We start from the raw sequence: 57,671 nt of genomic DNA, 5'->3' as shown, positions 1-57,671 counted from the left end.
CCGCAGGACGCCGAGCCACGAGGGCCGGTAGACGGACTCGCCCGCGCGCCGCAGGTAGGCCGCCGCGGCCGGCTGCCGGTTGGCGTGAACCGGCAGGACGCGCCAGTCGCCCCAGGACTCGGGACCGACCATGGCCGGGCGCCACGCCTCGACGATCGCCTTCCCGCCCAGGATCCACATGGGCTGGGGCGGCATCGACTGCCACGCGTCGTCGCGCAGGATCCCGGCCAGGACGGCGGGATCGGCCTGTTCGACGGCGTCGATGTAGCGCTGGAGCACCGCGCGCTCCTCCCGGGTCGGGTCCGATGACGGCGCCCACTCCGACCGCCGCTCGGGCAGGTGCTCGCGCAGCGCCGGCCGGGCCCGCTGCAGCGCGCTCTTGATCGCGGGCACGCTCATCTCCAGCAGCGCGGCGGTCTCCTGCGCCGGCAGGCCGACCACGTCCCGCAGGATCAGCACCGCCCGCTGCCGGGGCGGCAGGTGCTGGATGGCGGCCAGGAAGGCCAGCTCGATCGTCTCCTTGGCGACCACCGCCGCGTCCGGCTCGGCCTCGCTCGGCGCGGCCGGCTCCAGCAGCCGGTCGGGATAGGGCTGCAGCCAGGAGATGTGCCCCGACGGCGGCGCGGGCGGCGGCGGTACGGCGCCGCCCTCCACGACGGGCGCCTGCCGGGGGAGCGGCCGGCGCGGGTGGCGGTCGAGGAAGTCCAGGCAGGCGTTCGTCGCGATGCGGTACAGCCAGGCCCGGAAGGTCGAGCGGCCCTCGAAGCCCGCACGCCCCCGCCACGCGCGCAGGAACGTCTCCTGCACCATGTCCTCGGCCTCCTCGAAGGAACCGAGCATCCGGTAGCAGTGCACCCGCAGCTCCCGCCGGTGGCGCTCGACCAGCGTGCCGAACGCCGACTCGTCCCCCGCGCGGGCGGCGTCCACCAGTGTGCTGTCCTCCGCCTGGATCTCGTTCATGGGGTCCAGTCAACCAACCGCCGGGCGTTCCGCGCGACGAAGCGGGAGGAAGGCCCCGGAAGGTGTCACGTGCCCCCGTGATAAGAGTGGGGAGAAGCACAATCACGGGAGCCGGATGTCCGGAATCAGTCGTCGTCGGCGCCTGCTCGTCCTGGCGATCTGCTGCATGAGCCTGCTGATCGTCGCGGTCGACAACACGATCGTGAACGTCGCCCTGCCGGCGATCGGGCGCGACCTGGACGCCCCGCTGTCGGGCCTGCAGTGGACGGTCGACTCCTACACGCTCGTGCTGGCCAGCCTGCTGCTGCTGTCCGGGTCGACCGGCGACCGGATCGGCCGTCGCCGTACCTTCCAGATCGGCCTGGTGATCTTCTCGGCCGGGTCGCTGCTGTGCAGCGTCGCGCCCAGCCTCGAATGGCTGGTGATCTTCCGGATGGTCCAGGCGGTCGGGGGGTCGATGCTCAACCCCGTGGCGATGTCCATCATCACCAACACCTTCACCGAGCCCGCGGAGCGCGCCCGGGCCATCGGCGTGTGGGCGGGGGTCGCCGGGCTGAGCATGGCCCTGGGCCCCCTCGTCGGAGGGCTGCTGGTGGAGCCGGTGGGCTGGCGGGCGATCTTCTGGATCAACGTCCCCATCGGCGTGGCGGCGATCCTGCTGACCGCGCGCTTCGTGCCCGAGTCCAGGGCCGCGCGTCCCCGGCGCATCGATCCGGTCGGGCAGCTTCTCGTCGCCGTGCTGCTGGCGACACTGACCTACGGGATCATCGAGGGGCCCGTCGCGGGCTGGGGGGCGGCGTCCACGCTGATCTGTTTCGCCGTCGCGGCCGTCGCGCTCGCCGGCCTGCTGATCTACGAACCGCGCCGGCGGGAGCCCCTGATCGACCTGAGGTTCTTCCGCAGCCTGCCCTTCTCGGGCGCCGCGGTGATCGCGCTGAGCGCCTTCGCCGGGCTGGGCGGGTTCCTGTTCCTCAACACCCTCTACCTGCAGAACGTACGGGGCCTGAGCGCCCTGCAGGCGGGCCTGTGCACGCTGCCGATGGCGCTGACCGCGCTGGTGGCCGCCCCCCTGTCCGGGCGGCTCGTCGCGCGGCGCGGGCCCCGCCCGTCCCTGGTGGTCGCCGGCGCCGGGCTGGCGGCCTCCGGCGTGCTGCTCACCTTCGTGACGTCCACCACGCCGCTCCCGGCGCTCCTGGCGGTCTACGCCGTCTTCGGGCTCGGGTTCGGCATGGTGAACGCGCCCGTCACGAACACGGCGGTCTCCGGCATGCCCCTGGCCCAGGCGGGAGTCGCCGCGGCGGTCGCCTCCACCAGCCGCCAGGTCGGGCAGGCGCTGGGCGTGGCGATCTCCGGCTCGGTGGTCGCCTCCGCGCTGGGCGGCGTGCTGGGCGCGGGGTTCGTCCGGGCCGGCCAGGCCGCGTGGTGGATCCTGGCCGGGTACGGCGCGCTGGTGCTCGTCTTCGCGATCGTCTCCACCGGTGCCCGGGCCCGCAGGAGCGCCGAGCGGGTCGCGGAGCAGTTCGACCGGGAGGAACGGCAGGAGGAGAAGGCCCGCGTCGGGTGACCCCGCCGTCCCGGCCGGGGCGTCCGCGGGCCTTCATCGCGAGCGTGTCCCGGCCGGGTGCCGTCAGACCTCCGCTCCGCCCTGGTCCATCAGCGGCCGTACCTCGATGCCGGTGTAACGGGCGTCCGGGATCCGCGCGGCCAGCTCCACCGCGCGCTCCCCGCTCTCGCAGTCGACCAGGTAGTAACCGCAGAAGAACTCCCCGGCCTCGATGTACGGCCCGTCCGTGGCGGCCGGCACCCCGCCGCGGACCCGGACGACGGCGGCGTTCGCCGGGTCGGCCAGGGCCTCGGTGCCGACCATCTCCCCGGACTCGGTGATCTCCTTGATGAACGCGTCGTGCCCCTGGAAGACCTCGTTGCGCTCATTCTCGGACAGAGTCTCCCAGATCGAGGTGTTCATGTAGATCATCAGCATGTACTTCACCGTGTCGCTCCTCGCGGTCCCGACGCCTCCCGCGGGCGCCTTGCGCACAGAGGTCGGAGCGGACGGCGGTCTCTCGACACCCGGTCGGAAAAAATCTCAGCGGGGGTTCCGCGCGAGAGGAAACCCCGGACGGCCGTCCCGGACCTAGCATCACGGGTGAACCTTCTCCCCGAGGTGATGCCATGCCCGCAGAGCTGTGTCTCCAGGCCCACGACTTCCAGGGACCGCACCGGTGGCGCTGGACGCTCCACGAGGCGCGGGGGAGGTTCCTGGCCGACCACGAGGTACGGCTCGACACCGGCGACTGGCGGTTCACGGCCTTCTCCGACCTGCACCGGTACCTGCGCTGGAACGCGGCTCCGGACCGGCGGATCGAGGCCGAGGCCGAGCTCCTGGCCCAGGTCGGCGACTGGATCGGCGCCGAGGTCCTGGGCGCGGTCGGCCCGGCGCTCGTCGGGGCCCGCCCGTCGGCGGTCCGGGTGGTCCTGCCGCCCGAGGCCGGGGTGCTCGCCTTCCGCCCGCTGGAGCTGGCGAGGGTGGACGGCGTGCCGCTGGCGCTGCACAACGTCCCGCTGGTGATGTGCGGAAACGGCGGCGGGCCCGCGGCCAAGGAGCCGGTCGGCGAGAGGCTGCGCGTGCTCGGCCTGTTCAGCCTGCCGGTGGGCGCGGGCGTGCTCAACCTGCGGCGCGAGCGGCACGCGCTGGCCACGATGTTCTCCGAGATCGGCGCGGTGCGCGGCCGGGCGGTCGAGCTGCGGGTGCTGCAGTACGGCGTGACCCGCGAGCGGCTGATCGGCATCCTGGAGGACGGCGAGGGCTGGGACGTCGTCCACGTCTGCGGCCACGGCACCCCGGGAGAGCTCCTGCTGGAGCACCCGGACGGCTCGCCGGACCCGGTCCCGGCCGCCGACTTCGTCGAGTTGCTGGACCTGACCGCCGACCGGCTCAAGCTCGTCACCGTCTCCGCCTGCTGGTCGGCCGCGCTGAAGGCCGCCGACCAGCTGCGCGCCCTGGGCGTCACCCCGCCGCCCGGATGGTCCGCGCCCACGGGCCCCGTGTCCCCGGGCCGCGAGTCCGCGACGGACACCCTCGCCACCGATCTCGCCGGCCGGCTCGGCTGCGCGGTGCTGGCCATGCGCTATCCGGTCGTCGACTCCTTCGCCATCGACCTCAGCACCGGGCTGTACGACCTGCTCGTCGACAAGGGCCGTCCGCTGCCCCGCGCGCTGGGCATGGCCCTGCGCACGGCGGTCACCGACCCGCCGACCCCGGACTGCCCGGCCCTGTCGGTGGCCACCCCCGCGCTGTTCGGCGCCCGCGCGGTGGACCTGTCGTTGATCGCTCCGGAGGGTGAGCCGGTGACGTTCAGGCCGGAGTCGCTGAAGCTGGCCGGACTGCCGGCGCAGCCGCCGCGCTTCGTCGGCCGGACCAAGGTGATGACGGAGGCGAGCGCGGCCCTGGCGCCCAGGAGCGGGCGCTCGGGCGTGCTGCTGTACGGCATGCCGGGTGCGGGCAAGACCGCGTGCGCGCTGGAGCTGGCCCACACCCACGCCGAGTCGTTCCGGATCGTGGCCTGGCACAAGGCACCCGACGAGGGCACGGACATCGCCGACGCGCTGAACGCCTTCGCGCTGGACCTGGAGCGGAAGGTCCCCGGACTGCGGCTGACGGGCGCGGTCGAGGACGCCGACCGGCTGCGGGCGACGGTGCCGCTGCTGACCGAGTTCGCGAGGACGCAGCGGGCGCTGGTCCTGCTGGACAACGCCGAGTCCCTGCTGACCCCGGGCGGCGAGTGGCGGGATGAGAGGTGGGGGCTGCTGGTCGGCGCCCTGACCGGGCACTCCGGTTACTCACGTCTGATCATGACGAGCCGGATCCGGCCCGCCTCGCTGGACGCCCGGGTGCGGCAGACCGCGGTCGACACCCTCCCGGCGGCCGAGGCGCTGCTGCTGGCCCGGGAACTGCCGGGGTTGCGGGCGCTGATGGATGGCCGGGTCCGTGGGCTGGAAGCCTCGGACGCCCGCGAGCTGGCCGTGCGGGCGGTGAGACTGGCCCAGGGGCATCCGAAGCTGCTGGAGCTGGCCGACGGCCAGGCGGCGGATGCGAGACGGTTGCGCGGGCTGCTGGAGGCGGGCCGTACGGCCTGGCGGGAGAGCGAGGGCGGGCTGCCGGAGGACTTCTTCGCGGTCGAGGAGCCGCCGGAGGTGCGCGGAGAGGACTATCTGCGGGTCCTGAAGCGGTGGACGCAGGTCGTGGCCGAGGGGCTGTCGGAGGCGGAGCGGGATCTGTTCGCCCTCCTGTGCTGTCTGGAAGAGGACGATCGGCTCGGCTTCGTGCTGAAGGCGGTCCGGCCCGTGCTGTGGGAGCGGCTGGGGCGCACAGGGGAGACGCCGGGCCTGGAGGCCGCGCTGGGGGCGCTGACGGCGCGCGGGCTGGTGGCGGCGCCGGACGCGGACGGGCCGATGGGGGTGCACCCGGGGGTGGCCGAGGCGGGCAGGGAGGCGGCCGGAGAGACGTTCAGGACGGCGGTGGACACGACGCTGGCCGTGTTCTGGGATGCGGTGTTCGCCTACGCGGTGAAGGGGGAGGACGGGCAGGAACGCGGGGAACTGGTGGTGCGGGCGGGGCTGGCGGCGGTGCCGTACCTGCTGCGGCTGGAGGAGTGGATCCGGGCGTGCGGGCTGCTGGAGCAGGTGCTGTACCGGGACGGTTCGCGCAGGGTGGCGGGGATGATCGTGCCGCCGTTGCGGCGGATCGCCGAGGCGGTGCGCGGCGGGGAGGACGAGCCGGCGGCGGTGTTCGTCCTGGCGAGGGCGCTGGCGGTGGTGGACGCGGGGGCGGCGGAAGGACTGCTGCGGGGGCTGGCCGCGCGGGCGGAGGCCGGCGTGGACTACAGGGTCATGTCGGTGGCGACGAGCGAGCTGGTGCGGCTGTGCCAGGAGTCGGGGCGGTTGGAGGAGGCGCTGGCGCTGGCCGGGCGGCGGGTCGAGCTGTCGCGGCGGGCGGGGATGGGGCCGTGGACCCTGCTGTCGGATGAGGTGGCGCGATTGCAGGTGCTGGTGTTCATGGGGCGGGCCGAGCAGGTCCTGGCGGAGATCGGGGGACTGCGGGAGCGGATGGCGGCACTGCCGCCGCGCGCCGGTGAGGACGAGGTGGTGGCGGTGTGGAACGTGCGGGAGGTGCTGCTGAACGTCGGCGGGCTGGCGGCGGCGCAGCTGGGGGCGTGGGAGCGGCTTCTGGAGTTCAACGCCGAGGTCCTCGCCTCGATGCGGGCGCGCGGAGCGGCCGAGACGGCGATGGCGCGGGCGTGGTTCAACGATTCCGCCGCGTTGCTGCGGCTGGGCCGCGTCGAGGAGGCGTGGCGGGTGCTGGCGGGCTGCCGGGAGGTGTTCGAGCGCCATCACAACACCGAGATGCTGGGCAAGGCGCTGTCGTCACTGGCCGACCTGGAACACCAGCGGGGGCACGGACAGCGGGCGCTGGCCCTGGAGAGCGACGCGCTGCGCTACAGGTACGCCGCACGGGACGTGGCCGGGACGGCGGTGAGCCACCACAACCTGGGCAACTGCCTGGCCGAGAGTGCCGGCCGGCCGGAGGCGGCACTGGCGCACCACCTGGCCGCGGCGCTGGTGCGTGCGGTGACCGGCGGCGAAGGGCTGGCGGGTTCGATGGCGGCGGCCGCGGACGATCTCCGCCGGTCGGCCGATCCCGCCCGGGTGCCCGCCGATGCGGCGGCCCTGTGCCGGATCGTCGAGGAGGTCCCCGGCGTCCGCCTGGCCGGACTGCTCTCCGCCCTCACCGGCCCCGGCACCCTCCGGCGGACCTACGACCACCTCCTCCAAGAGGTCACGGCCATCGCCCGGTCCCCGGGCTGACCCGGCGTTCCGCCGTCTTCTGTCTCTCCGGCGCCGGGGCGTCCGCGGTCTTACGGGCCTCCGGGGAAACGCCCGGTGGGTTCGGGTCGTTCTTTCAGTAGCACTCCAATTCGCGGGAGGGACGCATGGTCGGGAACCGGGTCATGGCGCTGTCGGACGGGGAGGCGGTCGCGGCTCTCTGGCTGGTGCTGGAGCGGCAGGGGGCGCCGCTGGACGCGGCGCGGCTTCGGGCGGACGAGGTGCGGGTCGCGGAGGCGGCGGGCAAGGGCGACATCCGGGCGGAGGCCGGGGCCGATGAGAAGGCCACGCCGGGGGACGCGGCCAGGGCCGCTCTGCTGTATCTGGCCGAGAGCGATCCGGACACGGTCTCCCGGGCCGCGGAGATCGCCGCGGCCGACAGGGGCGAGCGGTTCGATCCCGCGCTGATCGGGGTCGGGGCGCTGGTGGTGATCGCGATCAGGACCGAGTTCAAGCTGGAGCACGACCCCGAGAAGGGGTGGAGCTTCAAGCTCCATCACAAACCGATGCGCGACTCCACGCTCGGCAGGCTCATCAGCAAGCTGATCGGGCTCTATCCGCCGCCCTGAGGCGGGCCGGGATCGGGGGTGGCCGCCCTTCCTGGGGCGGTTGCGCGCTGAGATCGACTTCACTCCCGGATCGGCCGTCCGTGGCTTGGGTATGGGGACTGTGTCTGGCACGCTGTACGGCTCGCGGGAATAAAACCGGACCGGAGGGAATGAGATGCGGTCAGACTTCGTTAGCAAAGGTAATGACTTACGCTAATGAACGCCCCAACCAGGAAGGACCCCGTCGCGAATCTGCGCAGCGACGCCGGTCTGGCATCGGCGCTGCGCGTGTCCCTGGCACGCCTGAACAGGCGGCTGCGCAGGCAGGGCACGGGCCACTCGCTGACCCCCACCCAGGTCGCGACGCTCGTCGCCGTGGAACGGCATTCCGGGATAACCCCCGGCGAATTGGCCGAGCACGAGAAGGTGCAGCCGCCCTCGATGACGCGCGTGATCGCCGCGCTGGAAGAGCGGGGGCTGGTGTCGCGTACGCCGCACCCGACCGACCGCCGGCAGGTGACCGTGAGCGTGACCGCCGAGGGCTCGGCGCTGCTGAAGGAGGAACGCCGCCTCAAGGAGGCGTGGCTGACGCAGCGGTTGAAGGAGCTGTCCCCGGAGGAGAGGGCGGTGCTCCGGCAGGCGGCTCCCATTCTGGAGAAGCTCAGCCGGATCTAGCCGAGCCCGAGGAACGCGGCGCCTCGGCCACCCCCGCAGAGGCCGAGGCGCGGTTCTCCGGCTCGCCCGCCGTACCCGGGAACGCCGCACCCGGGAACGCCGCACCCGGGAACGCGGTCCTCGCCAGCACGCGGACGCCCGCCGTACCCGGCAGGAAGCTGGGGATGCGGGCGCGGTTGCGGCGCAGGAGGGTCGCCCGGGAGGCGGCCGCGCGTGAGATGCAGGCCGCGGAGACGGGTACGGCCCAGGCCGTGCCGGAGGCGCGGGGCAGCATGTTCCGCTCGTTGGGCAACCGCAACTACCGGCTCTTCGCCATCGGCGGCGTCGTCTCCAACGTCGGCGGATGGATGCAGCGCACCGCCCAGGACCTGCTGGTCCTCAACCTGACCGCGAGCGCCGCGGGCGGCGGCCTGACGGGCGGCAGCGCCACCGCGCTGGGCGTGACCACCGCGCTGCAGTTCCTGCCCATGGTGCTGTTCGGGCTCTGGGGCGGCATGCTCGCCGACCGCTATCCCAAGCGGAAGCTGCTCTTCGTCGCCCAGTCGCTCCTGGGTCTGCTCGCGCTGACCATGGGCGTGCTCACCGTCACCGGGGTCGTGCAGGTCTGGCACGTATGGGTGATGGCCTTCGCCCTCGGCCTCATCGCCTGTGTCGAGGTGCCGACCCGGCAGTCGTTCGTGGTGGAGATGGTCGGCCGCAGGGACCTGCCCAACGCCATCGCGCTGAACGCCTCCAGCTTCAACCTGGCCCGCGTGGTCGGCCCCGCCGTCGCGGGTGTGCTGATCGCCCTGCTGGGCGGGACCGGGCCGATCTTCCTGATCAACGCGGTCTCGTTCCTGGCCGTGCTCGGCGGCCTGGTGATGATGCGGGCCTCGGAGCTGACCACCCCCGCGCCGGTGCCCAGGGAGAAGGGCCAGCTGCGCGAGGGTCTGCGTTACGTGCTGGCGCGGCAGGAACTGCTCATGCCGATCCTGCTGGTCGCCTTCGTCTCGCTGTGCACGCAGTCGTTCTCGATGTCGATCGCGCTGATGTCCAGCGAGGTCTTCGGCTCGGGTGCGGCCTCCTTCGGCCTGGCCTCCAGCATGTTCGCGGTGGGCGCGCTGGGCGGCGCGCTGATGGCGGCCCGGCGGACCAAGCCCAGCCGGCGGCTGCTGATCGGCGGCTCGGTCTCGTTCGGCCTGTTCCAGATCGCCACCGGCCTGGCGCCGTGGTACCCGGTCTATCTGCTCCTGCTCATCCCCACCGGCGTCGCGCTGATCTCCGTCAACACCTCCGCCAACTCCAGTGTCCAGCTCGCCACCTCGCCGGAGATGCGCGGCCGGGTGATGGGCATCTACGTGCTGGTGTTCACCGGCGGCGCCCCGATCGGCGCGCCGCTGCTCGGCTGGATCGCCGACCTCGGCGGCCCGCGCGCGGGCGTGATGGTCGGCGGGGCGCTCACCCTGCTCGGCGTCGGCGCGGCGATAATGCTGACGAAGGTGATCGGCAGGAGGTCGCATGCGGCTGTTCGTGGGGTTGCTGCCGCCGCAGCCGGCGTGCGATGAGCTCGCCGGCGCGCTCGGCCCGCACCGTGCCGCCTGGCCCCGGCTCCGCTGGATCGACCGGGCGAACTGGCATCTGACCCTGGCGTTCCTGGGCGAGGTGCCGGAGAAGGTCCTGCCGGAGCTGCACGAGCGCCTCGCCCGCGCCGTGTCGCGCCACGCTCCGATGACGCTGGCGTTCACCGGCGCGGGCGCGTTCCCCTCGGCCCGCAGGGCGCGCGTGTTCTGGGCCGGCCTGCGCGAGGACGCGGGCCCGCACGATGTCGGGAGTCCGCACGATGTCGGGAGTCCGCGCGAGGACGGGGGCCCGCGTGAGGGCGGCCGGTCCCCGCTCGTCCGCCTGGCCGGCTCGCTGGCCGCCGGGGCGCGGCGGGCGGGAGCCGTACAGGTGGACGAGAGCCGCAGATACCGGCCGCACCTGACCCTGGCCAGATCGCGCGAGGACGCCGACGTGCGTTCCCTGGTCGAGGACTTCGAGTCGTTCGCCGGGGCCCCGTGGGAGGCCGGGACCGTGCACCTGGTGAGGAGCCACCTGGGGGCCGCGGTCCGCTACGAGACCGTCGCGCGATGGCCCCTGACGGCGCGGGCACCCGGTGGGCGGGGCTAGGCTCCAGAACGTGGATCGTCCCCGTCGCTGGCTGCTGCCCACGGTGCTCGCGCTGCTCGTGCTCCTCGTGGTGATCGGCGCTTTCGTGTCCTGAGGTGTCCTGAACGCCTCTACCAGGCGTACTCCTCGGGGGCCGTCCTGAACCCGGGGAAGATCTCGTCGAGACGGGCCAGCGCCTTGTCGTCGAGCTCGATCTCCAGAGCCCTGACGGTGCCGTCGAACTGCTCGAGCGTACGCGGGCCGATGATCGGCGCGGTGACGGCCCGCTGGTGCAGCAGCCAGGACAGGCCGACGTTGGCAGGGTCCTCGCCGAGCTCGTCGCAGAACGCCTCGTACTGCTCGATCTTGCTCCGGTGCTTCTCCAGCTCCTTGACCATGTTCTCCGAGGCCGAGCGACCCTTGTCGATCTTCCGGAGGATGCCGCCGAGCAGGCCGCCCGCCAGCGGGCTCCACGGGATCAGGCCGAGCCCGTAGTCCTCACATGCCGGGATGACCTCCAGCTCGGGGGCCCGGACGATCAGGTTGTAGTGGGACTGCTCGGAGACCAGGCCGACGGTGCTCCGGCGGCGGGCCTCCTCCTGGGCCTTGGCGATGTGCCAGCCCGCGAAGTTGGACGACCCGACGTACAGGATCTTGCCCTGCTGCTTCAGGATGTCCATGGCCTCCCAGAACTCCTCGAACGGGGTGTTCCGGTCGACGTGGTGAGCCTGGTAGAGGTCGATGTAGTCGGTCTGCATGCGCTTGAGCGAGGCGTCGCAGGCCCGGCGGATGTTCAGCGCGGAAAGACGGTCCTCGTTGGGCCAGTCGCCCATCCCGCCGTAGAGCTTCGTGGCGATGACCGTCTTCTCGCGACGGCCGCCGCCCTGGGCGAACCAGCGTCCGATGATGTTCTCGGTGATGCCCTCGCCCTTCTTCCAGCCGTAGACGTTGGCCGTGTCGAAGAAGTTGATCCCCAGCTCGTGGGCCCGGTCCATGATCGCGAAGGAGTCTTCCTCCGTGGTCGCGGGGCCGAAGTTCATGGTGCCCAGGCAGAGGCGGCTGACCTTCAGGCCGGTACGGCCAAGCTGCGTGTATTCCATGTGATCCAGCCTAGGGACCTGGAGCGCACTCCAGGCGAGCCCCGCCCGGGGAGTGTCCGGGAGTCCCGGCGCTCGTCGCGGGCACAGGTCGTCATCGCAGGCACAGGTCGTCGCGCTGCGCCGTACAGCCCTCGGGGAGGACGGGGACCTCGTCGGTCCAGCCGATCCGCCGCACCAGCCGGGAGGAGTACGCGCTCCCGGCGGGCGGGTCCTGCGGTCCGGCGGCGGTGTCCACCAGCTCGGAGGCGAGCGGATCGCCCGTGTCGCGGTCGATCAGGATTCTCGTCTCCAGCCCCGGCGCCATGGAGGCGCGCGTGATGGCCAGGCCGGCCCGCCCGGCGGCGTCCCGGAGGCCGTCGGCGAGCCGCGCGCCCGGCGTCGCGGCCAGCATGCGCAGGACGGCCGCCCGGGTTTCGGGGGTGGCCGGGACCTCGGCGAGCAGTTCCCATCCCACCTGCCACACCACGTCGTCCTGCGAGAAGGTGGGCACCGGGGCGGGGGCCTCCCCGCCGCGCCCGCCGGCGGACTCCAGCACCGGCGCCCAGCGCGAGACGATCTCCGTCCTCAGCCCCTTCGGGTCCCGCGGCAGCCCGCGCAGCTCCCGCATGCCCAGCCGCAGGCCGAACACGTCGTAGTCGGCCGGCGGACCGGGGGTGTAGCGGGTGCGGCCGTAGGGGATCCGGTCGTACTGGTCGTTCCCGCACTCGCTGTCCGTCCCGCAGATCCGGGGCGACCCCATCTTCCGCCACTTCGCCCTGTCCGCCGCGGTGAAGGGCCCGGCCCCGATCGGGGTCGCCTGGGTGACGGTCGCCCCGTACGGCCCCGCCCACCTGACCTCAATGCTCCGGTTCTCGACCGTGAACGCGTCCCCCGCGAGCACGTCCCCCGTGAACGGCGACCGGTCGACCAGCTCCGTCTCCACCCGCCAGCTCACCCGCTCGGGCTCCTCCCGCCGGGCCAGCCGGTCCGCCACCTCGCCGAGCACCTCCCCGGGGCTCGGCACGGCCGCCGTGACCGCCGTGCCGTCCCCCGGCCGGGGGACGGCGACGGCCGTGCCGATCACCGCGACCGTGGCCGCCGCCGCGACCGCGATCCCGGTCCGGAGGGGAAACCGGCGGCGGGCGCGGAGCATGCCGGCCCTCGCCGCGGCGACCGTCTCCTGGGCCGGGGCCGGGACGTCGGGCATCACATCGCCGATGATCCTGAAGGTGTCCATCAGACCTCCACTCCCAGCCAGTCGCGCAGCTTGGTCCTGGCCCGGCTGAGCCGGGAGGCCACGGTGCCGCAGGCCACCCCGAGGGCCTCGGCGATCTCGTCGTAGGTGAGTTCCCCGTAGGCGGCGAGCAGGACCGCGTCACGTTCCCCGCGCGACAGCCGCGCCAGCGCCTCCGAGAGCCGGCCGACCGTCACCCCCGCCGCGACGCGGTCCACCACCCGCTGGTCGTGGCCGTCGTCGTCCGCAGGCGGCCCGGTCCTGGCCAGGACCCGATAGCGGCGCAGCTCCGCCCGGCGGTGCCGGTTGACCAGGTTGGTGGCGATGCCGTACAGCCAGGGCCGTACCGCACCCCGCCCGGGGTCGAACCGGCCGCGCCGGCGGAAGGCGATCAGGAAGGTCTCGGCGGCGAGGTCCTCGGCGGTGGCGATGTCGAGCCGGCGCCCGATGTAGCGGCGGATCTCCCCGTAGTGAGCGTCGAAGACGGCGCCGAACCGGTCGGGGTCGACGATCGACGTCTCGTCGGGCACTGCGCTCATGCGAGGGTCTCCCTTGCCGGAAGAACGAGATATCCCTTCTTCGCCGCAGCCCGGCGCCCCTTCCCGGTTTTTCCGATCCGCCCCGACCCGGTCCTCCCCGATCCGCCCGGCCTCAGCCGAGGCGCCAGGCCAGCATCCCGTCGGGCGCGTCGGCCTGCTGGACGAAGCCCGCGCCGGTCAGCTCCGCCTCGATCGTCTCCCACGGGGGACGGTAGGCGTGGCCGACGATCTCCTCTTCGGCGATGATCGTGTCGCCCTCGGCGATCTGGTACAGATAGCGGGCCTTGCTCGCCTCCTGGCCCGACTCGGTGATCTCCACCAGGACCCTGTAGGTGTGCCGGCCCACCTGGCGCGACTCCACTTCCTGCAGCGGGCGCGGCTCCGGGGCGCCTCCGGCGCGCCAGGTGAACACCAGCAGACCGCCGGGCTCCAGCTGCCCGGCCAGCACCGGCCACATCCGCTTGCGGTAGTCCGGCTCCAGCGCGTACATCACGTTGATCATCACCATGGCCTCGACCGGCTCGGCCAGGTCCACGCTCAGGGCGTCACAGGGCAGCACGGTGACGCGCTTGAGCAGCTCGGGGCGCCCGGCCAGCCGGGACAGCAGCACCGCGCGCATGCCCTCCGAGGGCTCCAGCGCGAAGATCTCGGCCGGAGTCCACTCGGCGAGCGACGTGGTGATCATCCCGGTGCCCGCGCCGATCTCCAGGATGCTCCGCGTCACACCGGTCAGCAGGGCGGGCAGCTTCTCACGGATCTTCGGTACGTGCCCGTTCTCATGAAACAGGTCATAGAAGGGGACGGCGATGAAGTCGGTCACGGCGGGCCACGCTATCCCAGGCCCCGCTCCCCGGAGGGAGGAATCGGGCATGTCGCATACCGGATGACGGGTTCTCCCGGGGGCCGCGCTTCAGGCCGCCCGGCCGTACAGCCGGGGGAGGTCGACGAGGACGATCCGGGTGTCGTCCGCCGCGGCGGCGCGGAGATCGTCGTCGAAACCGGCGCCGCCGTAGCAGATCAGCCGGGTGCCCTCCGTGTCGTGCTTCCTGACCGCCAGCAGGTCTCTGGCCGTGCGGAGCCGTTCGAGGTGCCGCAACCCCATGACCTTGCCCCACTTCGCCTCGCCCAGCGCGAGCAGGCGGGAGGGCCTGCCCGGCTCACCCGGGGCCAGCACCGCGACGTCGACCTGGATCTGCTTTCTCGTCGCGGGATTCGGCGCGACTCCGGAGGCGACCCGCTCCGGCAGCTCACCGAAGAGTTCGAGGCTGTTGCGGATGGTGAACTCCCGGCACAGCTCCTCGAAGTGCGGACCGACCACCTGGGATCGGAATCCGCTGCCGGACACGGCCCATGCCTGCTCGGCGAGTCCGCGTTCGAGGAAGCTCCACGTGCGGCGCATGACACTCTCGTAGAAGGTGATGAGCGGTTCCGCGATCCGGTAGACGGACTTGCCGGAGGCGAACGCGTCCTGCTCGCGGGTGATCAGACGGCTGTCCTCCAGGACCGTCAGGGGATGGCCGATGTGGGTCGAAGGGCGCCCGAGATAGCTCGCGACGCCGCCGCGCGTATTGTGCCCGGAGGCGATGGCGCCCAGAACGGCGTGATAGAGCGCGGGGTCACGGATTTCGGCCTCTTCGGCGAGGAGGTACCGGGCCTCGCGGAAGATCGGGACCATCGGGTTGAGTACGGTCCTGACCACCCAGTCGTCGAACTCCTCGCACGCGCCGGGGACGTCGGAGTAGACGAACTCGTGCCGGTAGGCCGGGGTGCCCCCGACGACGGAGTGCAGGAGGACCGCCAGTTCGTGGTCGCGGTCGCACCCCCAGAACCGGGCCGCGGCGAGATAGTCCAGGGGGCTCACCATGAGTTCCAGGCTCGCGCGCCCGCGAAGCGGGGCGTTACCCGCGAGGAGGCCGCCCATGACCGACATCGCGGAGCCGCAGAGCAGCAGCTTCGCCTCCGACCGCCGGGCCGTGCCTCCGGGATCCAAGGCCCGCTGGAGCAGGGAGGGGAGGACCGGACTGGCCTTGGCCAGATAGGGGAACTCGTCGATGACGATGATCCCTTCGGGGATCGTGGCGTAGAGCCTCTCGACGGCCTGGTCCCAGTTGTCGAAGTGATACTGGCCCCCGCCGCCGGTGTGCAGGGCGAGGGCCTCGCCGAATCTCCGCAGACCTTCGGTCTCGGTGTCGTCGGTGGCCACGAAGTAGAAGCCGCCGACCTGTTCGGCGAGGGCGTTGAGGAGGAAAGTCTTGCCCTGCCTGCGCCGGCCGCTGACGACGCCCAGCCGGGTGCTCGGCGCCCGGCTTTCCGCGAACCTGCTCAGCGCGGTCCATTCCGCGTCCCGCGCGAAGACGTGATCGGGTTTGCGAATCACCGAGTGCTCCTTAGAGGTATACCCCTTAGAACTATAACTCTTAGAGTTATACACCTAAAGGGGGAAGCGCTGGTTGGTGCCGCTACCTTGTCCGGCGACGGCGCGGAGGTCCTGGGCACCGGCGAGCGCCTGTTGCGGCGCCTGTGCTCGCTGCTGTCAGGGCATGATGGCTGAATGCGGAGCAGAGCGGGGGATGTCCTGATTCGTGGGTTCGTCGCGGCCGGAGTGGTCGCGGTGAGCCTCCTGCCGGGAGCCGGGAGCGGTGCCCAAGCCCACGCCGGGGCCGGGGCGCGGGCGGAGGCCGGGTCGGCGGCACCGGTGAGCGTGGGGTCCCGGAACCCGGTGGGCGGTGAGTCCGACCGGGGGGACGGCGGGTCCGGGAACCCGGTGGGCGGTGAGTCCGGGAATCCGGTGGACGGCGAGTCCGGTGAGGGCGAGCGCGTTCTCTTCCGGTTCACGGACGAGCGGATCACCGAGTCGAGCGGGCTGGCGCTCTCCCCCTCGCACGAGGACGTCTACTACACCCACAACGACAGCTCCGCGGGACCGGTCTTCTTCGCCGTCGGAGGCGACGGGCGGACCCGGGCGACGTTCACCCTGCGGGGCGCCGACGCCCGCGACTGGGAGGCGATGGCCGCGTCCAGGGACCCGCAGACGGGGCGGGGGGTGCTCTGGTTCGCCGACATCGGCGACAACTTCGAGGGGGCCTGGCCCGACATCTCGGTCTACAAGGTGCAGGAGCCGGCCTCGCTGCGGGATGCGACCCTGCCCGCCGTACGCTATCGATTCCGCTACGAGGACGGCGGGCACAACGCGGAGGGTCTGATGGTCCACCCGCGCACCGGGCGGCTCCAGATCGTGAGCAAGGAGTTCTCCGGCTCGATCTACCAGGCGCCGAAGCGGCTGCGCACCGACAAGGTCAACATCCTGCGCAGGATCGGCCCGGCGCCGATCATGGCGACCGACGCCGCCTACGCCCCCGACGGGTCGAGCTTCGTGATCAGGACCTACTTCTCCGCCACGGTCTACAGCGCGCCCGGCGAGCAGCTCGCCCGGGTGGAGATGCCCCAGCTGGAACAGGCCGAGTCGATCGCGTACACGGCCGACGGCACGGCGCTGCTGACCGGCACCGAGGGCTCCCGCAGCCCGGTCTACCGGGTGCCGCTCCCCGAGGAGGTGCTGCGGGCGGCGGCCCCGGAGCCCACCCCCGTCCCCTCCGGCACGGCCTCCGGGGCGCCGGGCGGCGGAGCGGAGGCCGCCGGGGACCGGACGGAGGCCGAGCCGGCGCAGGACGACGCGGGCGTGCCCTTCTCGGCCGTGGCCCTGTGGCTGGCCGTGGCGGCCGGAGCGACCGGCGTCATCGTCTTCATCGCCCGCCGGGCCCGCTAGGACGGCCGCCGGAGCCGCTTCCAGCACCTGCCGAGAGCCGTTTCCCACGCCCTCCGGAAGCCGTCTTCAGCACCTGCCGGGCTCGCCGGGACGGCCGTCGGACAACCGCGGCGACCCGAGACCGACGCCGTGCTCCAGCAGGTCGAAGGCGAGCTCGACGTCCCCCTCCAGGTGGTCGTAGGCCGCCTCCGGCGCGGACCCGGCCACCAGGCGCTGGAAGAACGACTCCTGGACGGTGTGCAGGCAGGCGGTGATCTGGGCCGCCATCAGAGCCGCGGCCGTCTCCTCGTGCTCCTCGGCCAGCGCCTTCGCCAGCGCGCGGCGCTGCCGGTAGAGGAGAGCGCCGGCGCCGGCTCTCAGCGCCGGGCTGCCGAGGATCACATGGACCCGGGTGACCAGCTCGTCCGTGTCCTGCGTCGCCACGGAGGAGGCGAGGAAGGCCATGCAGTGCGCCCGCAACGCCTCCAGAGGCGGCTGCCCGGGCGGGCGTCCGGCGACGATGCCGGCCAGATCGTCCTCGCCCACCCCGTGCAGGACGAGCGACTCCTTGGTAGGGAAGTATTTGAACAAGGTCACCTTCGCGACCTCGGCGGCCTCGGCGATCTCGTTGACCGTCACCGCCTCGAAGCCGCGTCCGGCGAACATCCGCAGGGCTGTCTCGGCGATCCGTCGCCGGGTCTGTTCCTTCTTCCGTTCCCGTAAGCCCGTCACCTTCCCACAATAAAAACGAACTCGGTTCAAAATCAAACCCGGTTTATTTTTCTGTCCGGAAGTGGGGGTTCCACGGAGCCGTTTACCCGCCCCGGGGGCCGCTCTCCCGCATCTCTTCTCCTGCGGCCGGGTTGCCGCTAGCTTTCGGGAATGCGCGTCGCGGGCTCTTGAGGAGGTCCTGTCATGAACATCGGGGTCGTGGGCGCGGGCATCGTCGGGCTGGCGATGGCCCGCGAGCTCATGCTGACCCGCGGCGCCCGGGTGACGGTCCTCGACAAGGAGGACCGCGTCGGGGCCCACCAGACCGGGCACAACAGCGGAGTCGTGCACGCGGGCCTGTACTACCGGCCGGGCTCGCTCAAGGCGAAGCTCTGCCGGGACGGCGTCGCGCTCCTGCGTGAGTACTGCGCCGAGCACGCCATCCCGTACGACGAGGTCGGCAAGCTCGTCATCGCCTCCACCGCCGCCGAGCGGTCCGGCCTGCGGGCCATCGCCGACCGCGCCCGGGAGAACGGCGTCCCCGGCCTCGCCGAACTGGACGCGCTGGCCCTGCGGGAGATCGAGCCGCACGCCGTCGGGGTGGCCGCCCTGCACTCCCCGCACACCGCGATCGTCGACTTCCCCGAGGTCGCCCGCTGCCTGGCCCGGGACGTGGAGAAGGCGGGAGGGTCGGTACGGCTCTCGCACGAGGTCCGCGCGCTGCGGGAGACCGCGAGCGGGGTGGAGGTGCTGGTCGACGGCCCGCAGGGGCGGCGCAGGCTGAGCTTCGACGGGCTGGTCGTCTGCGCCGGGCTCGGCACCGACGCCGTCGCCCGGATGGCCGGGATCGTGGGAGAGGTACGGATCGTCCCCTTCCGCGGGGAGTACTACGCGCTGACCGAGGAGGCCGGGCACCTGGTCCGCGGCCTGATCTACCCGGTGCCCGACCCCCGCTACCCGTTCCTGGGGGTGCACCTGACCCGCCGGATCGACGGCGAGGTGCTGGTCGGCCCCAACGCGGTGATGGCGCTGGCCCTGGAGGGCTACTCCTGGCGTGACGTCGACCTCGCTGACCTGCGCCGGATCGCGGCCTGGGAGGGCACCCGGAGGATGGCCGCCCGGCACTGGCGGACCGGGATCAGGGAGGTGGCCGGCTCCCTGGCCAAGGGCGCCTTCCTGAAGGCCGCGCGCCGCTATGTGCCCGCCCTGACCGGGGCCGACCTCGTCAGGACCGCCGGAGGCGTCCGGGCGCAGGCCGTGGCCCGCGACGGGAGCCTGTCCGATGATTTCGTGATAGACGCGTACGGCCGGATCGCTCTGCTTAGAAATGCCCCCTCACCTGCGGCGACGTCCAGTCTGGCGATAGCCAGGCACCTGGTGGGGATAACCTCTGTTCTGTCCTCTTAACGGCTTTCTCATGTGGGCGGGTGAAGATAATTCCCGTGAGCGAATCCCCCGAAGCCCGCCTGCTGATCGTCGAGGACGAGCCCAACATCCTCGAACTCCTCGCCGCGAGCCTGCGGTTCGCCGGATTCGGGGTGAACACCGCAGGCAACGGCACCGACGCCGTCGCGGCCGTACAGCGCCACCGCCCGGACCTCATCGTGCTCGACGTGATGCTCCCGGACATGAACGGCTTCGACGTCGTACGGCGGCTGCGCGGCGGCGGCACCGACACGCCCGTGCTGTTCCTCACCGCCCGCGACGCCGTCGAGGACAAGATCCGCGGCCTGACCGTCGGCGGGGACGACTACGTCACCAAGCCGTTCAGCCTGGAGGAGGTCGTGGCCCGCATCCGGGCCGTGCTGCGCCGTACCGGCGGGGGAGACCCCTTCGCCCGGCCGCCCCGGCTCACCTTCGCCGACATCGAGCTCGACGAGGAGAGCCACGAGGTGTGGCGCAAGGGCAAGGCGGTGGCGCTGTCGCCGACGGAGTTCAAGCTGCTGCGCTATTTCATGGCGAACGCCGGGCGCGTGCTGTCCAAGGCGCAGATCCTCGACCACGTCTGGGACTACGACTTCCGCGGTGACGTGGGGATCGTGGAATCCTACGTCTCCGTGCTCCGCAGGAAGATAGACAACACCGACCCCCGCATGATCCACACGTTGCGCGGGGTCGGTTACGTGCTCCGCCTCCCACCGAGCCCGTGATGCTCACCCGGACCCCCCTCCGCGTCAAGCTCATCGCCGTCATCCTCGTACTGCTGGCCATCGCGCTGCTCCTGATCGGCGTGGGCAGCGTCTCGATCATGCGCGGCTACCTGATCGACCGGGTGGACAGCCAGATCGACATCACCACCGGCAACCTGCTGCGCCGCCTGAACCGCCCGGCCCCGTTCGACCTGGCGAACAAGATCATGCCGCCCGACATGAAGGCGGAGCTCCGCGGCCCCGACGGACGGGTGATCGTCCCGCTCAGCGGGGCGGACGTGGAGGGCAAGGCGATCCCGCCGGTGCGCGCCGACGCGGCGGCGGGGCTGTACAGCATCGGGGAGTGGCGGGTCCGCGTGGTCCGGCTGGACACCGGAGGGAGCATGGTCGTGGCCGTCGACATGGCGGAGGTCCGGCAGATCGTCGGCCAGCTCGCCCTGATCGAGCTCCTCGGCGGCGGCGGCCTGATGCTGGCGCTGGCCGGGGCGGGTGTGGCGGTCATCCGGCGCAGCCTGCGCCCGCTGGAGGAGATCGAGCGCACCGCCGAGGCGATCGCCGCCGGAGACCTGAGCCGCCGCGTTCCCGCCGTGGACCCGAACACCGAGGTCGGCCGCCTGGGCCGGTCGCTGAACGGCATGCTCGCCCAGATCGAGACGGCGTTCCGGGCCCGGTCGGAGTCGGAGGCGGCGGCCCGCAGGTCCGAGGAGCGGATGCGCAGGTTCGTCGCCGACGCCTCCCACGAGCTCCGTACGCCGCTGACGTCGATCCGCGGCTTCGCCGAGTTCTACCGCCAGGCGCCCGACATCGACGCCACGCCGCTGATGGCCCGGATGGAGTCGGAGGCGGTCAGGATGGGCCTGCTCGTGGACGACATGCTGATGCTGGCCCGGCTGGACCAGCAGCGGCCGATGTCCATGCGCCCGGTGGACCTGCTGGCCATCGCCGCCGACGCCGTCCACGACGCCCGGATCCTGGCCCCGGAGCGGGAGATCACACTCTCGGTCGACGGGGCCGCGCTGATCGTCATGGGCGACGAGGTACGGCTGCGCCAGGTCGTGGGCAACCTGATGACCAACGCGCTCACCCACACCCCGGAGGGCACCCCCGTCCGGATCATGCTCCACGCGCGGGACGGCATGGCCGTCATCGAGGTGGCAGACGAGGGCCCGGGCCTCACCGCCGAGCAGCGCGAGCGCGTCTTCGAACGCTTCTACCGCGCCGACTCCGCCCGCGGCCGCCGCGACCCCGCCGCCGGAGGCAGCGGCCTGGGCCTGTCCATCGTCGCCGCCATGGTCGAGGCCCACGGCGGCACGGTGGGCGTGGAGTCCACCCCCGGCAAGGGCGCGACCTTCCGCGTCGTCCTCCCCCTCGCCCCCGAGGCCGACTGAGCCTGCCGGGGGGAGGCGGGGACCGACCGGGCCTCCCGGGGAGAGAGCGGGATCGACCGGGCCTCCCGGGGGGAAGCCGGGATCGGCCGGGCTCACGGGGCCGCCGGGCCGCCGGGCCAGCCGCCGTCGGGGAACTCCCCGCCTGCGGCACCCGGCAGGACCACCCGGTCGCTGTCGGAGAGCCCTTCGGTGATCTCCACGTACCGGTCGCCCCGGACGCCCGTCGCCACGACGCGCTGCCTGCCGTCCTGGAGGGTGACCACCGCGGACCCGTCCGCCCCCGTCCGTACGGCCTGCGCCGGGACGTAGAGCGCCTGCTCCGACTCCTCGACCGTCACCGTGACCGTGGCGGTCCGCCCGACCAGGAGGTCCTGCGGCGGGTCGTCGAAGGCGACGGTGACCGCGTACCGCACGAGGCGGTCGGTGACGGTCGCGGCCGGGTCGATGCGGGTGACCGTACCGGTGTGCCCGGTCCCCTCCCCGGTGGCCAGGGTGATCGCCGCCCGCTGCCCCAGCTCCAGCTTCCCGATGTCCGACTCGGTGAACAGCGCCGAGACCTGGAGCTCGTCGAGGTCGCCCAGGGTGAGGAACGCCCCGGTGCCCGCGGTGTCGCCGACGGCTCCGGCCACGGACAGGACCGTCCCGTCCTTCGGGGCGACGATCCGCACGCCCGCCAGCTCCTCCTCGGCGTCGGTCACCTCGGCCTGTGCCCGCTTCACCTCGGCCTCGGCCTGCTCAAGGCTGAGGCCGCGCTGGGCGTTCCCGGTGTCCGGGGTTCCCGTCCCGGTGGGACCGGTCCCTGTGGAGTCCGTACCGGTGGCGCCCGGTCCCGCGCAGGCGGTGGTGGCGCCCGGGGCGGGGGTCCTGCCGGCGGTGGGTCGCGAGGTGGCCGTGGCCCGCGGTGTGGCGGTGACCGTCACCGTGGCGGTGACGGTGGCCGTCACGGTCACGGTCGGGGTCGCCGTGACCGTGACGGTCGGCGCGGGCCGGGGCGTGGAGGGCGAGGACGAGGCGGTGGCGGACGGGGAGGAGACCTGGCGCCGGGCGGAGGCCGCGGTGGAGGACGCGGTGGAGGACGCGGTGGAGGACGACGAGGGGGACACCGTGGGGGACATCGAGGAGGACGCTGCAGGGGAGGCCGGAGGAGACGCCGAAGACGTCGAGGGGGCCGCGGCGGACTCCGCGGTGAGGGCTGTGCCGGATGTGTACCCGGCGGGCACCACCCGGCCGGCGGGTGCGGCGTCGGCCGTACCGCGGACGGGGGCCGTGTCACCGGGGGCGACGTCACCGATGCGGGCGGCGTCGGCGGGTGCGATCTCCTGGGGCGCCTGAGGGGTGACCGGCGCGGACGATCCGCTCGGGAGGGAAGTGGGAGTGGGGACCGGCGTGGTGGCGGGGCGGCCGGACGCGGCCGGGGAGGCCGTGGGCAGGCAGTCCGCCTGCCGGGACGAGCCGGACCCGGTCTGCGGCCGGGCGGTCGCCGTCCGGCCGGAGCCCGTGCCCTGGGAGGAGCCGGAGGCGCCGGTGGTCCCGGAGCCGGTGCCCTGGGAGGCGTCAGGGCTCCCGGAATCCTTGCCCTGGGAGGTGCCGGTGGTTCCGGAGCCGGCGCCCTGGGAAACGCCGGAGGTCCCGGAACCACCGGGGAGGGTGCCTCCGGAGCCGCCGGAGGTGCCGTTCTCCGCCGCTTCGAGGGACTCCTGGGCGGCGGCGAGCCTGGCGCGGGCGGCGGTGAGGCGCTCGCGGGCGGCGGTGGAGTCGATCCTGGCGAGCACGTCGCCCGCGCCGACCTTCTGCCCGGCCTTCACATAGACCCGGGTGACCTTTCCCGAGCCGCTGAAGGCCAGCTCGCGGGTGTCGGCGTCGACGGTGTTGCCCGCCGCGGACACCGCGGCCGTCACCGTCCCCCGCCGGGCCGCGGCCAGCTCGGCCCGAGGCGTGCCGGACGGGTCGTCGCCGAGGGCGTGGATCGCGCCCGCGCCCGCCAGGACGAGGGCGGCCAGCGCCAGCCCTCCCGCCCGTACGCTCTTCGGGAGATTGGTCGGTCTCATGGCGGACCATCCTGGCCCGCGTGATTCACTTCTCCCTCAGCGGCACCTGAAGGTTGGCTGTGGGCCGCGCCTCCCCTCCGGGGCCTGCAGTGAACCTTCAGCTTCAACCGGGTCAGGCTCAAGATTCCTGCGCAAGGGTCTGACGCTGTGAAGCTGTCGACCAAGCGCAGAGCGCTGATCGTGAACGGGACCCTGGGGGTCCTGTTGCTGGGCGGCGCGGGGATCGCCTACTCCTCCCTCGGCGCCGCCGCCTCTCCGGCCGGTGCCGAGACCGCGGTGCGGACCGTGACGGTCAGCCGGGGCACGGTGGTCGCCTCGGTGTCGGCGTCCGGGACCGTGGAGAGCAGCCGGGCGCGGGCGCTGGGCTTCGGGTCGGGCGGCACGGTGGAGAAGATCTACGTCGAGCCGGGGGAGAAGGTCGCCGAGGGCCAGGTCCTCGCCCGCCTGGACGACACCGCCGCGCGCGAGAGCCTGGACGCGGCCGCCGCCGCCCTCGACTCCGCCGACGACGACACCTCCACCGCCGCCGGGTACGCCCAGTACATCGAGGCGCGCAACACCTACCGGGAGGCGCGGCGCGCGGTGGACGGGACGGTGATCAAAGCCCCGTTCGCCGGCACGGTCGTCACCGTCAACGGCACGGTCGGCGGCTCCTCCGGCAGCTCGGGCCCGTCGGGGACGTCCGGCGGCACCGGGAACTCCGGCGGCTCCGGCGGCGCTGAGAGTTCCGGCGGTTCCGGCGGTTCCGGCGGTTCCGGCGGTACGGCGGGCGGATTCATCGAGCTCGCCGACACGGGCAAGCTGAAGATCGTCGGCACCTTCACCGAGTCGGACGTGACCAGGCTGAAGGTCGGCCAGACGGCCTCGATCACGTTCGACGCGCTGACCGGCGTCACCGCCACGGGGAAGGTCACCCAGATCCAGCCGACCGCGGCCACCAGCGGCAACGTGGTCCAGTATCCGGTGACGATCTCCTTCACCGAGGTCCCCGAGGAGATCAGGCTCGGCCAGACGGCCACCGTGAAGGTCGTCGTCGAGCGGGCCGAGGACGTCCTGGCGGTCGCCTCCACCGTGATCTCCACCGCGGGCGGGCAGAGCACCGTGACCGTCCTGCGGGACGGCCGGCAGGCCGCCGTCCCGGTCGAGCTCGGGGTGAAGGGCGACGAGCTCACCGAGGTCACCTCGGGCCTCGGCGAAGGCGAGCAGGTCGTGCGCCCGGCCGTCACCACCGGCACCACCCAGCAGGGCGGCGGTTTCCCCGGTCTCGGCGGCGGGGGCGGCCGCGGCGGCCTGGTCGGTCCCGGCACGGGCGGAGGCGGGCGATGAGCGTCCCGGTCCTGGAGGTACGGGACCTGGTCAAGGTGCACGGCGAGGGGGACGCGCGGGTGCGCGCCCTGCGCGGGGTCTGCCTGACGGTCGAGCGGGGCGACTACGTGGCGGTCATGGGCGCCTCCGGATCCGGCAAGTCCACGCTCATGAACATCCTGGGCTGCCTGGACGTGCCCTCCTCGGGCTCCTACCTCATCGACGGCACCGACGTCGGCGCCCTCGGCGAGCGGCAGCTGGCGATCCTGCGGAACAGGAAGATCGGGTTCGTGTTCCAGTCGTTCAACCTCATCCCGAGGATGAGCGCGCTGGCCAACGTGGAGCTGCCCATGGCCTACGGCGGGGTCCCCGCGGCCGAGCGCCGGTCGCGGGCGCTGGCCGCGCTGGAGCGGGTGGGCCTGTCCGAGCGCGTGCACCACGAGCCGAACGAGCTGTCCGGCGGGCAGCAGCAGCGGGTGGCCGTGGCCAGGGCGCTGGTCACCGCGCCGGCGCTCCTGCTGGCCGACGAGCCGACCGGCAACCTCGACACCCGCTCGACCGAGGACGTGCTGCGGATCCTCGACGGGCTGAGCGCCTCCGGCCGGACCATCGTGGTCATCACGCACGAGGACGACGTGGCCGCGCACGCCAAGCGGGTCATCCGCCTGGTGGACGGGCAGATCGTCGAGGACCGCAGGCAGGCGCCGGTGGACGGCCTCCCGCCGCGCATGACCACGGAGGCCGCCGGATGAGCCGGATGGAGATCCTGCGCTTCGCCCTGCGCGGGCTGGCGGCCAACAAGCTGCGCAGTTTCCTGACCACGCTCGGCATCCTCATCGGGGTGGCGGCGGTGATCATGCTGGTCGCCTTCGGCGAGGGGGCCTCCCAGGGCATCCAGCAGAGCATCCAGCGGCTCGGCGCCAACACCCTGACCGTCTCGGCGTCCTTCGGCGGCGGTGGCGGCGGCTTCGGCGCGGGCGGGGGAGCGGGCGGCCGGCAGGAGGGGCCGCGTACCCAGGCCAGGCAGCTCACGCTGGAGGACGCCAGGGCGCTGGCCGACCCCGGCCAGGCCCCGTCGGTCAAGAGCGTGTCCCCGGTGGTGACCGCCAATTCCGCCACCGCGGTGTACGAGGGCGCCGACCACACGATCTCCCAGCTCGTCGGCACCTACCCCAGCTACTTCGAGGCCACGAACAAGCCCGTCGAGACCGGTTCCTACTTCGTCAACGACGACGTGCTCGCGGCCAGGAAGGTCATGGTGATCGGGCGGACCGTGGCCGAGGAGCTGTTCGGCGCCGCGAGCCCGGTCGGCAGGCAGGTCAGCGTCTCGGGGGTCCCGTTCACCGTGGTCGGCGTGCTCAAGGAGGCCGGCTCCTCAGGGACGCAGGACGCCGACGACGTCGCGATCGTGCCGCTGCCGGCCGTACAGCAGAGCCTGACCGGGTTCGGCCCGCTCGGCTCGATCATCGTGCAGGCCACCGGCGCCGGCACCACGGAGTCGGCGCAGGCCGAGGTGACGGCCATCCTCAACCAGCGGCACGGCGTCACCCCCGCGGGCACGGCCGACTACCGCATCCTCAACCAGGCCACCCTGCAGGAGACCGTCAGCTCGACGATCGGCACCTTCACGGCGCTGCTCGGCGCGGTCGCGGCGATCTCGCTGCTGGTCGGCGGCATCGGGATCACCAACATCATGCTGGTCACCGTGACCGAGCGGACCCGGGAGATCGGCATCAGGAAGGCGATCGGCGCCCCCCGGAGCGCGATCCTCGGCCAGTTCCTGGTGGAGGCGACGGTGCTGAGCCTGGTGGGCGGGCTGTCGGGCGTGCTGGTCGCCTTCGCCGGCACCAGGTTCACCGTCGCGGGGATCGAGCCCGTGCTGGTGCCCTCGTCGATCGCGCTGGCGCTGGGCGTCTCGGTGGGCATCGGCCTTTTCTTCGGGAGCTATCCGGCCAACCGCGCGGCCAGGCTCCGCCCCATCCAAGCGCTGCGTCACGAATAGCCGCGCGCAGGCACGAGTAGGAGAGAGATGGCTGACAAGAACGCCGGGGAGCCGCTGGAGACCTCCCCGTTCCGGGGGGACCTGGAGGGCGAGCCGGTCGTACGGCCCCGCCGGAGCTTCTCGGCGCTCACGCTGGCGCTCTCCGCCGGGGTGATGCTGGTGGCGGGCGTGATCGTGGGCATCCAGGCGCAGAAGGCCGTGGGCGGCGGGTCGGGGGCGGCGGCCGACCAGCGCGCCGCGATGCGGCAGGGCGCGGGCCCCGGGGGCTACGGCGGGTTCGGCGGCCAGGGCGGCCAGGGCGGTCCCGGCGGTTACGGCGGGTTCGGCGGCCAGAACGGCCAGAACGGCCAGAACGGCCGGCCGGGTGGACAGGGCGGGCAGGGCAATACCGGCAATACCGGCGGCACCGGTCCGGGCGCGATGACCGTCGGCACCGTGCAGAAGGTCGAGGGCGGGAAGGTCTACGTCCGGACCGTGAACGGCTCCGTCGTCACCGTGACCACCACCGGCGAGACCGCCGTGCGGATCAGCCGGGAGGGCGAGGTCTCCGACCTCGAGGCCGGCAAGACGGTCGTCGTCCAGGGCGCCAGGGGCGAGGACGGGTCGGTGACCGCCACCTCGATCAGCGAGGGAGCCGCGCGTGGACGCTGAGGCTCTTCTCAGGAAACGTTCAGCCAGGGCTGAGCCGTCCTCCAGAGAGGTGGGAGAGCCTCATGGATGTGCTGGACAGAGTTGAGGCCCGCCTGTTGGTGGTGGACGACGAACCGAACATCCGGGAACTGCTCTCCGCCAGCCTGCGCCTGTCCGGTTTCGAGGTCATGACCGCGGTGGACGGCAGGGAGGCGGTGCAGTTCGCCGAGCGGATCCGCCCCGATCTCGTCGTGCTCGACGTGATGCTGCCGGACATGGACGGATTCGCGGTGGCGGGGCGGCTGCGCGAGCTGGGCGGGCAGATGCCCGTGCTCTTCCTGACGGCCAGGGACGCCACCGACGACAAGGTGACCGGCCTGAAGGTGGCCGACGACTACGTGACCAAGCCCTTCAGCCTGGAGGAGGTGCTGGCCAGGATCCGGGCCGTGCTCCGCCGTACCCGGGGGGACCTGGACCTGCCGGTCCGCCTGCGGGTCGGGGACCTGGAGCTGGACGAGGAGGCCCACCAGGTCTGGAAGGCCGGTGAGGTGGTACGGCTGTCGCCGACGGAGTTCAAGCTCCTGCACTACCTCATGGTCAACACCGGCCGGGTGCTGTCCAAGGCGCAGATCCTCGACCACGTGTGGAACTACGACTTCGGCGGCGACGCCGGGGTCGTGGAGTCCTACGTCTCCTATCTGCGGCGGAAGATCGACACGGTCGAGCCCCGGTTGATCCACACTCTGCGCGGGGTGGGATACGTTCTCAGGCCTCCACAAGGTGATTGAACGTTCAGCTAATTTTCAGGTAGGACGGACCTGACGCTGAGGTTGATGCGTTCCAATAGATATAGATGACCCCAGATCACCCCGGAGTACGCGGAAGGTCCGGGATTCGCCTCCAGCTGCGGGGGAGACGAATCCGCTGCCGGCCCTTCCGGCGGATGCCGGGGCCGGCCCCACCGCTTTACCGGGTTCGCCCCCGTGACCCGGTCGAGTGGTGGGGCACAATCATGTCTAGGGCCTTCTCCGCCGGGAATGACCGGTCCTGTGGAGGCGAACGACGACAGGCTCGCGGCGCTGCGGGAGTTGCGGCGTCACCTCGGCCGTGACCTGTTCCCCCTCGCGGCCGGAGACGTCGAGGCCGATCGCAGGGCGCTGCGGGAGCTGACCGGCCAGCTCGACGACTATCTCATCCCCCGCCTGAGCGCGATCGACGCCCCGCTCCTGGCCGTCGTCGGCGGCTCCACCGGGGCGGGCAAGTCCACGCTGGTGAACTCCCTGGTCGAGGCCGACGTCACCGAGCCCGGCGTGCTGCGCCCCACCACTCTGGCGCCCACGCTGGTGACCAGCCCCGCCGACCTCGACTGGTTCACCTCCCAGAACGTCCTGCCCGGCCTCGCCCGCGTCACCGGGAGCGGCCGGGGGGAACCGGGCACGCTGCGGGTGGTCGTCGCCGAGGCGCTCAGGCCCGGTCTGGCCCTGCTCGACGCCCCGGACATCGACTCGGTCGTCGCGGCCAACCGGGAGCTGGCCGCCCAGCTGCTCGCCGCCGCGGACCTGTGGCTGTTCACCACCACCGCCGCCCGCTACGCCGACGAGGTGCCCTGGAGCTTCCTGCGCGCGGCGCGGGAGCGCAGCACGGCGCTGGCGGTGATCCTGTCCCGGGTCCCGCCGGAGGCCCGGGGCGTGGTCGCCGCCGACCTGGCCCGGCTGCTGGAGGCCAACGGGCTGGGCGGGACGCGCCTGTTCGAGGTGCCGGAGCTGACGCTGCCGGAGGAGAACGCCCGGCTGCCGCGCCCGGCGGTGGGGCCGGTCGCCGACTGGCTGGCCGGCATCGCGGCCGACGCCCAGGCGCGGGCCGACGTGGTGCGCCAGACCCTGTCGGGCGCGCTGGAGAGCCTGGCCGTACGGGTCCCCGCGCTCGCCGACGCCGTGGACCGCCAGCGCGCCGCGGCCGGGGAGCTGCGCGAGGCGATCGCCGCCGCCTACGCCGCCGGGCTGGCCTCCTTCGACGAGGGCATGCTGGACGGCTCGCTGCTGCGCGGCGAGGTTCTGGCCCGCTGGCAGGACTTCATCGGCACCGGCGATCTGATGCGCTCCCTGGAGAGCCGGGTGGGCCGGGTGCGCGACCGCCTGGTCGCCCTGTTCACCGGGCGGCCCGCGCCGGAGAGCGAGCTGCGGGTGGCGCTGGAGACCGGCGTGGAGGCGCTGATCAGGGCGGCGGCCGACGGCGCCGCCGAGCGCGCGCTGGAGTCGTGGTCGTCCCTGCCCGCCGGGCGGACGCTGCTGGAGGGAGCGGGGGCGGTGGAGGCCGGCCGGCTCGGCCGGGCCTCGGCGGGACTGCGCCAGGCCGCGGAGACGGCGGTCAGGGACTGGCAGGCGTACGTGCTGGACCTGGTCCGCGAGGAGGGGACGGAGCGGCGCACCACCGCCAGGATCGCCTCGTTCGGCGTCAACGGGGCGGGTCTGCTGCTGATGATCGCGGTGTTCGCCTCCACCGGCGGGCTGACCGGACTGGAGGTCGGCATCGCCGGAGGGACCAGTGTGCTCAGCCAGAAGCTCCTGGAGGCCGTCTTCGGCGACCAGGCCGTGCGCACCCTGACCACCAAGGCCCGCGACGACCTGCGCACCCGCGTGGAGGACATCCTGCACGCGGAGGCCGCCCGCTTCACCGCCCTGCTGGACGCCGTCGAGCCTCCGGAGACGGCCGCTCCGGCCCTGCGCGCCGCGGCGCGGGCGGTGGAGGGCCGGGGGGACGGGCGCCCGGCGCGGACCGGCGGCACGGCCGTACCGGTGGAGCGGGAGGCGGGCGGGTCCGCGGCCCGGGAAGAGATAGGCCCCGCGCAGCGGGAGGCGGCCGTACCCGTGGAGGAGGAGGCGGCCGTATCGGCCGAGCGGAGGGCGGCCGAGCGGAGGGCGGCCGGCCGGGAGGTGGGCGAGCGGTGAAGTTGCTGCGGCGCGAGAGCGCGATCTCCCTGGACGACCGGCTGGCGGCCCTGGCGGAGGCCGCCGAGGCGGCCGGGGGACGGCTGGACGACGAGGCGGTGGCGCAGGCCCGCGCCGTGATCTCCCGGGCCGGGGTACGGCGGAGCATGTCGGTGGACCACACCGTGGCGGCGCTGGCCGGGGCCACCGGGAGCGGCAAGTCGTCGCTGTTCAACCTGCTGTCCGGCACCTCCCTCGCCACGGTCGGCGTGACCCGGCCGACCACCTCCACCGCGCAGGCCGCCCTGTGGCGGGGAGCCGGATCGGGGCCGCTGCTCGACTGGCTGGAGATCCCCCGCAGGCACGAGGTGGGCGGCGCCGGGGACGGTACGGCCGACGGCGCGGTGCCCTGGGACGGGGCCGCGCACGCCGGAGGCGACGGGGAGGAGGAGCTGGCCGGGCTGGTCCTGCTCGACCTGCCCGACCACGACTCGATCGAGCTGGCGCACCGGCTGGAGGTGGACCGGCTCGCCCAGCTCGTCGACCTGCTGGTGTGGGTCCTCGATCCGCAGAAGTACGCCGACGCGGCCGTGCACGACCGCTATCTCAGACCCCTGGTCCGGCACCGGGACGTCATGGTGGTCGTCCTGAACCAGATCGACCGGCTCACCCCGGCCGCCGCGGAGCGGTGCCTGGCGGACCTGCGGCGGCTGCTCGCCGAGGACGGCCTGGGCGGGGTGCCGGTGATCGGCGTCTCGGCCCGCACCGGCGCGGGCGTCGCCGACCTGCGCTCCCTGCTCGCCTCCCGGGTCGCCGACCGGCGCTCCTGGGCCGCCCGCCTGTCGGCCGACGTGGGCGCCGCCGCCGACGTCCTGGCCGGCGCGTCGCACGGGCCCGGCGGGGACGGCGCCGGCCGCCGGTCGCCGGACGGCCGGGCGATCATCGGCGGGCCAGTGAGCGGTGGAGCGCCGGCCCGGCGGCCGGAGCCGGCCGATGCCGTGCCCGTCCGGGAGGTGCCCGTGGGCTCCCTGGCGGGCCCGCTGACCTCCGCGCTGTCGCAGGCCGCAGGGGTCCCGCTCGTCGTGGGCGCGGTGGCCAAGGCGCACCGGCACCGCTCGGTCGCCGCCACCGGCTGGCCGGTCACCCGGTGGATCCGCCGCCTGCGGCCGGATCCGCTCCGCAGGCTCCGCCTCGGCACGCCCACGGGCGCGGGCCGGTCCGAGCCGGCCTCGGGCGCGGGAGTGCCGGAGACCGCCGGGGACGCGGTCGGGCGGACCTCGCTCCCGGCGGCCACCACCGTGCAGCGTTCCCAGATGGACACGGCGATCCGCGACGCGGCGGCCGCCGCCTCGGCGGGACTGCCCGAAGCGTGGGCGGTCGCCGTACGGCACGCGGCCCGGTCGCGGGTCAACGAGCTGGAGGACCGGCTCGACCGGGCCGTGGCCACCACCTCGCTCGGGGCGTCCCGGCGGCCCGTCTGGTGGCGGGTGGCGGGGGCGGCCCAGTGGCTGGTGCTCGCGACGGCGGTGGCGGGCGCCCTGTGGCTGCTCGGCCTGTTCGTCGTGGACTATCTCCGCCTGCCCGAGCTGCCCGTGCCGACCGCGGGCGAACTGCCCTGGCCCACCGCGCTGCTGCTGGGCGGCATCCTGCTCGGCCTCGTGCTGGCCCTGCTGTCCCGGATCGTCGCCTGGATCGGCGCCCGCCGCCGGGCGCGCAAGGCGGACAGGGCGTTGCGCGCGAGTGTGGGGGAGGTGGCCCGCGCGCTCGTGCTGGAGCCGGTGGAGCAGGAGCTGGCCCGCCACCGCCGTTTCACCGAGGCGATAACGGTGGCCCGGGACGGCAGGCCCGCTCCGAGGCGATAGCGCGCCGGATCAGAGCCGGAAGCGGACCGGCATGTGCTTGATGCCGTTGATGAAGTCGGAGCGCATGCGCCGGGGCGGGGCGGTGAGCTCGGCGGCGGGGAAGCGCCGCAGCAGCTCGCGGACCATCGCCGTGATCTGGGTGCGGGCCAGGCCCGCGCCCAGGCAGAAGTGGGGGCCGCCGCCGCCGAAGGTCAGGTGCTCGTTGGGGGTGCGGCGGATGTCGAGGGTGTGAGGATCGGTGAAGACCGCCTCGTCGTAGTTGGCGGAGGCGTAGTAGGTGACGATCTTCTCGCCCTCGGCGATCTCCTGGCCGTGCAGCTCGGTGTCCCGCAGCGCCGTACGGCGGAAGTTGTGGATGGAGGAGCCCCAGCGCAGGAACTCCTCGGTGGCCGAGCGCCACAGGTCGTCGTCGCCGAGGTTCCCGGCCAGCTCGCGGTAGACCTCCGGGCGCTCGATCAGGGCCAGTACGGCGTGCGAGATCAGGTTGCGGGTCGTCTCGTTGCCGGCCACGGTGAGCAGGACGAAGAAGGCGTCGATCTCGTCGGGGGTGAGCCGGTCCCCGTCGATCTCCGCCTGGACCAGCACGGTCAGGATGTCGTCGCGGGGGTCGGCGCGCCGCTCGGCGACCAGCCCGTCGCAGTAGGCGAACATCTCCGCCCCGGCGTCGTTGCTGTCGTCGGAGTCGGTCTGGAAGTCGGGGTCCTGGAAACCGATCATCCGGTTGGACCAGTCGAAGATCATCTTTTGGTCGGCCTCGGGCACGCCGACCATCGCGCAGATCGTCTGGAGGGGGAGGTGCTGGGCCACGTCGGAGACGAACTCGACCTCGCCCCCCTTCTCGGCCACCGTGTCGGCGATCCGCGCGGCGCGCTCCCGGATCGTCTCCGCCAGCCTCCCGATCATGCGGGGGGTGAAGCCCGCGCTGACCAGCTTGCGGTAGCGGGTCTGCTTGGGCGGGTCCATGGTGAGCAGCATCATCCGCGTGATCTCCAGCTCCTGCGGGGACGGCGTGCGGATGAAGGTGCTGCCGGCCTCGGTGGACCAGGTCTGGTGGTCGCGGCTGATCGCCCTGATGTCGTGATAGCGGGTGACGGCCCAGAAGCCGGCGTCGTCCGGAACGTCGTGCCAGAAGACCGGTGCCTCCCTGCGCAGGTAGGCGAACTGGTCGTGCGGGACCTCCCGCTCCCAGGTGTCCTCAAGCAGGTCGATCCGCATGCGGACGGCTCCCTCCCGGCACCGCGGTCCGGTGCGCTCCGGTGTCCTCGCGCCCGGCGTGCCCCGGCGCTCCCCGGGGCGCCCACGCCGAGCCCTCATCTTCCGATATTTCATGACACGCCGTATCAATCAAGGGACCGGCGGCCCGCGGCGCCTCCGGACTCCCGCGAGGTTCCCGAAGGTCACGAGGGCCCGGGAGGGCTGTCCGCGGCGATCCTCGCGAGGTCGATGATCACGTACTCGTCCCCGAGCGGATAGCTCACCAGGCGGCCGTCGCCCAGGCCGGGCTGCACGGAGATCGACTCGCCCTTGGCGTCGGGCCGGATCCCCAGGTCGCCGGACTTGTCGGTGACGAGGTCGTGCAGGTACTCGCCACCCGGCGGCATGGGCAGGTTGACGGTCTCGAAACGGTCCGCGGCCAGCCCCGTGAACGCGACGCCGCCGGGCAGGTCGCGCTCCCGCGAGCCGTCACGCATCCGGTGGAAGGCCGTGCCGTCGGGCCTGCTGCCGGCGCACGTCGTCACGCCGCAGCGCACGAACCGCTCGCCCGGGCGGACCACCGCCGTGTTCCTCTCGCCGGTCTCGGCGTTGAGGAGCTCCTCGAAACTCGTCTCCGTGTCCGGCGTGTACTCGCCCGGCGTGCCCACCCAGGGCCAGCGCAGGATGTGGTGCCGCTCGGCCCCCGGCACCGGCTCCACGGTCCCGCCCCCGAGGGGAACCGTGAAGACGCCGCCTTCGTGGAGGGAGAAGGCCAGCCTGCCGCCGGTCACGGCGAGCTCGTCGCCGCGCCCCCTGACCGGGCGGTCCGTGCCGATCTCGCGGGGCGTGCCGCCGCCGAGCGGGACCGACCAGAACCTCGTGACCCTGGTGCCCTTGGTCTCGTCGCCGTCACCCTCGTCGATCGTCTGCCAGACGACCAGCCCGTCGCCCACCGTGTGCCCCGAGGCGAAGACCCCCTTCGGCGTCCGGATGTCGGTGATCTTCCGGGTCCGGCCGCCGTCCAGCTCGTAGGCGTAGATCGCGTCGGCCTTCTCGAAGCTCTCCCACGTCTCCAGCAGCAGGGTCCGGTCGTCGATGAACGACAGCGGATGGAACTTCCGCCCGCCGGGCAGCTCGGCCGGGATCTTCCAGACGGCGTCCGGCCAGACCTTCTCCACGGGTTCGGGCAGCTCGGCCGCCTCCTGCGAGGGGGAGGGCGCGCTCTGGGTGACCTCGGCGCTCGCGGTGCGGGCCGGGTCCACGGCGGGGCTCGCGGGATCGTCCCCGGCGCCCCGCACCGCCACCCCGATCCCGCCGGCCACCAGCACGGCGGCCGCGGCGGCGACCAGCGCCCGACCGCGCGTCCTGCGCCGGGAGCGGGCCACGACGTGGGCGGACAGGGCACCCGGTGCCCGCGGCGCGCGCTCGGCGGCGTGGCCGAGGGCCGCGCGGAGGTCGGCTTCCAGGTCGTTGCTCACGGCGCGCTCCTGTCGGCGGCTGTCGGGTGCGGTACGGCGGAGCGGAGCTTGCCCAGCCCGAGGGAGGCGTGACTGCGGACGGTCCCCCGGGAGACGCCGAGGACCCCGGCGATCTCCTCGTCGCTCAGCTGCTCGTAGTAACGCAGGACGAGTACGGCCCGCTGCTTGCGCGGCAGGGTCGCGAGCGCCCGCCAGAGCCCCTGCTCGACGTCGGAGGGCGGCACGTCGGTGTGCGGATCCTCCGGCAGGTCCCAGACGAGCCGCTCGCGGCGGCGCAGCCGCCAGACGCCGATGTGCAGCCGCGCCATGGTCATCCGCACGTAGCTCTCCGGATCCTGCTTGCGGCGCACCCGCGGCCAGGCGCGGTGCAGCCGGATCAGCGCCTCCTGCGTGAGGTCCGCCGCGTCGTGGGGGTTGCCGCTGAGCACGTAGCCGTACCGCAGCAGCGCGTCGGCCCGCTCGGCGACGAAGTCCGCGAAGCGGGAGTCGTCATCCAATGCTCCGCCTTCCCGAGTCCGTCACACCTCAGACGGAGATCGGGGCGGAAGTGTTGAATCCCGCGCGACATCCGGTGTGCCCGCCCGGACCGTCCCAGGGGCCGGGGATCTCGCGCTCTCCGCCGGGAGACGCCCGGCTCCCCGGCGGGCCGCGGTCAGGCCGGTCGGGCCGCGGTCAGGCCGGTGGGGTCCTCATCAGGCCGGTGGGGTGCGGCGCAGGGTCGCCGCGGTGTGGTGGAGGGCGTCGAGCAGGGGGACGAGCAGGGGGTGGCGTTCGGCGCCGCGCCGTACCGCGGCGAAGACCCGCCGCTGCGGGCCCGGGGCCGGGCGGATCACCACACCGGACAGGTCCGCCCCGCGCAGCGCCAGGCGCGGCACCATCGCCACGCCCGCCCCCGCCGCGGCCAGCGCGACCACCGCGCTGAAGTCGTCGGAGGAGTGCGCGAAGTCCGGGGTGAACCCCGCGTGCTCGCAGGCCAGGGCGATCACGTCGTGGCAGGGGTTGCCCGGGTAGGGCCCGATCCAGACCTCACCGGCCAGGTCCGCCACGGTGATCGACCCTGCGGAGAAGGAGGCGTCAGCCGGGTCCGGGACGGGGCGGGCGTCCCCTTGATCCCGCGCGATCAGGGCGTCCTCCCGGCCCTTCGCGTCTGCGGTGTCCTGCCCGTTCTGTGCGGTCCCGGCGGCCTTCCCGGCCCGTACGGTGCCCGCACCCGCCCACGGGGCGTCCTCGGCCAGGCGGTGACCGCGGGGGAGGACGACGTCGAACGGCTCGGCGTACAGGGGGATGCGCGACAGGCGCCGGTCGTCCTCGGCGGGGGCGCCGCGGTACTCGACGGCGACGGCGAGGTCCACCTCGCCGTCCAGGACCATGGTGAGGCTCTGGTCGCCCTCGGCGTCCAGGACCCGGACCTGGATGCCCGGCTCCTTCTCCCGGAGCCGGCCCATCGCCGGGGCCACCACCAGGCCGATGGCGGTGGCGAAGGAGGCGACCTTCACCTCGCCCGCCGTACCGGCCGTGTAGGCGGCGATGTCGGCCCCGGCCCGCTCCAGCTGGGCCAGGACCTCGTTGGCGTGCCCGAGCAGGATGCGGCCCACGGCGGTGAGCCGCACGCCGCGGCCGTCGCGGTCGAGCAGCCGGTGGCCGACCTCGTGCTCCAGGGCGACGAGCTGCTGGGAGACGGCGGAGGGCGTCAGGTGCAGGGCCGCGGCCGCGGCGGTGACCGTCCGGTGGTCGGCCACCGCGCGCAGGGTCCGCAGCCGACGCGTGTCAATCACCCTCCCATTGTCGGGGAGGGCGGCCGGTGCTCTCTCGCGATTCACCGGCCGGAGCCGGACGTCGTTCCCGGACGTCGTTCCCGGACGTCGTTCCCGGGCGCCGTTCCCGGGCGCCGTTCACGGACGGCTGCCCCCGGGCTCCGAAGCGCCGTTCCCCGGCGGCTATCCCCGGGCGGTGACGAACGCCTCCACGGCCCGGTCGACGTCCTCGGCGGAGTGGGCCGCCGAGAGCTGGACCCGGATGCGGGCCTGGCCGTGCGGGACCACCGGGTGGGAGAAGCCGATCACGTAGATGCCCTGTTCGAGCAGGCGATCGGCCATCGCTCCGGCCTGGGCCGCGTCGCCGATCATCACCGGGACGATGGGGTGGTGGCCGGGCAGGAGGTCGAAGCCCGCCTCGGTCATCTTCGTGCGGAAGCGCTCGGTGTTGGCGCGCAGCCGCTCGCGGGCCTCGCTGGAGCCGCTGATCATGTCCAGGACGCGCAGCGAGGTGGCGGCGATCACCGGGGCGAGGGAGTTGGAGAACAGGTAGGGGCGCGAGCGCTGGCGCAGCAGCTCGCAGATCTCCTTGCGGGCCGCCGTGTAGCCGCCGCTCGCCCCGCCGAGCGCCTTGCCGAGCGTGCCGGTGATGATGTCGACCCGGTCGCGCACGCCGTACAGCTCGGGGGTGCCCGCGCCGCCCTCGCCGATGAAGCCGACCGCGTGCGAGTCGTCGACCATGACCATGGCGCCGTGGCGCTCGGCCAGGTCGCAGATCTCGTCCAGCGGGGCGAAGTAGCCGTCCATGGAGAACACGCCGTCGGTGACGATCAGCTTGCGCCGGGCGTCGGCGGCCTCCTTGAGCCGGGCCTCCAGTTCGGCCATGTCGCGGTTGGCGTAGCGCAGGCGGCGGGCCTTGCACAGCCGGATGCCGTCGATGATGCTCGCGTGGTTGAGCGCGTCGGAGATCACCGCGTCGCGGTCGTCGAGCAGGGTCTCGAACACCCCGCCGTTGGCGTCGAAGCACGAGCTGTACAGGACGGTGTCCTCCTGGCCGAGGAACTGCGCCAGCCGCGTCTCCAGCTCCTTGTGCACCTCCTGGGTGCCGCAGATGAAGCGCACCGAGGCCATGCCGAAGCCCCAGCGGTCCAGCGCCTCCTTGGCGGCGGTCACCAGCTCGGGGTGGTCGGCCAGGCCCAGGTAGTTGTTGGCGCAGAAGTTCAGCACCTCAAGGGGCCCGCCCGCGGCGGTGACGGCGATGCCGGCCCGCTGCGGGGTGGTGATGACCCGCTCCGGCTTGAGCAGGCCCGCGGAGGCGATCTCGTCGAGGGTGGCGCGCAGGTCGTCGCGGATGTCGTCGAACATCAGGCCGTCCAATCCATGATGATCTTGCCGGTCGTGCCGCTCGCGGCGGTGTCGAAGGCCGCCTCGAAGTCGCGGTGGGAGAAGCGGTCGGTGATGACGGGGGACAGGTCGAGGCCCTTCTCCAGGAGCACCGACATGGCGTACCACGTCTCGAACATCTCCCGCCCGTAGACGCCCTTGATGGTGATCATCGAGGTCACGACCGTGGCGAAGTCGACGGCGAACTCCTCGGCGGGCAGCCCCAGCATGGCGATCTTCCCGCCGTGGGTCATGTTCGCGATCATGTCGCGGAGGGCCTGCGGGTTGCCGGACATCTCCAGCCCCACGTCGAAGCCCTCGCGCATGCCGAGCCGCTCCATGCCCTCGGCGATGGAGGTCTCGGCCACGTTCAGCGCCAGGCTGACCCCGAGCTTGTCGGCGATGGCCAGGCGCTCGGGGCTGACGTCGGTGATGACCACGTTGCGCGCGCCGGTGTGCGTGGCCACCGCCGCGGCCATCAGCCCGATCGGCCCGGCGCCGGCGATCAGCACGTCCTCGCCGACCGTGGGGAACGACAGGGCGGTGTGCACGGCGTTGCCGAACGGGTCGAAGATCGCGGCGATGTCGGGGTCGACCGGCACCCTGTGCACCCACACGTTGGAGGCCGGGAGCGTCAGGTACTCGGCGAAGGCGCCGTCGCGGTTCACCCCGAGACCGACGGTGTTGCGGCACAGGTGGCGCCGGCCCGCCATGCAGTTGCGGCACTTGCCGCACACCAGGTGCCCCTCGCCGCTGACCAGGTCGCCGACGGCGATGTCCTCCACCCCCGGCGCCACCTCGACGACCTGGCCGCTGAACTCGTGCCCCACGATCAGCGGGAGCTTCAGGGTGTGGCGCGCCCAGGCGTCGAAGTTGCGGATGTGCAGGTCGGTGCCGCAGATCCCGGTGCGCAGCACCTTGATCAGCACCTCGCCGGGCCCGACCTCGGGCTCGGGTACCTCCAGCAGCTGCAGACCCGGCCGGGCTTCGGCCTTGACCAGCGCTTTCATCTCGGATTCCCCCTCAGTGCGACCCTACGCACTGTGCCCGGTCGATCCGGGATGAGTCCATCGCGGTTTTCTTAATCCCGCCCACAGCTCGGCTTCACGGTCGGCGCGGGCGGGATCGGGAGAGTGCGGGAGCGCGGTCAGGGCTGGGCGGTGTCGTGCCGGTTGTCGTGCCGGCGCTCCAGGTCGGCGAGGGCGTCGGGGGTGGCGGGGCCGGGGCCGAGCTGGCGGGGGCCGGTGTCGGTCTCGGCCGCCTCGGCGACCGCCTCGGCGGCGGCCCGTTCGGCCTGGGCGGCCTCCTTGGCGGCGGTGGACCGGTCCTCCCCGGACGGCTCGCGGGTGGCGGAGGAGCGGGGGAGGGACTCGGTGAAGGCCTTGGAGACGCCCTGCAGGGCGGAGGTGACCTCGCTGGGGATGACCCAGAAGGTGTTGCCCTGGCCCTTGGCCAGTTCGGGGAGCACCTGGAGGTACTGGTAGGCCAGCAGTTTGGGGTCGGGGTCGTTGCGGTGCACGGACTGGAAGACCTCGTCGATGGCCTGCGCCTGGCCCTGCGCCTTGAGGATGGCCGCGCTGCGCTCGCCCTCGGCGCGCAGGATGGCGCTCTGCTTGTCGCCCTCGGCGGTGAGGATCTGCGACTGGCGCTGGCCCTCGGCGTTGAGGATGGCGGCGCGCTTGTCCCGCTCGGCGCGCATCTGCTTCTCCATCGCGTCCTTGATGGTCTTCGGCGGGTCGATGGCCTTGATCTCGACCCGGTTGACCCGGATGCCCCACTTGCCGGTCGCCTCGTCGAGCACGCCCCGCAGCTGGCTGTTGATCGTGTCACGCGAGGTGAGCGTCATCTCCAGATCCATCGAGCCGATGACGTTGCGCAGGGTGGTGACCGTCAGCTGCTCGATCGCCTGGATGTAGTTGGCGATCTCGTAGGCCGCCGCGCGCGGGTCGGTGACCTGGAAGTAGAGCACGGTGTCGATCTCGACGACGAGGTTGTCCTCGGTGATCACCGGCTGCGGGCGGAAGGAGACGACCTGCTCGCGTAGATCGATCATCGGGTAGACCCGGTCGATGTAGGGGATGACGAAGCTCAGTCCGGGCTGGAGCGTCCGGTGGTAGCGGCCGAGCCGCTCGACGTTCCTGGCACGGGCCTGGGGAACGATCCGCACCGATCTCATGACCGTGAAGAAGGCGAACAGGACGATGAGGATGCCGACGACCAGCAACGGGTCCATGGGTCACTCCCTGGGATATACGAGGGCGGTCGCGCCCTCGATCTCTATGACGTCGACGGTCGCCCCCTCCGGGATCACCAGGGTCTCGTCGTAGGCCCTGGCCGACCACTCCTCGCCGGCGAGTCTGATGCGGCCGTCGCGGCCGGTGACCTCGCTGGTCACGTAGGCCGTCTTGCCCACCAGCGCCTGCACGCCGAACCGCTGGGCCGGCGGGGGCCGCAGCATGTGCCGTTTGGCGATGGGGCGGACCACGGCGACCCCGGCGACGAGGGACCCGGAGAAGACGAGCAGCTGGAGGGGGACGGGAAGTCCGATCACGGCGGAGAGGGCGGCGAACAGGGAGGCGCCCGCGAGCAGGCCGAGGGCGGTGGTGAGGGTGAATATCTCGGCGACGCCGAGGACCACCGCGAGGATCAACCAGATGACCCAATCATCCATGCTCGGCCCTCCTACCAGTGCAACGGGCCCGGCGTCCGGGAGGTTCCCCTCCACCGTATGTCGCGCCCGTCTCGGCTGTCAGGGCCGCCGTGCGCCCGGTTACCGGAGGTTGGCGGGGAGGTCGGAATACAGGGCGCTGCCCTTGCGCCAGTCGTCCCAGGAGAGCTGCCAGTAGCCCCAGCCGTTGTCCCATTCGAGCTCGCGGTCGGTGCCGCGGATGATCACCGGGTCGCCGCGCAGCGAGGTGTCGTAGAACCACTCGGCCTGGTCGGGGCGGGCGTTGACGCAGCCGTGGCTGACGTTCATGCGGCCCTGGGCCCAGACGTTGTCCTTGGCGTGGACGTACTCGCCGCTGTTGGAGATGCGCACGGCATGGCCGATCATGACGTCGTAGTAGCCGGGGTCCCCCTCGCGGCGGTTCGGGGAGACCATGCGCACCGGATTGGCCTTGTCCATGGTCAGGTGATAGCCGCTCGTCGTGGTGTACTCCCTGGTGGTGGCCGTGCCCGCGCTGATCGCCATGCGCTGGACGATCTCGCCGTCGCGGCGCACCACCATCTGGTGGGTCTCGGTGTCGATGGTGCTGATCTGCTCGCGCCCGACGGTGAAGCGCACGGCGCGATCGGCCGTGCCGTACACGCCCTTGGCGGCGCGCACGCCGGACAGGTGCGCGGTGAGGCCGACCTGCGCGCCGACCGGCCAGTGGTGGCGGGGCCGGTAGATCACCCGGGTGTCGCCGGCCCAGCGCCAGGCGCCCTCCACGGGCGTCGCGGCGCGCACCTCCAGGGCCTGCTCGACGGCCGCCTTCTCGCGCACGGGGACGTCGAAGTCGACGATGATCGGCATGCCCACGCCCACGGTCTCGCCGGGCTCCGGGGTGACGGACGCGATCTGGAAGGTCTGCTTGGGGGTGAGGGTGCGGAACCGGCCGGCGGCGCTGGCCGAGGTGCCGTCCGCGCCGGTGGCGGTGGCGCTGACGGAGTAGTGCCGGCCGGGGTCCAGGGGCCGCTCGGAGCGCCAGACGGTCCTGGTGGAGTCGAAGCGGCCCGGCACCGGGGTGTCGCCCGCGTAGACGGCCACCCCGGTCAGCGTGCCCGCGCTGGCCTGGACGGTCAGGCCCCGCCCGGTCGGGGCCCGCTCCGAGCCCGGCTGCGGGTCGATCCGCACCGCGGGCCTGACCGCCTCCGGCGCCCGGTCGCCGCCGGGTGCGGCCGGAGGGCATCCGGTCAGGCAGAGCACGAGAAGAAGGATGGTGAGAGGGGCCGCGGCGCGCCGCATCGCTTCCTGCCTCCGGGGGTTCGCGAACAGTCGGCTGCCAAGATTAGCGCTCCGTGATGCGCTAAGCACGCCGAGTCACATCGCGGACCTACCTCGCAGGACGGACGGTTCCCGACACCTCTCCCAGGGCGATCGACCCGCCGCCGGGCCCCGGGGCGGTGGCGGTGATCGTGACGGTGTCGCCGTCCTCCAGGAAGGTCCGCACCGACCCGTCGGACAGTTTGATCGGCTCGGTTCCGTTCCAGGTCAGCTCGATGAGCGAGCCCCGCTGCCCCGCCTCGGGCCCGGAGACCGTGCCGCTGGCGTACAGGTCGCCGACCCGCAGAGACGCGCCGTTGACGGTCATGTGGGCGAGCATCTGGTCGGGCGTCCAGTACATCTCGCGGTACGGCGGGCGCGAGACGACCTCCCCGTTCAGGCTGACCTCCAGGGCCAGGTCCAGGCCCCAGGGCTCGCCGCGGCGCAGGTACTCCAGCGGTTCGGGATCCTGCTCGCGACCGGGCACGCGCGCATGGGTGAGCGCCTCCAGCGGCGTGATCCACGGGGAGACGGAGGTCGCGAATGACTTACCGAGAAAAGGCCCGAGCGGGACGTACTCCCACGCCTGGATGTCGCGCGCACTCCAGTCGTTGACCAACGTCACACCGAAGACGTGGTCCTCGAACCGGCCCGGGCGGCCGCCCAGCGGGGACGGCGTGCCGACGACGAAGCCGAGCTCCGCCTCGATGTCCAGTTTGGCCGAGGGCCCGAAGACCCCGGCGCCCCGCTGGCCCGACGGGCGGGTGATCGGGGTGCCGGAGAGCACGACGGTCCCGGCCCTGCCGTGGTAGCCCACCGGCAGGTGCCGCCAGTTCGGCTTCAGCGGCTCGTCGTCGGGGCGGAACATCCGGCCCAGGTTGGAGGCGTGCTCCAGGGAGCAGTAGAAGTCGACGTAGTCGGCGACCTCGATCGGCAGGTGCATGGTGACCCGGTCGAGCGGGATCAGGTGCGGCCCGACGGCCGCCGGGTCGGTGCCCAGCTTGTTGCGGATCAGCGCGCGGGTGTCCCGCCACGCCGCCGCGCCCCTGGCCATGAAGGCGTTGAGCGATCCGGTGGCGAACACCTCGTCGTGCAGCGCCCCCGCCAGGTCGAGCACGTGGTCGCCGTACCGGACGCCCACGCGCGGAGTCTCGCCCCCGGTCCGGGTGAAGACCCCGTAGGGCAGGTTGTCCAGGCCCCAGGGGCTCGCGGTCATCGGTCGTCCTCCTTGATCAGCCCGAGGGCGCGCAGGTCCTCGATCGGGGTGCTCGTGCTGCACGAGCCGTACGACACCAGCAGTTCCCTGGCCCGCCGGACGGTCTCCGGGGACACGGCTCCCGCCCGCCGTACCAGTTCTCCCACGTCGGTCAGCTTGAGCACCGGCACCGGGTCGCGCCCCTCGACAGCCTCGCAGACCGCCAGGACGAGGTTGAGGAAGCCGTGCCGGTCGACGCCGAGCGCCGGGTCGAAGTGCCGGACCGCGTGGTGCAGCCCGGCGGTGGCCTTGAACGGGATGTCGTTGTCCGCGCAGTGGGCGATGAATGCGCCCAGGTCGTGGGCGCCGGGGAAGGCCTCCGCGGACAGGCCGCCGCACCGGATCTTCAGGCCGGTCCCCGGCGGGAGGCGGACGGGCAGCCGGGCGGCGGTGACCTCGACGAACTGGCGGGCCTTCACGTCGAGCGGGCCGCCCCGCCCGCCGGGCACCTCGACGCGCCCGGCGGGCGTCTCGAAGCGGGCGCCGGGGATCTCGACCAGCTCGACGTCCAGGCCTCCGAGCGGCGGCAGCTCCGGGGTGTCGAGGATCAGCCCGAGCCTGATCGGGAAGGTGAGGGTGGCGCGGAGCGCGGGCAGCCGGCTGGCCGGGCACAGGAAGCGGTGGGTGAGGACGGGGTCGGCCTTCATCAGGTCGGCCCGGTGCCGCTCCAGCGCCTCGGCCATCGGCAGGGCGGTGGGCGGGAACAGTCCCGCGTCGTCGACGAGGTCGTGGAAGAGGTTCATCGCGCCCACGTCCACGCGTAGGCGGGGTCCTCCACCGACAGCCCCGCGGGGCCCAGGTCCAGGGGCCGGAAGGTGTCCACCATCACGGCCAGTTCGTTGGTGCGGGTGTGCCCCTGCCGTACGGCCTCGATGACCGCCTCGACGGCGCCGGGCTGCGGGCCGTGGGTGAACCCGGCCGGGTGCAGCGAGATCGAGCCGACGTCGATGCCGGAGCCCTTGCGCGCGCTGTAGTCGCCGCCCGCGTAGAACATCAGCTCGTCGGAGTCGACGTTGTGGTGGTTGTACGGGATCGGCACGGCCTCGGGGTGGAAGTCCAGCGGCCGCGGGCAGAAGGAGCAGATCACGAAGTTCGGGCCCTCGAAGGTCTGGTGGACCGGCGGCGGGGCGTGGATGCCCTTCACGATGGGCTCGAAGTCGTCGATGTTGAAGGCGTAGGGGTACAGGCAGCCGTCCCAGCCGACCACGTCGAAGGGGTGGTTGCGGTAGACCAGCCGGGTCAGCCCGCCGCGCGTGCGGACCAGCACCGGCACCTCCTCGCCCTCGACGGTCAGCGGCTCCTGCGGGGTGCGCAGGTCGCGCTCGCAGTAGGGGGCGTGCTCCAGGAACTGGCCGTACTTCGACAGATAGCGCTTGGGCGGGCGGATGTGCCCGGCGGCCTCGATGACGAAGGCCGTCACCCGGCCCCGCGGCACCCAGCGGTGGATCGTCCCGGTCGGGACGACGACGTAGTCGCCCTCGCCGGCCTCCAGTGCGCCGTAGGTCGACTCGAACACGACCCGGCCGCTCGCGATGTAGACGCACTCGTCGCCCATGGAGTTGCGGTAGAGCTCGCTGGGGGTCTCGGTGGCGACGTACGACATGCGGACGTCGGCGTTGCCCGCCAGCAGCCCGCGGCCGGTGACCAGGTCGCCGCCCGAGGGGAGGTCCTGGGTGCGGAAGTGGCGGGGGGAGAGCGGCAGGTTGGGGGTCAGGACCGAGGCCGCGGAGGGCTCGACCGCCTCGGCCTTGATGATCGCGGTGGGGAGGTACCGGTGGTACAGGAGCGAGGAGTCGCTGGAGAAGCCCTCCTCGCCCATCAGCTCCTCGGCGTAAAGACCGCCGTCGGGCCGCCGGAACTGGACGTGTCGCTTACGGGGTACCTCTCCCACGACGCGGTAGTACGGCATCTGCTTCTCCCACGCTCGTCCGATTAACGGACACTTGTGTCCTCTATACGAACAACCATCTGTTACGCGCGAGGGGATGTCAAACCTCAGGGCGCGGGTCGTCACACCCGGGCCCGGTCGGGCCGGTACGGCGCGTCCCGCGATCGGCGTCCCTCTTGTGCTCAACCGGGCGGCCCGCGCGCCGATAGGGGGACACATCGAGCGCCGGAACGGTCACGGAGAGTGAAGGGAGAAGCCTGCGGTGCTGCCCCTCGCCCTCGCGTTCGCGCTGTCGGCCGTCGTCGCCGTCGCGGTGACGGCCGTCCACCTGGTCAGGCCGGAACGATCTCCGCTGACCGGCGTGAACGCCCTCACGGGGGCGATGACCGCTGTGCTCGCCGTACTGAACCTGGTCCACACCCTGACGGCGGACCCCGCCGTCGCGCGGCCGGTCGCGATCGCCTCGACCCTCCTGGCGTCCGCCGTCGTGGCGCCCGTCTTCTGCCTGTCGAAGATCGTCGCGGACCGTTCCTGGCGGGTGCACCGGCGGGCCGTCCTGCTGCTGGCGACCGAACCCCTGCTCGCGGCGGGCCTGATGCTGACCGATCCCTGGCACGGCCTGTTCTTCGCGGGCTTCGAGCCGGCCGGTGCCGCGGGGACGATCCTGCCTGTCACGGGCCCGGCCTATTGGGCGCACATGGTCTACCTCTACGTGCTGCTGTCGGCCGGCACGGTGCTGGTGGTCCGCGCACTGTGGCAGGCGCCCCGGGGGCAGCGCGAACTGCACGGCTGGACGCTGACCGCGTTCGTCCCGCCGATCGTGGCCAACGTCGTGGCCATGTCGCTGCCCGTCAGGATCGTGGACCTGACCGCGATCGGGCTGGCCGGCTCGCTGATCATCGCCTACGGGGCGATGCTCAAGTCGCTGCCCCAGCAGATCCCGGTGGCCTACCGGCAGGTCTTCGACACGATCAGCGACGTGGTCGCCGTGATCGACCGGTCCGGGCGGATCCTCAACATCAACGCCTCCGCCCGCGCCCTGCTGCGCAGGGCCGGGCTGCCGGAGCGGCCGAGCGGGACGCCGATCGCCGAGTCCCTGGGGCTCGACTTCGTCCTGGCCGAGAACGCCGACACCGAGCAGACCCTGACGGACGTGCTGGGCCGGGGCGTCGACCTGCACCTGCGCATCAGCCCGCTGCACGACCGCCGCGGCCATTGCATCGGCTGGGCGCTGGTCGCCCGGGACATCACCGAGGCCAACCGCCGCCGCCGCGAGGCCGAGGAGTCCAACGCACGGCTGCGCGAGCAACTGGAGACGATCGAGGCGCTCCGCGCCGACCTGGCCGAGCAGGCCGTGCGGGACACGCTGACCGGCCTGTACAACCGCCGCCACCTCATGGAGGTCCTGGCCCGCGAGATCCCGCGGGCCGCCGCGGAGGGGACGTCGCTGAGCCTGGCGCTCGTCGACGTCGACCACTTCAAGCGCATCAACGACACCTACGGGCACGACGCCGGCGACGTCGTCCTGACCCACGTCGCCGGGCTGCTGGCCGGAGAGGTCCGCCACGGGGACGTGGTCGTCCGCTACGGCGGGGAGGAGTTCGTGCTCCTGCTGCCCGGGGCCGGCGCCGAGGACGCCCGCGCCCGGCTCGACGACCTGCGCCGCCGGACGGGCCGGACCCCGGCCGAGGCCGAGGGGCACTCCCTGCCGGTCACCTTCAGCGCCGGCGTCGCCGCCCTGGCGCCGGGGCAGGGCCCCAGGGACCTGCTCAGGGCGGCCGACCGGGCGCTGTACGAGGCCAAGCGGCTGGGACGCGACCGGGTCGAGCTCGCCGCCGCCCACCCGCCGCGCGCTCTGGAGGCCGGTCCGGGCGAGGCGGCCTGAGCCCGGCTCAGTCCTTCGCCGCGGCGGTGGCGGGCAGGCGCACGGTGAAGACGGTGCCGCGTTCCCGGCCGGGGCAGGCCTCGATGACGCCGCCGTGCGCGTCGACGATCGCCTTGGTGATGGCCAGGCCCAGGCCGGTGCCCTTGACGCCCGACTCCAGGGCGGTGGAGGCGCGGAAGAAGCGGTCGAACAGCCGCGGGTACTGCTCGGCGGGGATGCCGATGCCGGTGTCGGCGACGATGACGGTGGCGCAGTCGTCCTCCTCGCCGGAGGTGACGGTGACGACGCCGTCCTCCGGGGTGTACCGGATCGCGTTGGACAGCAGGTTGTCGAGCACCTGGCGCAGCCGTACCGGATCGGCGTGCACGGTCAGGCCGGGGGCGAGGGCGGCGTCCAGGACGATCCGCTTGGCGGCGGCGGCGGGCCGGTGCTCGTCGAGGGCCTGGCGCACCAGCTGCTCCAGGGAGAGCGGCCGGATGTCCAGGCCGATGTGCCCGGCGTCGAAGCGCGCCAGGTCCAGCAGGTCGTCGACGAGGCGTTGCAGGTGCGCGCTCTTGCGGTCGATGACGTCGACGAACGCGCGGTGCTCCCCGGCGAGGCCGGGGTCGTCCATGAGCATCTCGGCGTAGCCCCGGATGGCTCCGATGGGACTGCGCAGCTCGTGGCTGACCACGGCGACGAGCTCGTCCTTCATCCGGTCGAGATCCTGCAGCCGGCGCACCTGCTGCTGCTCCTGGGCCAGCAGGCGCTCGCGCTCGTCGACGAGCTGATGGCGCTCGGTGACGTCGGTGCTGATGCCGTCGATGAACAGGCGGCCGTCCTGGTGGCGGGGCACCGCGCGCGTCCAGACCCAGTGGAGCTCGCCGTCGAGGCCGGTGATGCGGCATTCGAACTCCGCGGCCATCCCGGCGGCGAGCGTCTCGCGGTAGGCGGTGAAGGCGGGCAGGTCGTCGGGATGGATGTGACGGGCCACCGTCTCCATGATGACCTCGGCGTCGTGCGAGGCCAGGATGCCGAACACGCCGGAGCTTTCGGGATGGCTGGTGTAGACCGTCTGGAGGGTGCGGTCGTCGCCGACCTCGAAGGTCCACACGAAGTCGTTGAGCTGGGAGACGATGCGGTCGAGGTGGCGCTGGCTGGCGGCCAGGGCCAGGGACAGCTCCTCGGCGCGGCGGCGTTCCTTGTAGCGGCCGAGATGGGCGCCGACGCCGTCGAGCATGGCCACGAGGTCGTCGTCGGGCTCCTGGACCGCCTGGTCGTAGAAGGTGAGGACCCCGAGCACATGCCTGCCGCTGCGCACCGGCAGGCCGATGGCGGTGCGCAGCCCTTCCTTCAGCGCGGCGCCCCTGTGCAGGAAGTCGCGGGGGTCGCCGGACAGGTCGGAGATCCAGATGTCGTGGCCGCTCGCCCACGCCGCCCCGGGCAGCCCCTCCCCGGGGCGCAGGGTGGCCGGCTCGCCCTCGACGAACGCGGACAGGTCGAGGTCCGGCCTGGTCCAGGAGTAGACGCGGGTGATGCCGTTCTCGTCGGGGTCGACGCGCCAGTACTCCCCGCAGGCCCAGCCCAGCGTCTCGGCGACCGCGCTGACCGTGCCCGTCGCGGAGTGCTCGGCGGACCCGGCGTTGGCCAGCGCCCGCGTCACGGCGTGCTGGGCCTCGCGGAGCGTCTCGGCCCGGCGGCGGGCGCTGAGGTCGTACAGGAACGCGTGGAACACCGGCTCGCCGTACTCGGCGTTGACCTGCAGGCTCATCTCCACGGGGAGCTCCCGCCCGTCCCTGTCGACGGCGATCAGCTCCGTCCGGTTCCCCGCCTCGGCCGGCCTCCCGGCCGAACGCACCCGCCGCAGGCTCTGGTAGTAGAGGTGCCGGGACCGGCGGGAGACGACCAGCTCGGCGAGGTCCCGGCCGAGGGCCTCCTCGGCCGACCAGCCGAACAACCTGGCGGAGGCGGCGTTCCAGCCCGTCACCGTCCCGTCGGCGTCGATCGAGACGAGGGCCTCGGGGGTGTGGTCGAGGATGGCCCGCATCCGGGTGGCCGCGATCAGGGAACGGCCGTGGGCCAGCCGCAGCCTGAGCTCCGTCTCCACCGCCGTGGCGAGGTCGCCGATCTCCTCCAGCTCCCGCGCGCTCCACGGCCGGGGTTCGGTGTCGATCACCGACATCGATCCCAGGACCTCCCCGTCGGCCGCGCGCAGCGGGAAGCCCGCGTAGGCCCGCACCTCCAGTCCGTGGACGGCCTGATGATGCCATCGGGTGTCGTCCAGGACGACGGGCGCCGCCGTGTCGATGACGCGCCTGCACAGGGCGGAGGCCACGTGCGTCCCCCGCTGCACCGGCAGCGGGCCCTCCGGCCCCGCCACGCTGACGATCACCTGGCGGTCCCGGTCGTCCAGGGCGACCGAGGCGGCGGCCGCGCCGGTGAGCCGGGCCGCCAGCCGGGTCAGGCGGTCCAGCGAGTATGTCTCCGAGACGTCGAGGAGGCCCGTCGCGCGCAGTATCCGCAGCCACGAGTCACGAGCGGCGTCCACCGTCGTCAAGGCCCCGTCTCCCCCCTGAACTCCTCAGCCTCTGGTGTGTCTGCCCAGCTTTGGACAAGGCAATCCATTCATGCAGTCAGGGGGGCAGAACGGACAGTCGTCCGGGGGGACGCCGGTCAGAAGAGGGCGGCCAGGAAGCCGGTCAGGGCCGAGGTGACCTCCTGCGGGCGCTCCAGGGGCGGCAGGTGGCCGGTGTGCGGCAGGTCGATCCTGCGGGCCCCCGCGATGCCGCCGGCCAGCAGGTCCGACACCGCCTGGATCCCCGGGACGTCGCACAGGCCGTTGATCACCAAGGTGGGCTGCCGCACCTCGCCCAGGCGGCCGGCGGCCGGCGGGTCGAGCAGCCGTTCGGCCGAGGGCGGGCCGTTCCAGAGCCGGGTGAAGACGCCCCGGCACATCTCCATCGCCGCCTCCCACACCTCGGGGGCCAGGTCGTCCTTCCCCCGGTCGGGACCGGCGACCTGCCACAGGACATGGGCCCGGGCCATCGCCTCCACGTCGGCGGGATCGACCGCCACGCGCGCACCGGCGGCCGCGCTCCCGTCGCGGTAGGCGCTCAGCCGGTCGGCGGGCACGGAGCCGTGCACGCGCTCGCGCGCCTGCTCCAGCATCTCCGGCGGCCACCCGTGCCCGGCCAGGCCGGAGGCGATCGGCACCAGGCCCGCCACCCGGCCCGGCGCGGCCAGGGCGGCCTCCACCGCGTGGGACCCGCCCATCGAGCAGCCGACCAGCACGGCCCGGTCCACCTCCAGCGCGTCGAGCAACGCCAGCAGATCCTCGTGGTGGGCGAACCCGCCCTCGGCGTCGGCGGACTCGCCGTAGCCGCGCCAGTCGTAGCGGATGACCCGGTGAGAGGCGGACAGCGCCCGGAACTGGTGCTCCCACATCCGCCGGTCGGCTATCCCCGCGTGCGAGAACACCACCGCGGGCCCGCGCCCGGCCTCGTCGTAGGCCAGCCGTACCCCGTTGCACTCGATCATGGTCACGCCGGCAACCTACCGCCGGGCGGACCGGCCGGCGCGGGGCGTTCGCCCCCGGCGCACGGCGGCACCGCGCCGGGGACGCCGGTCGCGCCCCGCCGGCCGGAAAACCGTTTGTCCGCCGTCGCGGCGGCCTCTAGCGTGAGCGGCATGTCGGTCATATGCCGTGCGCCCCAGATGTTCATCCGCATACGCCTCCACCCGGCCCCGGGCCGGTAGAGAGGGACGCACGCCTTTCTCCACTCGCGCCCCGGGCCTTCCGAGACCATTTCCTCTCGGACCCGAAAGGGCGATATCTGTGGCGCACTCATTCGCTCACGGAAACCACTCCCACACCCAGAAGAAAGCCCGTGTCCGCGGCGGCGGAACCGGCGGCGGAACCGATCGCGACCGGGTCAGGCGCGTCCTGTCGCAGAACTTCATCGTCGACGGCGACACCGTGGACCGCGTGGTCAAGGCCGCCGGCCACCACGACCTGGTCCTCGAACCCGGCGCGGGGGAGGGCGTCCTGACCCGGGCGCTCGCCGGGACCTGCGGCCGGGTCATCGGCTACGAGGTCGACCCCCGGCTGGCGGCCAGGCTCTCCGCCGGCACGCGGGACCATCCCCGCATCCGCGTCGTGCGGGGGGACTTCCTGAAGGCCCCCGTGCCGCGCGAGCCGTTCGCGGTCGTGGGGAACATCCCCTACGCGATCACCTCGAAGATCGTCGACTGGTGCCTGCGGGCGTCCGGGCTCACCTCGGCCACCCTGGTCACCCAGGAGGAGTACGCGCGCAAGCGCACCGGCGGCTTCGGCCGCTGGAGCATGCTGACCGTGCGGACCTGGCCCTGGTACGACTGGGAGATGACGGACCGCGTCGGCCGCGAGGCGTTCCGGCCCGTCCCCTCCGTCGACTCGGCCGTCCTGCGGATCGAGCGCCGCGCGCAGGCGCCCGACCTGCCCGGTTACCGCGCCTTCGTCGAGTACGGCTTCACCGGGCCCGGCCGCTCGCTGTACGCGACCCTGCGGACGCGCCACCCGGCCGGCCCGCTCGACGAGGCCTTCGCCGCCGCGGGCCTCGACCCCGGCACGGTCGTCGCCTACGTCCACCCCGACCAGTGGCGCGTCGTCTTCGACCGCCTCGCCCCCGACTCGCCCGGGGAGTCCGGGCAGGGGGTCAGGCGAGCGAGCGGGACAGGGCGGTCGCGGCGGCGGTGAGCCGGGGACCGACGGTCTCCGGGTCCAGGGGGGTGAACGAGATCACACCGACGGAGGCCTCCAGCCAGGGCAGGCCGGGGACCGGGGCGGCGATGCCGTGGGCGCCCTCCTGGAGCTGGCCCTCGGTGGCGACGTAGCCGGTGCCCCCCCGCCGCAGGGCGAGGATGGCCAGGCCCGCGGCGCCCCTGGTCAGGGGATGACGGGAACCCTCGCGGTAGGCGACGTGCATGTCGGTCCAGGTCGGCTCGACCACCGCCACCGCGAGGCCGTCGTCGCCCTCGGCGATGGTGAGGTGGGCGGTGGCGCCGACCTCCTCGGCGAGCCGGCGCAGGGCCGGCAGCGCCCCCTCGCGGAGCAGGGGGTGCACGGCCCGCGCCAGGACGAGCACGCCGAAGCCGAGGTGCACGCGGCCGTCGCCGTCGCGGCGGACGAAGCCCCCCTCCTGCAACGTGGTGAGCAGGCGGTAGACCGCCGGCCGGCTCAGCCCCAGCTCGGCTGCCAGCTCCGTGGGGGTGCGCCCCCGGTGGCCGTCGGCGAGCAGGCGGAGCAGGCGCAGGCCGCGCTCCAGGGTCTGCGACGACTCGGCCGCCATCAGCGCGTCCGCGGGGTGGGGTGCATGCCTCCGATTATCGAGGATGGCGGGCCCGGCGCCGGGAGGCAGGAGCGGCCGGTCCCAGTTGTCATGCCGGTAACAACCGGCGACGAGGAATGTGCAGGGGTTTGGCAAGAACCGCGCGTATCGCCTGCCGTAAGTTGCTAGATCCCTGTACTCCGGCGAGGGGACCACGAGCATGAGCGAGCCGCTGATCCTCCGAGTCTCACGGTGGGCGAGGGAGATCCCGGACGCCCCGGCCTACACCTTCCTGGACTACGCGGACTCCGCCGACGGCACGGAGCGCACGCTGTCCTGGTCCCGGGTGGACCTCAAGGCGAGAGCGCTGGCCGTACGGCTGCGCGAGGTGGCGCTGCCGGGGGAGCGGGCGGCGATCCTGGCGCCGCAGGGGCTGGAGTACGTGGTCGCGATGCTCGGCGCGATGTACGCCCGGGTGATCGCGGTGCCGCTGTTCGCCCCCGACCTGCCCGGCCACGCCGACCGGCTGATCCGCGCCTACGCCGACGCCGACCCCGTCTGCGTGCTGACCACGACGCCCGCGCTGGAGAGCGTGCGGACCTTCATCGACGGGCGGTCCGTCCCCCGGCCCAAGGCCGTCCTCACCCTGGACACGGTCTCCGACCTGCTCGCCGACGAGTGGGAGCCCGAGCCGATCGGCCTCGGCGACCTGGCCTACCTGCAGTACACCTCCGGATCCACCCGCGCCCCCGCCGGGGTCGAGATCAGCCACGGCAACGTCACCGCCAACGCCGAGCAGCTCTGGCGGGCCTTCCGCGCCACCCCCCGGGTGTCCACGGCGGCGCTGTGGCTGCCGCTCTTCCACGACATGGGGCTGATCGCGACGATCGCCGCGCCGATCGTCGGCGGCAACCGGGCGGTGTTCATGGACCCGGTGGCGTTCGTCATGCACCCGGTGCGGTGGCTGCGCATGCTCAGCGCGTACGACGACGTGTTCACCGGCGGGCCCAACTTCGCCTACGAGTACACGGCGAGCCGGGTGACCGAGCGGGAGAAGGCCGCGCTCGACCTGTCCGGGGTCACGGTCATGCTCAACGGCGCCGAGCCGCTGCGCGGCAGCACGATCAACCGCTTCTCCGAGGAGTTCGCCGCGTGCGGGCTGCGGCCCGAGGCGCACACCCCCGGGTACGGCCTGGCCGAGGCGACCGTGTTCGTCACCGCGATGGACCGCGACCTGCCCGTGCGGGTGACGGCGTTCGACAGGGACGCGCTCACCGCAGGGCGGGCCGTACCCGTCACCGGGCAGGACGCCGGGCGGGGCCGGGTCAGCGAGCTGGTGTCCTGCGGGGTGCCGACCGGGCAGGACGTGGCCGTCGTCTCCGCGTACGGCCGGGCCGTACCCGACGGGGAGGTCGGCGAGATCTGGGTGCGCGGGCCGAACGTGGCGCGGGCCTACTGGCGCGACGAGGAACGCAGCGCGGAGGTCTTCGGCAACGAGCTGGAGGGCGAGGAGGGCACCTGGCTGCGCACCGGGGACCTGGGCGTGGTCCACGACGGCGAGCTCTACGTCACCGGCCGCATCAAGGACCTGGTCATCGTCGACGGGCGCAACCACTATCCGCAGGACGTGGAGGTGACCGTGCAGGAGGCCGACGAGGCCGTCCGCAGGGACCACGTGGCGGCGTTCGCGGCCCCGGGCGAGGAGACGGAGCGGCTGGTCGTGGTGGCCGAGCGCTCGCGCAGGGCCGAGGGCCGCGACCCCGATGAGATCGCGGCCAACGTCAGGGCCGCCGTCGCCAGGAACCACGACCTGCGGGTGCACGAGTTCGTGCTGGTCGAGGCGGGAGCCGTACCGCGCACGTCCAGCGGGAAGATCGCCCGCCGCGCGTGTGCGCAGGCCTACCTGGACGGCGCCTTCACGACGGCGGCAGAGGGCTCCCGGACCTGATGTTCGAGTCGCTTGGACGGACCGTCTACCGCGGACGCTGGTCCCTGCTCGCACTCGGGACCCTGTTCGCGATCCTGGCCGGATACTTCGGTCTGGGGCTGTTCGGCCGGATGTCCGACGGCGGGTTCGACGATCCGGGCGCCGAGTCGACCATGGCCGCGCAGTGGGGCGGCAAGTGGTTCGGCGGCAGCGCGCCCGACGTGGTGGTGCTCTACACGAACCCGGCGGTCGACGTCGACGACGACCGGTTCAGGGACGCGGTGGACGCGGCGCTGAAAGCGCTGCCCGCCGAGCACGTCGCCCGTTACTCCACCTACTGGAGCACCGACGCCAAGGAGCTCGCCTCCACCGACCGGCACTCCACCTACGCGCTGGTCAGCCTGCGCGGCGGCGAGCCGGTCAAGCAGAGCGGCTACGACGCGATCAGGGACCGGATCCGCGACGCCCCCACCGGCTACACCGTCCGGATCGGCGGCCGGATCCCGCTGCTCGAGGACCTCAACACGCAGACCGGCCTCGATCTGCAGCAGGCCGAGGCGATCTCGATGCCGGTCCTGCTGGTCCTGCTCGTCATCGTCTTCGGCAGCCTGGTGGCCGCCGGGCTCCCGCTCGTCGTCGGCCTGCTGTCGGTGATCGGCGCGCTGGCGCTGCTCCGGCTGCTCACCGAGATCACCGATGTCTCGGTCTTCTCGCTGAACGTCGTCACGATGCTCGGTCTCGGCCTGGCCATCGACTACTCGCTGTTCGTCCTGAACGCCTTCCGCGAGGAGATCCGCCGCGATACGCCGGTGGAGACGGCCGTCGTGCGGACCATGATGACGGCCGGGCGGACGGTCGCCTTCTCCGGCCTGACCGTGGCGACCGCGCTGTGCGGGCTTCTGCTGTTCCCGCAGATGTTCCTGCGCTCGATCGGGCTGGGCGCGGCGGCGGTGGTGCTCGTCGCGATGGCGGCGGCGCTGATCGTGCTGCCCGCCCTGCTGGCGGTGCTCGGCCCGAAGGTGGACGCCGTCAGGGTCGTGCCGGACTTCGGCGGCCGGCACCGGGGCGGGACCTGGCACGCCATCGCCTCCAGCGTGATGAGACGCCCCGTGATCTATCTGGTGGGCGTCGGCGTGCTGCTGGTCGCGCTGGCGGCGCCGTTCGGGCACGCGCGGTTCGGCAGCGTGGACCACCGGGTGCTGCCCGAGGGATTCGAGAGCCGTCAGGTCGCCGAGCGGATCGACCGGGACTTCGCCAGGAACGCGATGTCGCCCATCGACGTCATCGTGCTCGTCGAGCGCGACCTGGTCGGGCCGATGACCGCCGCGGCCCCGGGGGCGCTGTCCTCGGACGTGGGCGGGCAGCCCGGTCCCGTCGGCACCGGCAACTCCGGGATCACTCCGGTCACCGAGATCGGCCCGCTGGACGTCAAGCCCTTCGCGGACCGGCTGGAGAAGCTGGACCACGTCACCGGGGTCGACGTCACGGGCGTCTCGCAGAACAACGGCGCGGTACGGCTGGCGGTCCGCTATGACAAGGACCCGATGTCCGACGAGGCCAGGGCGCTGGTCCAGGAGATCCGCGACCTGTCCTTCGAGCCGAACATCCAGGACGTCGTCGTCGGCGGGCCCACCGCCGCCCAGCTCGACCTGGAGTCCAGCCTGAAGTCCACGCTGCCGTGGACCGCGCTCATCGTCTGCCTGATGACCGGCCTGCTGCTGTTCGCCGCGTTCGGCTCGATCCTGCTGCCGATCAAGGCGATCCTGATGAACGTCGTGTCCCTGGGCGCCTCCTTCGGAGTGATCGTGTGGGCGTTCCAGGACGGGCACCTGGCCGACTTCCTCGGCTTCACCCCCACCGGGAGCATCGAGGCGACCATCACGGTGCTGATCCTGGCGGTGGTGTTCGGCCTGTCGATGGACTACGAGCTGTTCCTGCTCAGCCGGGTCCGCGCCGAGTGGCTGCGGACCGGGGACAACACCGCCGCCGTGGCGGCCGGGCTGGAGCGGACCGGCGGAATGATCACCAGCGCCGCTCTGCTGCTGCTGGTGGTCATCGCGGCCTTCTCCACCGCCGGGATCACGGTGGTGAAGATGCTCGGCGTCGGCATGTTCGTGGCCATCGTCGTGGACGCCACCCTGGTCCGCGCCCTGCTGGTGCCCGCGACGATGCGCCTGATGGGCAACGCCAACTGGTGGCTGCCCGCCTCCCTGCGGAGCTTCCACCGCCGGATCGAGATCCGCGAGCACGTCCTCCCCCGCGGGGAGCTCCCGGCCGGCCGCAGCACCTATGTCACCGTGGAACGCGAAGACGGCCCCACCTCCCCCCGCACCCCCCGCCCCCTGGCACCCGCCTCGGCCCGCTCCCTGGCGTCAGCCTCGGCCCGCCCTCTGGAACCGGCATCGGCTCGTCCTGCGAGGTCCGCCTCCGCGCATCCCTTGGAACCCGCCTCGGCCCGTCCCCTTGAGCCCGCCTCGCCCCACCGCGCGGAGCCGGATTCCCCCCGCCGCTTGGAGACCGCCTCCGCCCACCCCATGGAGCCGGTCCCGGCCTACCGCGCGGAGGCCGCCTCCCCGCGCCACAGGGAGTCGTCCTCCCGCCGCCTGAAGTCCTTCCTCGCCCGCCGTACGGAGTCCCCCTCGGCGCCCACCCCCCAGCCTCCCCCTCCCGCGCCGCGGCTCTCCCCTCTGATCCCGTCGTCCCGGGCTTCCCGCTCCCCGGACCCCGTCCCCCAGACCCCCGCGCCGCCCCCGCAGGCCTCTTCACCGGCACCGCAAGTTTCCCCACCGGCCTCCCCGCCCGACGACCCGGCACCGAAGTCGCACTCCCGCCAGCAGCGCTCGAACCCCTATCCCTGGCTCCCGCTGGACGCCCCGTCCCCGCAGGCTCCGGTGAACGGCCCCGCGTCCCGGCCTCCGGCACCCGAACCCGGTCTCCTGCCGTCCCCGGTACCCCCGAAGCCTCCCGCGCAGGCCGTACCGACGGGCGCCCCGACCCCCGCGCGCAAGCGCAGGAAAGTCATCAAGCCCAACGTGGACGGCCCCGGCTGGCACTGGGCCGAGGAGGACGAAGACCCCTCCCCACCCCCTCAGACCCCGGCACAATCCGTTCCGGAAGCGGTACAGGCCACTCCACCCGCTCCAGAGGTACGGCCCGGCCTGCCCGCGCAGGGAGCGCCGTGGCCCGGTTCGCCCGCTCAGGAGGCGGTACGGCCCACGCCGCCTGCTCAGGGAGCGCCGTGGTCTGGTTCGCCTGTTCCGGGAGAAGGGGCTCCTGTTCCGACTTTCCAGGCAGAAGGCCGGACGGCCCTGACGCCACCTCCGGCGCAGCCGGCCTCCGCCCCGTCGCCTGAGCGGCAAACGCCGAACGCCTCCCCGGCACAGCCGACTCCACCGCCTGCACGGTCTGCGCCGACTCCGCCCACTCCGCTGCCTCCGCCGTCCGTACGGCCTGCGCCGACTCCGCCCACTCCGCTGCCTCCGCCGTCCGTACGGCCTGCGCCGACTCCGGCGACTCCCGCACCCTCCGCACCACCGGCGCTCCCGCGTGATCCCGAGGCGGATGCCGAGGACGCGCGCCCCGTACGGCGCGAGCCGGTGGTCAGCAGTCACCTCATCGACCAGTTGGAGCCGCCGGTACGGCGTCAGGCCGGCAGGGCGATCGTCCCGATCACCGGCCCTCCGGTCGCCGAACCCACCGGGCCCGTTCCCGGAACGGCGGCAGAGGCCGGGCCCGCCGTACCGCCCGCGCCGACTGGGCCGGTGGTCGTGGAAGGGGTCACCAGGGCTGCGTCGGCGTCCCCGGAGGAGCCGGTGCCGGCCGTATCCGAAGGACCTGCCCGG

The 57,671-nt window shown here is 73.1% G+C and carries 45 protein-coding genes (2 of these 45 only partly in view); 21 read left to right on the top strand and 24 right to left on the bottom strand.

Translation table 11 applies throughout. The annotated features are described in order from the left end of the window. Nucleotides 1–960 carry the 5' portion of a sigma-70 family RNA polymerase sigma factor gene (locus tag Pta02_RS24165; protein WP_203877201.1) on the bottom strand. 81 nt of this gene lie to the left of the window's left edge, so 960 of the gene's 1,041 nt are visible here — the first part of the coding sequence; it begins with the start codon at nucleotides 958–960; its stop codon lies beyond the left edge, outside the window. Between the two features lie 115 nt (nucleotides 961–1,075). Here Pta02_RS24165 and Pta02_RS24160 point away from each other — a divergent pair, with 115 nt between their 5' ends. After that, nucleotides 1,076–2,524, top strand: coding sequence for an MFS transporter (locus tag Pta02_RS24160; RefSeq protein ID WP_203877200.1), 1,449 nt, complete (start codon nucleotides 1,076–1,078; stop codon nucleotides 2,522–2,524). A gap of 63 nt (nucleotides 2,525–2,587) precedes the next feature. Here the strand turns inward: Pta02_RS24160 and Pta02_RS24155 are convergent, their stop codons facing one another. Continuing rightward, on the bottom strand, nucleotides 2,588–2,941 hold the full coding sequence (locus tag Pta02_RS24155) for a YciI family protein (RefSeq protein WP_239131202.1): 354 nt from the start codon (nucleotides 2,939–2,941) through the stop codon (nucleotides 2,588–2,590). 191 nt (nucleotides 2,942–3,132) lie between these two features. On the opposite strand from Pta02_RS24155, the gene Pta02_RS41990 reads away from it, so the two are divergent. The 5 genes from Pta02_RS41990 (at nucleotide 3,133) to thpR (ending at nucleotide 10,214) form a co-directional block, all read left to right on the top strand. Continuing rightward, a complete protein-coding gene (locus Pta02_RS41990; protein ID WP_203877198.1) occupies nucleotides 3,133–6,825 on the top strand; it encodes a CHAT domain-containing protein in 3,693 nt (1,230 codons plus the stop codon). Between the two features lie 125 nt (nucleotides 6,826–6,950). Beyond that, entirely contained in the window at nucleotides 6,951–7,412 is a 462-nt protein-coding gene (locus Pta02_RS24145; protein WP_203877197.1) for a hypothetical protein, read from the top strand. A gap of 195 nt (nucleotides 7,413–7,607) precedes the next feature. Next, nucleotides 7,608–8,066, top strand: a complete 459-nt coding sequence (locus Pta02_RS24140; protein WP_203877196.1) for a MarR family winged helix-turn-helix transcriptional regulator — start codon at nucleotides 7,608–7,610, stop codon at nucleotides 8,064–8,066. Between the two features lie 164 nt (nucleotides 8,067–8,230). Then, nucleotides 8,231–9,610: an MFS transporter gene (locus Pta02_RS24135; RefSeq protein WP_239131193.1), complete on the top strand. Its 1,380-nt coding sequence runs from the start codon at nucleotides 8,231–8,233 to the stop codon at nucleotides 9,608–9,610. Then, entirely contained in the window at nucleotides 9,564–10,214 is a 651-nt protein-coding gene (gene thpR, locus Pta02_RS24130) for an RNA 2',3'-cyclic phosphodiesterase (RefSeq protein ID WP_203877195.1), read from the top strand. The genes Pta02_RS24135 and thpR overlap by 47 nt, the downstream gene beginning before the upstream one ends. Before the next feature lie 110 nt (nucleotides 10,215–10,324). Here thpR and Pta02_RS24125 read toward each other — a convergent pair whose 3' ends face one another. From Pta02_RS24125 to Pta02_RS24105, 5 genes are all read right to left on the bottom strand, one after another. Continuing rightward, a complete protein-coding gene (locus Pta02_RS24125; RefSeq protein ID WP_203877194.1) occupies nucleotides 10,325–11,293 on the bottom strand; it encodes an aldo/keto reductase in 969 nt (322 codons plus the stop codon). Nucleotides 11,294–11,384: 91 nt separating this feature from the next. After that, nucleotides 11,385–12,509: a CU044_5270 family protein gene (locus Pta02_RS24120; protein ID WP_203877193.1), complete on the bottom strand. Its 1,125-nt coding sequence runs from the start codon at nucleotides 12,507–12,509 to the stop codon at nucleotides 11,385–11,387. Beyond that, nucleotides 12,509–13,045, bottom strand: coding sequence for an RNA polymerase sigma factor (locus tag Pta02_RS24115; RefSeq protein WP_203877192.1), 537 nt, complete (start codon nucleotides 13,043–13,045; stop codon nucleotides 12,509–12,511). The genes Pta02_RS24120 and Pta02_RS24115 overlap by 1 nt, the downstream gene beginning before the upstream one ends. A 112-nt stretch (nucleotides 13,046–13,157) precedes the next feature. Beyond that, nucleotides 13,158–13,865, bottom strand: coding sequence for a class I SAM-dependent methyltransferase (locus tag Pta02_RS24110; protein ID WP_203877191.1), 708 nt, complete (start codon nucleotides 13,863–13,865; stop codon nucleotides 13,158–13,160). Nucleotides 13,866–13,955: 90 nt separating this feature from the next. After that, entirely contained in the window at nucleotides 13,956–15,422 is a 1,467-nt protein-coding gene (locus tag Pta02_RS24105) for an ATP-binding protein (protein ID WP_239131192.1), read from the bottom strand. Between the two features lie 174 nt (nucleotides 15,423–15,596). Between Pta02_RS24105 and Pta02_RS24100 the strand changes: the two genes are divergently transcribed. Next, nucleotides 15,597–16,811 (top strand): hypothetical protein, encoded by a 1,215-nt coding sequence (locus tag Pta02_RS24100; RefSeq protein WP_239131191.1) that lies wholly within the window; start codon nucleotides 15,597–15,599, stop codon nucleotides 16,809–16,811. Nucleotides 16,812–16,877: 66 nt separating this feature from the next. Here Pta02_RS24100 and Pta02_RS24095 read toward each other — a convergent pair whose 3' ends face one another. Next, a complete protein-coding gene (locus tag Pta02_RS24095) occupies nucleotides 16,878–17,522 on the bottom strand; it encodes a TetR family transcriptional regulator (protein WP_203877190.1) in 645 nt (214 codons plus the stop codon). A gap of 183 nt (nucleotides 17,523–17,705) precedes the next feature. Here Pta02_RS24095 and lhgD point away from each other — a divergent pair, with 183 nt between their 5' ends. The 3 genes from lhgD to Pta02_RS24080 are packed head-to-tail and all read left to right on the top strand — an operon-like array spanning nucleotide 17,706 to nucleotide 21,039. Further along, nucleotides 17,706–18,908 carry an L-2-hydroxyglutarate dehydrogenase gene (gene lhgD / locus Pta02_RS24090; RefSeq protein ID WP_203877189.1) on the top strand — a complete coding sequence of 401 codons (1,203 nt, stop codon included), beginning with the start codon at nucleotides 17,706–17,708 and terminating at the stop codon, nucleotides 18,906–18,908. Between the two features lie 35 nt (nucleotides 18,909–18,943). Then, nucleotides 18,944–19,651 carry a response regulator transcription factor gene (locus tag Pta02_RS24085; protein WP_203877188.1) on the top strand — a complete coding sequence of 236 codons (708 nt, stop codon included), beginning with the start codon at nucleotides 18,944–18,946 and terminating at the stop codon, nucleotides 19,649–19,651. Then, entirely contained in the window at nucleotides 19,651–21,039 is a 1,389-nt protein-coding gene (locus Pta02_RS24080) for a sensor histidine kinase (protein ID WP_203877187.1), read from the top strand. The genes Pta02_RS24085 and Pta02_RS24080 overlap by 1 nt, the downstream gene beginning before the upstream one ends. Before the next feature lie 92 nt (nucleotides 21,040–21,131). Here Pta02_RS24080 and Pta02_RS41985 read toward each other — a convergent pair whose 3' ends face one another. Further along, nucleotides 21,132–23,087 (bottom strand): efflux RND transporter periplasmic adaptor subunit, encoded by a 1,956-nt coding sequence (locus Pta02_RS41985; protein ID WP_203877186.1) that lies wholly within the window; start codon nucleotides 23,085–23,087, stop codon nucleotides 21,132–21,134. Nucleotides 23,088–23,234: 147 nt separating this feature from the next. Between Pta02_RS41985 and Pta02_RS24070 the strand changes: the two genes are divergently transcribed. From Pta02_RS24070 to Pta02_RS24040, 7 genes are all read left to right on the top strand, one after another. Next, nucleotides 23,235–24,413 (top strand): efflux RND transporter periplasmic adaptor subunit, encoded by a 1,179-nt coding sequence (locus Pta02_RS24070; RefSeq protein WP_203877185.1) that lies wholly within the window; start codon nucleotides 23,235–23,237, stop codon nucleotides 24,411–24,413. Then, nucleotides 24,410–25,144, top strand: a complete 735-nt coding sequence (locus Pta02_RS24065) for an ABC transporter ATP-binding protein (protein WP_203877184.1) — start codon at nucleotides 24,410–24,412, stop codon at nucleotides 25,142–25,144. The genes Pta02_RS24070 and Pta02_RS24065 overlap by 4 nt, the downstream gene beginning before the upstream one ends. Further along, the gene (locus tag Pta02_RS24060; RefSeq protein WP_203877183.1) at nucleotides 25,141–26,394 is read left to right on the top strand and encodes an ABC transporter permease; all 1,254 of its coding nucleotides are present in this window, start codon (nucleotides 25,141–25,143) and stop codon (nucleotides 26,392–26,394) included. The genes Pta02_RS24065 and Pta02_RS24060 overlap by 4 nt, the downstream gene beginning before the upstream one ends. 27 nt (nucleotides 26,395–26,421) lie before the next feature. Beyond that, nucleotides 26,422–27,045 (top strand): hypothetical protein, encoded by a 624-nt coding sequence (locus tag Pta02_RS24055; protein WP_203877182.1) that lies wholly within the window; start codon nucleotides 26,422–26,424, stop codon nucleotides 27,043–27,045. Between the two features lie 62 nt (nucleotides 27,046–27,107). After that, a complete protein-coding gene (locus Pta02_RS24050) occupies nucleotides 27,108–27,812 on the top strand; it encodes a response regulator transcription factor (protein WP_203877181.1) in 705 nt (234 codons plus the stop codon). 249 nt (nucleotides 27,813–28,061) lie between these two features. Further along, nucleotides 28,062–29,972, top strand: a complete 1,911-nt coding sequence (locus Pta02_RS24045) for a GTPase family protein (RefSeq protein WP_239131190.1) — start codon at nucleotides 28,062–28,064, stop codon at nucleotides 29,970–29,972. Continuing rightward, nucleotides 29,969–31,813, top strand: coding sequence for a GTPase (locus tag Pta02_RS24040; RefSeq protein ID WP_203877180.1), 1,845 nt, complete (start codon nucleotides 29,969–29,971; stop codon nucleotides 31,811–31,813). The genes Pta02_RS24045 and Pta02_RS24040 overlap by 4 nt, the downstream gene beginning before the upstream one ends. A 9-nt stretch (nucleotides 31,814–31,822) precedes the next feature. Here the strand turns inward: Pta02_RS24040 and Pta02_RS24035 are convergent, their stop codons facing one another. The 12 genes from Pta02_RS24035 to Pta02_RS23980 all read right to left on the bottom strand — a co-directional run bounded on the left by Pta02_RS24035 (nucleotide 31,823) and on the right by Pta02_RS23980 (nucleotide 44,753). Then, nucleotides 31,823–33,028, bottom strand: coding sequence for a cytochrome P450 (locus tag Pta02_RS24035; protein ID WP_203877179.1), 1,206 nt, complete (start codon nucleotides 33,026–33,028; stop codon nucleotides 31,823–31,825). A gap of 182 nt (nucleotides 33,029–33,210) precedes the next feature. Then, nucleotides 33,211–34,485 (bottom strand): hypothetical protein, encoded by a 1,275-nt coding sequence (locus tag Pta02_RS24030; RefSeq protein ID WP_203877178.1) that lies wholly within the window; start codon nucleotides 34,483–34,485, stop codon nucleotides 33,211–33,213. Next, nucleotides 34,482–34,982, bottom strand: coding sequence for a SigE family RNA polymerase sigma factor (locus Pta02_RS24025; protein WP_203877177.1), 501 nt, complete (start codon nucleotides 34,980–34,982; stop codon nucleotides 34,482–34,484). Before Pta02_RS24025 ends, Pta02_RS24030 begins: the two co-directional genes overlap by 4 nt. Before the next feature lie 195 nt (nucleotides 34,983–35,177). Then, on the bottom strand, nucleotides 35,178–36,260 hold the full coding sequence (locus Pta02_RS24020) for a LysR family transcriptional regulator (protein WP_203877176.1): 1,083 nt from the start codon (nucleotides 36,258–36,260) through the stop codon (nucleotides 35,178–35,180). A gap of 162 nt (nucleotides 36,261–36,422) precedes the next feature. Further along, on the bottom strand, nucleotides 36,423–37,604 hold the full coding sequence (locus Pta02_RS24015) for a glycine C-acetyltransferase (RefSeq protein WP_203877228.1): 1,182 nt from the start codon (nucleotides 37,602–37,604) through the stop codon (nucleotides 36,423–36,425). Then, nucleotides 37,604–38,632 carry an L-threonine 3-dehydrogenase gene (tdh, locus tag Pta02_RS24010; protein ID WP_203877175.1) on the bottom strand — a complete coding sequence of 343 codons (1,029 nt, stop codon included), beginning with the start codon at nucleotides 38,630–38,632 and terminating at the stop codon, nucleotides 37,604–37,606. Before tdh ends, Pta02_RS24015 begins: the two co-directional genes overlap by 1 nt. Before the next feature lie 137 nt (nucleotides 38,633–38,769). Next, nucleotides 38,770–39,855 carry an SPFH domain-containing protein gene (locus tag Pta02_RS24005; protein ID WP_203877174.1) on the bottom strand — a complete coding sequence of 362 codons (1,086 nt, stop codon included), beginning with the start codon at nucleotides 39,853–39,855 and terminating at the stop codon, nucleotides 38,770–38,772. A gap of 3 nt (nucleotides 39,856–39,858) precedes the next feature. Further along, nucleotides 39,859–40,293, bottom strand: a complete 435-nt coding sequence (locus Pta02_RS24000) for an NfeD family protein (RefSeq protein ID WP_203877173.1) — start codon at nucleotides 40,291–40,293, stop codon at nucleotides 39,859–39,861. A gap of 99 nt (nucleotides 40,294–40,392) precedes the next feature. Further along, nucleotides 40,393–41,532, bottom strand: coding sequence for a L,D-transpeptidase (locus Pta02_RS23995; RefSeq protein WP_239131189.1), 1,140 nt, complete (start codon nucleotides 41,530–41,532; stop codon nucleotides 40,393–40,395). Between the two features lie 127 nt (nucleotides 41,533–41,659). Further along, nucleotides 41,660–42,805, bottom strand: a complete 1,146-nt coding sequence (gene fahA / locus Pta02_RS23990) for a fumarylacetoacetase (protein WP_203877171.1) — start codon at nucleotides 42,803–42,805, stop codon at nucleotides 41,660–41,662. After that, nucleotides 42,802–43,602: a hypothetical protein gene (locus tag Pta02_RS23985; protein ID WP_239131188.1), complete on the bottom strand. Its 801-nt coding sequence runs from the start codon at nucleotides 43,600–43,602 to the stop codon at nucleotides 42,802–42,804. Before Pta02_RS23985 ends, fahA begins: the two co-directional genes overlap by 4 nt. Beyond that, nucleotides 43,584–44,753, bottom strand: a complete 1,170-nt coding sequence (locus Pta02_RS23980; RefSeq protein ID WP_203877170.1) for a homogentisate 1,2-dioxygenase — start codon at nucleotides 44,751–44,753, stop codon at nucleotides 43,584–43,586. Before Pta02_RS23980 ends, Pta02_RS23985 begins: the two co-directional genes overlap by 19 nt. 241 nt (nucleotides 44,754–44,994) lie before the next feature. Between Pta02_RS23980 and Pta02_RS23975 the strand changes: the two genes are divergently transcribed. Beyond that, nucleotides 44,995–46,617, top strand: coding sequence for a histidine kinase N-terminal 7TM domain-containing diguanylate cyclase (locus tag Pta02_RS23975; protein ID WP_203877169.1), 1,623 nt, complete (start codon nucleotides 44,995–44,997; stop codon nucleotides 46,615–46,617). A 7-nt stretch (nucleotides 46,618–46,624) separates the two neighbouring features. Here Pta02_RS23975 and Pta02_RS23970 read toward each other — a convergent pair whose 3' ends face one another. Both Pta02_RS23970 and Pta02_RS23965 read right to left on the bottom strand, forming a co-directional pair. Further along, nucleotides 46,625–49,144: an ATP-binding protein gene (locus Pta02_RS23970; protein WP_239131200.1), complete on the bottom strand. Its 2,520-nt coding sequence runs from the start codon at nucleotides 49,142–49,144 to the stop codon at nucleotides 46,625–46,627. A gap of 125 nt (nucleotides 49,145–49,269) precedes the next feature. Continuing rightward, on the bottom strand, nucleotides 49,270–50,133 hold the full coding sequence (locus tag Pta02_RS23965) for an alpha/beta fold hydrolase (protein WP_203877226.1): 864 nt from the start codon (nucleotides 50,131–50,133) through the stop codon (nucleotides 49,270–49,272). A gap of 406 nt (nucleotides 50,134–50,539) precedes the next feature. Between Pta02_RS23965 and erm the strand changes: the two genes are divergently transcribed. Further along, a complete protein-coding gene (erm, locus tag Pta02_RS23960; protein ID WP_373872414.1) occupies nucleotides 50,540–51,331 on the top strand; it encodes an ErmE/ErmH/ErmO/ErmR family 23S rRNA (adenine(2058)-N(6))-methyltransferase in 792 nt (263 codons plus the stop codon). Here the strand turns inward: erm and Pta02_RS23955 are convergent. Further along, nucleotides 51,291–51,923, bottom strand: a complete 633-nt coding sequence (locus Pta02_RS23955; protein ID WP_203877166.1) for an IclR family transcriptional regulator — start codon at nucleotides 51,921–51,923, stop codon at nucleotides 51,291–51,293. The genes erm and Pta02_RS23955 overlap by 41 nt on opposite strands. 199 nt (nucleotides 51,924–52,122) lie before the next feature. Between Pta02_RS23955 and Pta02_RS23950 the strand changes: the two genes are divergently transcribed. Together Pta02_RS23950 and Pta02_RS23945 are read left to right on the top strand one after the other, a co-directional pair. Further along, nucleotides 52,123–53,850: a fatty acyl-AMP ligase gene (locus Pta02_RS23950; protein WP_203877165.1), complete on the top strand. Its 1,728-nt coding sequence runs from the start codon at nucleotides 52,123–52,125 to the stop codon at nucleotides 53,848–53,850. Next, a protein-coding gene (locus tag Pta02_RS23945; RefSeq protein WP_203877164.1) for an MMPL family transporter crosses the window boundary here: on the top strand, nucleotides 53,850–57,671 show its 5' portion. It continues 267 nt past the right edge of the window; 3,822 of the gene's 4,089 nt are visible here — the first part of the coding sequence; the start codon lies at nucleotides 53,850–53,852; the stop codon falls past the right edge of the window. Before Pta02_RS23950 ends, Pta02_RS23945 begins: the two co-directional genes overlap by 1 nt.

It is taken from the genome of Paraplanobispora takensis (assembly GCF_016863195.1).
Taxonomy (GTDB): Bacteria; Actinomycetota; Actinomycetes; order Streptosporangiales; family Streptosporangiaceae; genus Planobispora; species Planobispora takensis.
This window is presented reverse-complemented; position numbering and strand designations above follow the sequence as displayed.

What these genes read in the sequence shown, in the direction of transcription:
- Pta02_RS24005 (WP_203877174.1), bottom strand. Translation starts at nt 39,855, where the DNA reads ATGGACCCGTTGCTGGTCGTCGGCATCCTCATCGTCCTGTTCGCCTTC.
- Pta02_RS24125 (WP_203877194.1), bottom strand. Translation starts at nt 11,293, where the DNA reads ATGGAATACACGCAGCTTGGCCGTACCGGCCTGAAGGTCAGCCGCCTC.
- tdh (WP_203877175.1), bottom strand. Translation starts at nt 38,632, where the DNA reads ATGAAAGCGCTGGTCAAGGCCGAAGCCCGGCCGGGTCTGCAGCTGCTG.
- lhgD (WP_203877189.1), top strand. Translation starts at nt 17,706, where the DNA reads ATGAACATCGGGGTCGTGGGCGCGGGCATCGTCGGGCTGGCGATGGCC.
- Pta02_RS41985 (WP_203877186.1), bottom strand. Translation starts at nt 23,087, where the DNA reads ATGAGACCGACCAATCTCCCGAAGAGCGTACGGGCGGGAGGGCTGGCG.
- Pta02_RS23965 (WP_203877226.1), bottom strand. Translation starts at nt 50,133, where the DNA reads ATGATCGAGTGCAACGGGGTACGGCTGGCCTACGACGAGGCCGGGCGC.
- Pta02_RS24100 (WP_239131191.1), top strand. Translation starts at nt 15,597, where the DNA reads ATGCGGAGCAGAGCGGGGGATGTCCTGATTCGTGGGTTCGTCGCGGCC.
- Pta02_RS24045 (WP_239131190.1), top strand. Translation starts at nt 28,062, where the DNA reads ATGACCGGTCCTGTGGAGGCGAACGACGACAGGCTCGCGGCGCTGCGG.
- Pta02_RS24120 (WP_203877193.1), bottom strand. Translation starts at nt 12,509, where the DNA reads ATGGACACCTTCAGGATCATCGGCGATGTGATGCCCGACGTCCCGGCC.
- Pta02_RS24000 (WP_203877173.1), bottom strand. Translation starts at nt 40,293, where the DNA reads ATGGATGATTGGGTCATCTGGTTGATCCTCGCGGTGGTCCTCGGCGTC.
- Pta02_RS24145 (WP_203877197.1), top strand. Translation starts at nt 6,951, where the DNA reads ATGGTCGGGAACCGGGTCATGGCGCTGTCGGACGGGGAGGCGGTCGCG.
- Pta02_RS24160 (WP_203877200.1), top strand. Translation starts at nt 1,076, where the DNA reads ATGTCCGGAATCAGTCGTCGTCGGCGCCTGCTCGTCCTGGCGATCTGC.
- Pta02_RS24055 (WP_203877182.1), top strand. Translation starts at nt 26,422, where the DNA reads ATGGCTGACAAGAACGCCGGGGAGCCGCTGGAGACCTCCCCGTTCCGG.
- fahA (WP_203877171.1), bottom strand. Translation starts at nt 42,805, where the DNA reads ATGACCGCGAGCCCCTGGGGCCTGGACAACCTGCCCTACGGGGTCTTC.
- Pta02_RS24015 (WP_203877228.1), bottom strand. Translation starts at nt 37,604, where the DNA reads ATGTTCGACGACATCCGCGACGACCTGCGCGCCACCCTCGACGAGATC.
- Pta02_RS23955 (WP_203877166.1), bottom strand. Translation starts at nt 51,923, where the DNA reads ATGGCGGCCGAGTCGTCGCAGACCCTGGAGCGCGGCCTGCGCCTGCTC.
- Pta02_RS41990 (WP_203877198.1), top strand. Translation starts at nt 3,133, where the DNA reads ATGCCCGCAGAGCTGTGTCTCCAGGCCCACGACTTCCAGGGACCGCAC.
- Pta02_RS23950 (WP_203877165.1), top strand. Translation starts at nt 52,123, where the DNA reads ATGAGCGAGCCGCTGATCCTCCGAGTCTCACGGTGGGCGAGGGAGATC.
- Pta02_RS24065 (WP_203877184.1), top strand. Translation starts at nt 24,410, where the DNA reads ATGAGCGTCCCGGTCCTGGAGGTACGGGACCTGGTCAAGGTGCACGGC.
- Pta02_RS24135 (WP_239131193.1), top strand. Translation starts at nt 8,231, where the DNA reads ATGCGGGCGCGGTTGCGGCGCAGGAGGGTCGCCCGGGAGGCGGCCGCG.
- Pta02_RS24140 (WP_203877196.1), top strand. Translation starts at nt 7,608, where the DNA reads ATGAACGCCCCAACCAGGAAGGACCCCGTCGCGAATCTGCGCAGCGAC.
- Pta02_RS23980 (WP_203877170.1), bottom strand. Translation starts at nt 44,753, where the DNA reads ATGCCGTACTACCGCGTCGTGGGAGAGGTACCCCGTAAGCGACACGTC.
- thpR (WP_203877195.1), top strand. Translation starts at nt 9,564, where the DNA reads ATGCGGCTGTTCGTGGGGTTGCTGCCGCCGCAGCCGGCGTGCGATGAG.
- Pta02_RS24155 (WP_239131202.1), bottom strand. Translation starts at nt 2,941, where the DNA reads ATGCTGATGATCTACATGAACACCTCGATCTGGGAGACTCTGTCCGAG.
- Pta02_RS24115 (WP_203877192.1), bottom strand. Translation starts at nt 13,045, where the DNA reads ATGAGCGCAGTGCCCGACGAGACGTCGATCGTCGACCCCGACCGGTTC.
- Pta02_RS24050 (WP_203877181.1), top strand. Translation starts at nt 27,108, where the DNA reads ATGGATGTGCTGGACAGAGTTGAGGCCCGCCTGTTGGTGGTGGACGAC.
- Pta02_RS24060 (WP_203877183.1), top strand. Translation starts at nt 25,141, where the DNA reads ATGAGCCGGATGGAGATCCTGCGCTTCGCCCTGCGCGGGCTGGCGGCC.
- Pta02_RS24035 (WP_203877179.1), bottom strand. Translation starts at nt 33,028, where the DNA reads ATGCGGATCGACCTGCTTGAGGACACCTGGGAGCGGGAGGTCCCGCAC.
- Pta02_RS24080 (WP_203877187.1), top strand. Translation starts at nt 19,651, where the DNA reads ATGCTCACCCGGACCCCCCTCCGCGTCAAGCTCATCGCCGTCATCCTC.